We start from the raw sequence: 57,671 nt of genomic DNA on the forward strand, positions 1-57,671 counted from the left end.
CATTACTTAGCGCATTCGTTGGTGTTTTACCTCGATTCCCGTGAACAAAGCAGCTTTTCCCTTGTTCCTTGTACCTAGCTATCATCCTGTTCACATGCCTTCTTGTACATCCCAACGTTATTGCCGCTCTTTCTTTGTTTCCATCTGTCTCAACTAATCGCTTGATTATTTCATACTTCTGATTTTCATTCATATTTAAGTTTACCTTTCTCATTATGCACCTCACATTTTTCATGAGGTTCTAGTATATTACTTTCTGCTTTGCTTTGGGACATTTTCTCAAACGGTATGATAAGACATTATCACAAATCAATCAGATTTTGATGAGATTTTTTTCAATTTAATATTGACAAAAAAGCACATGATGTTACTATATAAGATATAATGTTATAAGATGAATGTTTGAAATATAGGGATATTTAAAGGCAGGCTGATATATATTGAATAAAGACAACAGTATGCGTTACACTTCATTATTTTTTATTACCTATTTTCTGTATTACAGTGGATATTGTATTTTTTCAAGCTATATGGTGCCGTATTTGGCCGAAAATGGTTACAGTGCATCAGTGAGTGGAGTAGTAACCAGTCTGATGATGATTGCAAGTGTTTTAATGCAGCCTATTGCAGGATATCTGACGGACACTGTATTGCCGGCAAGAAAATACCTGACTATTACTATTCTTATGGTAGTGATCCTTGCAATAATCAATTCGTTAAGTGATTCTACCAGTTGGCTGAATATAATAATTATTATTATCTCCGCTGCTTTTTCATATTCTTTCAGTAATTTGATGGATGCATGGGTAAACCGAACAAAAGAGGTGGATACAAAAATATCGTATAGCAGGATACGTGCAGGAGGTTCAATAGGATTTGGAATAACATCGATTCTGTTTGGGCATATTGTAACTACTTTTGGGTACAGATGGTTTTTTCTTATTCAAGGTGGAATATTTCTTTTATTGATGCCGTTTCTTTATTTTTTACCGGATTTGGAATTAAAGAACAGAAGGACTGACACAAAAGAAAAGAACATTTCCTTTAACCGGATATTTAGTGTACTTCTAAAAGATAAGAAATATTGCATGATATTAATAATATTCACTTTGTACTGGATGGGACACAGACCTATAGGAAGTTATCTTTCTTTGATTGTCAGGCAGCGGGGCGGCAGTGACGGCTTGTATGGCAATATTTGCGGAATCGGTGCAGTTGTTGAATGTTTTTTGCTGATATTTATGTATAGGTTCAAAAGTTTGAAGAGAATGGATAGGTTGATATTTTTGACTTTGTGCACAAGCTTGTTAAGACCTTTGCTGTTGCTTCTGATCGATGGCACAATCATACTGTATGTCGGACAGATTCTACAATCGATCTCATTTGCATTGTGTTATTCGGTTATTGTGGATGCATTTTCAAAGTTTTCGGATTATAGGATCAAATCCTTTTCCATATCGGTAGGACTTACTGTAGCGAGTGTTGTTGGCATGACAACGGCAAATCTTGTGGGTGGCTTCGCATTCGATCTTTTGGGGGAAAATGCAACAGTTTGGGTGAGTTTTTTGATCTCGGCGAACAATTTATTGATTTTTATGTTATTTTTTCGTAAAATAATTGTTGAAAAAAACATATGATGATGTTACAATACCATATAAGACAATATATAATCTATTATAAACTATTTCGAGAAATAATAAGAGGTGGTATCACATAAGCACCCGATGAACAAAATATTAAAAGAGGAGGAGGGTATGGTATCGAAAATACTATATCATACAACAAGATTATGAAGAAATTGATTTATTTATGTGAAAGTGTCTTGAATAGATTCATTAATTTTCTGAAAACTATTACCGGATATGCAATCTTTTTATTTATGGCATTGCTGTTTTTTCAAGTGTGCATGAGATTTATCTTCAATCATCCTATTTACGGTATTGACGAAATGGTAACATTTTTTATGATTTGGACAATGTCAATGGGGTGGTGCACTGTATACTGGGATAACGAGCATGCAGTTCTGGAATTCGTAATGAAGAAAATGCCCCACTTGTTTCAACGTATTATGTATAATGTTACAAATCTGATCGTAGTAATCATATCCATAATTTATATACCTGGTTCAAAGAAATTGTTCGATATGCAGATGAAGATGACTCCGGTTGGAGGCCTGGATTTTTCAAAGGCGTATTACTATGCGTTGCCGGTTTTGGTTATGAGTATAATTATGCTGGTTTTAAGCATTTACAAGACCATAGCTTATCTGGTAACTGGAGATGACAAATTGGTTGCTCCGGTACAGGAAGAGGTTTTGGCATTGTTGGAACTTGATGAATCAAGAACCAGAAAAGAGAAAGAGCGTGGAGGTGATAACGATGATGAATGGAATAGTTGATCCATATCTGATGTTTTATTTTGTTTCATTTATTATTATGATTTTGCTTCAAGTACCAATAAGTTATGCAATGGCAAGTTCAAGTCTGTTATATGCAGTTATAAACCACCAGAGTTTTGTAATGTTTGCACAGAAAACAGCAAATTCATTTGCCGATTTCAATATGCTGGCACTTCCAGCCTTCCTGTTTGTTGGTATCTTCATGAACGAAATAGGATTGACAGACCGAATATTCGGTATGGCGGAAAAATGGCTGGGACACTTGCCTGGTGGACTTGCTCATTCAAATATAATGGCTAGTATGATTTTTGCCGGAATGTCAGGATCAGCACTGGCGGATGCAGGCGGATTGGGAACCATTGAGGTTAAAGCCATGACGGATGCGGGATATGACAAAAACTTTTCTGTTGCAGTTACGGCTGCATCGGCGGGAATAGGCCCCATCATTCCGCCAAGCATCAACTTTGTCGTATGGGCGTTTCTTTCAAAGACTTCCACGCTGGCCATGTTCCAGGCTGGTATGCTTCCTGGAATCTGTATGGGTATCGCAATGATGGCATGGGTTATATACGCAACTAAAAAATATAATATTAAGGTTCCCGTTATTGAAAAATCAAACTGGGGAGACAGATATAAATCTACCATTCACGCTTTGCCGGCGCTTGGTGGACCGGCAATCCTGGTATTTGGAATCATGACGGGTATATTCACACCTACAGAGTGTAGTGTTGTGGCAGCTGCATATTGTGTCATCCTTTCAATTATTTTGAAAAGATTCTCGATAAAGATGCTTACAAAAGCTTTAAGGGATACTCTTTCAAGTGCAGGTATGGCAATGTCGCTGTGTGCAACCGGTTTGATATTCAACTGGATGATTGTTACAAGTGGTCTGATCAATGCAATGACGAATTTCATGCTTGGGCTTGGTAATGAAATATTGATATTATTAGTTCTTAACGGTATCCTTATGTTCCTGGGATGTTTTATAGGATCGATGCAGATTCTTATCATGATTGCTCCGCTTTTGATGAACATTGCGGCTGGTCTAGGAATGAGTTATATTCAAATAGGTGTTATGGCGGTACTAAATGTTACGTTGGGATTGATAACTCCACCGATGGCTCCAGCGCTGTTTGTAACTGCTAAAGCAACCGGAGGTTCCTTTGACGCAGCTTTGAAGTATACGGTGCAGTTCCTTATTCCGATGGTTATAACTCTTGCATTTGTTACATTCTATGAACCACTGACTATGTGGTTGCCTAAAATATTAGGTTCCGTAAGGTAATTTCTTACAGTATGGACCATAATATATACAAAATTAAGGAGGGTTTTATGAAAAAATTATTTAGTATGCTACTTGTCCTAGTGATTTTGGTAGCAGCACTATCTGGATGCAGTTCACCTACTGAAGAGGCTACTACAGAGGAGCCTACTCAAGCAGCTGAAACTACAGAGCCAGAAAAGAAAGAAGCAGTTGTTGTTAAGTTTGGTAATGCGGGTGCAATTGGCGAGCCTGCTCCTGAAGCATGTCAGGAGTTCTGCGACTTGGCAAATGAGGCATTCGACGGTGAATTCGTGTTTGAATTCTATCCAGCGGAGCAACTTGGTAATGAAGGTACTATGATGGAGAATCTTCAAGTTGATCTTCAACAAGGTATGATGTGTTCTCTTGATTCACTTGCATCATATTCCAAGGACATCAACATCCTGTCCATGGCATTTGCCTTCGAATCAAGCGAGCATATGTTGAACTATCTTCATTCTGAAGTAGCAGATCCAATTTGGAATGCGCTTGACGACAATGGTTTCCATATGGTGAATTTTGAATTCCAGAAAAATCCACGTATTTTCTTCTGTAAATATCCACTTTATTCACCAGCGGATATGGTTGGTATGAAATATCGTATACCAAACCTTCCAATATTTGAGAAGAATGCACTTGCAATGGGCGCTACACCAACAGTTGTATCATGGAGTGAATATCCATTTGCATTGCTTCAAGGCGTTGTAGATGGAGGAGAGTGTTCAAAAGACTCGTACAAGAGTGCAGGACTTTATGAAGCTGCAAAATATGTGACAGAAGTCAACTATGCATATCCTGTAGAATGTATTATTTTCTCTAAAACATTCTGGGACAGCCTGACAGCAGAGCAGCAAGATATAGTTAATGAATGTGCAGAAAAAGCAGCTGAAGGATACAACGAGACAATCAAACAGAAGTGGGAAGACGACAAAGCGTTCTTGATCGATGAAGGTGAAGTAACTTTTGTAGAATATGATCGTCAGGCATTCCTGGATGCGGCAGCTCCATTGGCTGAAGCACTGGAAGAAGAAGGATTCTTCGAGACAGAAGATCTATATAACAAAGTACAGGCATTCAAATAAAATAGTTTACTATTGACAAGATACAGCAGGGATTCTGACAGTGAGGAATGTGAATTCCTCAATTAGAATCCCCTATGTATTTTGTTGAAACAGATTTCTTGACAGGGGGTACGCAATTGATAAAAGCTTTAGGAATCGGAGACAATGTATGCGATGTGTACTTGGATACAAACATCATGTATCCGGGAGGGCAGGCGCTTAACTTTTCCGTATATGCAAAACAACTTGGAGCCGACAGTGAATATCTTGGTGTTTTTGGACAGGATGCCATTGCAGAATATATTCAGAAAATCCTGGATGAAAAAGTTATCGGAAGGTCCCGATGCAGAAGTTATGAAGGTGAAAACGGCTTTGCTCGAGTGAAAATTATAGATGGTGACCGTGTGTTCAAGGGAAGCAACAAAGGCGGTGTTCTGCAGGATCATTTCCTGGAACTTGATGAAGACGATATTGAATATATCAAGAAATTCAATGTTGTTCACACAACAAACAATGCTTTTTTTGATTCGCAGCTGAAAAAAATCAGCGGATTGGGTCCCTTCATATCCTATGACTTTTCAGTCCGATGGAATGAAGAAGACAGAATCAAGCGTGTATGCCCATATATAGATTTCGCTTTTCTATCCTGCAGCGACATGTCGGATGAAGAAGCAGAGGTAATATGTCGCAACCTTTACAATGAAGGCTGCAAGGTGATAACAGCAACGCGGGGAAGCAGTGAGGCCATAATCTATGACGGGAAAAAATTCTATCGTCAGAAGCCGGATTACGTGGAGCCTGTTGACACCATGGGTGCCGGTGACTCTTTTGCCACCTGTATGTTGGTTAAGATTGTAGAAAAAATAGATGAAAATGGAATGGACAAGTGGAATGACAGTGATGAGTATCGTGAAGATGTCATATCATCTGCATTGCAGGAAGCGGCATCCTTTGCGTCAAAAACGTGCATGGTGAATGGCGCTTTCGGTTGTGGAATCGAGGTTCCGGAAAGTGTACAAGAACGCGTTTTGGAGGAATGACAATGAATATTTCTAAGGACCGTTTTGCACTTGGCAGTTTCCAATACCTTAAATATCCACTTGAGTACTTTTTTGACACGGCGGTATTGCTTGGAATTCGAAATGTAGAACTCCTGGCAGCAGCTCCGCACCTGTACTTGGATGTGGTTGATGAAAAAGCACTGAAAAAAATCCAGGAACAGTTGCTTGAGAGGGACTTGTCCGTGATATCCCTGACACCTGAACAAACCAATTATCCGGTAAATATTGCAGCCGAGGAAGAAGACCTCAGGAAACACAGCATAAATACATTTGCAATAGCCATAGATGTCGCAGTTGAACTGAATTGTCCAATGGTGCTGGTCACATCGGGATACGGTTACTATAACCGTTCTAGGAAAGATGCATGGGAAAGGGCGGCTGAATCATTAAGATATCTTGCAAGTACAGCGCATAAAAAAGGAATCAAGCTGGTTCTAGAGACATTGACACCTTTATCTTCAAATCTAGTCAATAATCCGTCGCAGCAAATGAAAATGCTGTCGGAGATGCCCGAGGATACCATGACAGCCATGGTCGATATAGGCCAGATGGTGTTTATGAACCAAACCATAGATGAATATCAGAAAATTCTTGGGAAAGACCTGTCCCATGTACATCTGCATGATTCGCATCCTGATATTCACATGGCACTGGGAGATGGGGACCTGCCAGTAACAGAATATCTTGAATTTCTGGAAAGAAACAATTACAAAGGATACTATTCCTTTGAATGCAACGAATTTAGCTACAGAAAGAATCCAAGAGAAGCAGACATAAGGAACATGGAATACTTGAAGAAACATAATATTTTGATCTGAAAAGAAAGACATGCAATTATACATATTTTGGAATTTATATTTAAAACAATATATAACATCATATAACAATATGTTAAATTATATGATGAAAAAAATAAATGAGGTGAAACATATGTCATATATGATAGGAGTTGACGTTGGGGGTACCTTTACCGATTTTTCGGTTTTTAACAATAAAACAGGTGAATTGTTCAATTACAAGGACAGTTCAACACCGGAGGATCCCTCCAAGGCAATTGTAAAGGGTATAGAGGATGTACTCGAAATTAAAGGGGCAGAAGCGGATGAAGTTGTTTATCTTGCTCATGGAACAACTGTTGGAACCAATGCCCTGATTGAAAAAAAGGGTTCAAGACTTGCATTGATCACAACAAAAGGCTTCAAGGATTTGATGGAAATCGGAACTCAGAGACGACCATCATTATACAATCTGCAGGCTCAGAAGCCATTCCCGCTGATACCATCAGGACTTAACTGTGAAGTAACGGAGCGTATACTTTATGACGGTTCCGTTGAAACACCCCTGGATGAGCAGGAAGTGCGTGAAGTTGTCAATGGATTAAAGAACAAAGGCGTGAAAGCTATTGCCGTTTGTACACTGTTTTCTTTTATAAATCCAGTCCATGAGGAAAGAATTGAAGAAATAATAAAAGAGGAATTTCCAGAAGCTTATGTTACCATTTCAAGCAAATTGGCACCGGAATTCCGTGAGTTCAGCAGAATGAGCACCACTGTTCTTAACAGCTACCTTGGACCTGTAATGGAGAAATATGTTAATAATTTCCAGAATTCCATACGCAATCTGGGAATCAAGGTTGAACCATATGTTACCCAGTCAAACGGAAGTATCATTTCAATAAAGGAAACTATAGAATGTCCGATTAAGACAGCTGTGTCAGGGCCAAGTGCCGGTGTTATAGCGGCTGCACATGTAGGTAAGCAATGTGAAGCTGATAAGATTATCACATTCGACATGGGTGGAACCAGTGCCGATATAAGTCTTATTGAAAATTACGTTCCCCAGATTTCAAATGAACGTGACGTTGAAGGATATCCTGCACGTATACCTATGATAAATATCATTACCATTGGAGCAGGCGGCGGTTCAATTGCACAGATAGATGAAGGTGGAGCCCTCAAGGTTGGACCTGAAAGTGCGGGAGCTACTCCCGGGCCGGCATGTTATGGACGTGGTGGTACTGTGCCTGTTGTTACTGACGCTAACATTGTAGTTGGAAAACTGAATCAGGAAAAAATCCTGGGCGGACGTATGAAAGTCCATTTGGACAAGGCAAACAAGGCATTGGATGAGAATATATGTGCCAAGAGCAGTCTTTCAAGAGATGAGGCGGCAAATGGAATCATCACTGTTGTCAATTCCAATATGATTCGTGCCATACGAAGCGTATCCGTGGAAAAAGGATACGACGTGCGTGAATTCAGTCTGATGGCCTTTGGCGGTGCAGGTCCTCTACATGCTTGTGAAGTTGCTGAAGACCTGGGAATAGGAGAGGTTATTATACCTCCGTCTCCGGGAACACTTTGTTCTCTTGGATTATTGCTGGCTGATACAAAATTCGATCTTTCACGTACCAATATACTTATTGGTGAGGAAGGCAATATTGATGAATTCAACAAGCTATTCGACAATATGGTTGAACAGGGTACGGAGCTTCTCGACAAGGAGAATGTTCCGGAAGAAAGACGTTCTTTCGAGTTTTCCATCGATATCCGTTACAACAGACAGAATTTTGAGCTCAACATACCAATTCCTGCCGGAAAGATTGACTGTGATGTCATGAAACAGGCAATTGCAGATTTCCATACCGAGCACAAGCGCAGTTACGGATACTGCAATGAAAATGCAGTTGTACAGTTTGTAAGTTACCGAGTATCTGCAATAGGAAGGATAGACAAGCCCGATATGGCGCCGGAAGAGATTCATGCAAATCCGGAATTGCCTGAATCTATAGAGATAAGAAATGTCTTGTTCCAGGGAGAAACGGAATTTATGGTGACACCGGTCTACAACCGTACGGATTTTGTTCCGGGTAATGTAATTCCCGGCCCATGTATTGTGGAGCAAATGGATACAACAATAGTTGTTCCTAAAGACTGGAAAATACATGTTGACGGATACCTGAATCTTAAGATTCAGTATTCATCATCTGAACATTAAATTTAAACTGGAAAGAGGTGAACAAGATGTCTAGAAAAATTGATACAGTAACCGTTGAGGTTATACGTAACCTTTTGATGTCGATTGCAGAGGAAACTTTCGGCATAATAATAAGAAGTGCTTATTCAACAAATATGAAGGAGAGACGCGATGTCTGTACTGCAGTAATAGATCCGGACGGCAATTCGGTAGCACAGGTGGAGAGTCTAGCTACATTGCTTGGGTCCATGCTGAGCGTCGTACCCAACATATATGAAAAATTTGGAAAAGAGAATATCAAACCTGGTGACATGTTTATTGCAAACGACCCGTACCACGGAGGCGGTAACCATCTTCCGGATATAGTTATTGCAGCACCGGCATTTTCAGGGGACAAGCTGATTGGATGGATAGCAAATATCGCCCATCACTCCGACATAGGAGGAAAGGTTCCGGGATCAACTTCAGGTGATGCAGACAGTCTGTTCCAGGAGGGAATCCGAATACCGGTAATTCGCATCAGAGAGAACTATGAGATAATACCAAGCGTCATGGACATGCTTCTGGTCAATACCCGTGTTCCACAGGAACGTGAAGGAGACCTTACTGCTCAAATGTCTGCTAACCTTATAGGAATCCAAAGGATTGAAGAAGCATACAATCGTTTCAATGATACGTTAATCGAATGTATGAAGGAACTGATCACTTATTCCGAGCGTCGTGTAAGGGCAGTTGTTGAAAAACTTCCTGACGGCGAATACTGTTTTACGGATTATGTTGATGGTTGTGGCGATAAATATCCCGATCCATTGCCAATCAATGTAAAGATAATAATTGAAGGCGATGAAATGACAATTGACTTCACTGGATCAGCTGACCAGATTGAAGCTCCTATAAATGTTCCTTGGCCTTGTACGAAAGCAGGAGTTTTCTTCTCGGTAAAGGCTATGCTAGGTCCTGATATTCCTGCCAATGAGGGAATAAACAATGCTATTAAGATAATTGCTCCAAAAGGATGTATATTGAATCCAACGGAACCTTCACCAATAGGTGCTCAAATAGACACCTTGCAGCGTGTTCCTGATGCAATTTTCGGAGCATTGGCACCGATACTTCCAAATGAAATTGTTACTGCCGGAAACGGCGCATGTACTACGACAATTTTTGCAGGAAAAGGAGATATTGGTACGGACAGTGTATTCATTTTCCATGAGGTTGTTGCAGGAGGCGGCGGAGCATCACGTAATTATGATGGATTATCAGGAGTTCAAGTCAATATGACCAATACTTCCAATATGCCCGTTGAAGCTACGGAGATGGAATTCAAGAAGATTCTCGTTCGAAAATACGAAATCAAAAAGGATTCAGGAGGCGCCGGAGAGAAGAGAGGCGGACTTGGTATAGAAAGAGATATGGAAGTTCTTCAGGACAAGATACTGTATACAGGACTTGGAGACAGGCATAAATTCCATCCTTGGGGACTTGAAGGCGGACTTGAAGGCGGCGCAGGTTCTTTTGAGAGGATATCCAAAAAAAATGGCAGCATTACAAGAATGGGACACAAGACTTCCAGTTTGTCGCTGGACAAGGGAGACATCATAAGAGTTACAACTCCAGGTGCAGGCGGTTATGGAGATCCCAAAAAGCGTCCTGCAGAAAAAGTTCTTGATGATGTTGTTCAAAACAAGGTTTCAGTGGAAAAAGCGAAAGAGCTTTATGGTGTTGTAGTCCTTATGTCTGAGAACGGAAGCTATTATATTGATGAAGAGCAGACTGCAGCTTTAAGATAATTAAAGACTTTAAGATAACCTAAGAAAGGAAGGTAAATATATTATGATAGACGGAATGAATGTTGTCATTTCAACAGTTGAAAATATTAAAAAGACAATGGATGAGCGTGGAGGGCTGAAAAATGTAACTTTTGTTGCTTGTGGAGGTTCTTTTGCATCATCTTATCCTGCGCGCTATATGATGAATGCGGAGAGTATGACCCTTAAGATTATGGGATACAACAGCAACGAGTTTGTTTACGCCACTCCAAAAAATATTGGCGAGAATTCTCTTGTAATATGTACATCTACAAAGGCCACTGCAGAAACAGTTGAAGCACTCAGAGTTGCAAAAAAAGCAGGAGCGGTTACAATTGGACTTACAGGTTATGGAGATTCGCTTACAGCACAGACTGCGGACTATGCAATAATTTATCACCACAAGGATGAATGGTATGAAGATCCATCTTTTATTCACCAGAACAGTCAGGGAACTTCACTGAAGATCGGATTTGAGATCCTTAAGGTGTTTGAGGGCTATGAAGGATACGACAAAGCCATGGATGCATTTGAACAATTCCCGGAACTATATGGAGCAGCTTATGAGGCGGTAAAGCAGGACGCAGCTAAATTTGGAATGACTTATAAGGATGATACAGTCTGGAATGTACTGGCAAGCGGTGCTGCATGGGAAAGTGCATATGCAGATGCGTTCTGCTTTTTCCAGGAAATGCAGACAGTTCATTGCGTACCTGTTCATTCAGGGGAATATTTCCATGGAGCCTTCGAAACAACAGACAAGAACCTTGCAATCCTGCTTTTGAAGAGCGTTGGACGTACAAGATATCTTGACGAGCGTGTGGAGAAATTCCTTGATGAGTTTGGTGGTCACCACTATGTCATCGATGCTAAAGACTTGGGACTGGAGAAACTGGACCCTGAAGTGGCCGAATACTTCAATGCATTGATGATACATCCAATAACCAAGCAGTTCATTGCTGCAATGGCAGATGTCAGAATGCATCCTATGAGTTATCGTAGATACATGTGGAAGTTTGAATATTAATTTCAAAATATTTAATTAAATAAAGAAGTCATATCTTATTACTGAAGGGCGGGAGAAGAGTGTTCTCCTCCACTAACATATTCATTTATTCTCCCGCCTTTATAGTCTTACAAAATTTTCATAGATAATCATTTTATTATTTCCTTGCAAGGAAAACGTTACCGACTTTGTTATAGACCAGATTCAGATTTGTAACTTTAAAAATCTGACTTTTACAGAGTTCTAATTAACTTGATTTTTTCTTAGGCGGAGTATAACATTAATAAAAATAAGTGATTTCTTAGGGCATGAAGCCCTTCAAATTTTAGAAAGGTATATTATATGAAAAGATTGAATGACTACGGCGAGACAAGGCCGACTGAATCAAGGGTAAAAAAATGCGGACGGACTTTCTATCATAATGACATTCTGTGGCTGTCGCTATCAGGTACCGGTATGGAGTTTGAAGCAGACGGCTCCTTCTGCGATATGACATTTGTAGGAGATGCAAGCTCTGCAAGGGTGTGGGTTGACGATTTGCAGTCAAGAATAGGTATCCATGTAGACGGACAGCTGGTTGAAGACTTCCTTATGGATGAAGAGGTGAAGACTGTCAGACTGTTTCATGGTGAAGATAAAAAAAGAAGGGTAAGAGTGGTTAAACTGTCGGAATCCGCCTATTCCACAATAGGTGTAAGGGGAATCAAGACTGACGGCAATGTCAGTCCGGCACCCGAAAAAGGTTTGAAGATTGAATTCATAGGTGATTCAATTACTTGCGGTTATGGAGTGGAAGGCGCCAATAATGACTTGGCAAAAACATCCAATGAAAACTTTGCAAAATCATATGCATATCTGGCAGCCGAAAAACTGGATGCAGATTACTCTGCTGTGGCATACAGCGGTTATGGAGTGATTTCCGGACATACAACATACGGACACAGGCAGCCATTGAGGTCAGTGCCTCGTTATTACAGCAAGTTCGGAAACTCAGGAGGCACCTTTTCAGATGGAATGTCGCCTTCCGATGTTGCATGGGACCACAGGGAATTTGTTCCCGATATTGTAGTCATCAATTTGGGGACCAACGATTATTTCTACACCGGTGATGACACAGTTAAAACAAGGGAATTTATGGAAGGCTATATTGATTTTCTGAAGATGGTGCGCAATAAAAATCAAAATGCGTACATGTTATGTACCCTGGGTATGGTGGGAGATGAACTCTTTGGAAGGATTGAAGAGGCTGTTGCCTTTTTCAGCCGGGAATTTGAAGATGACAGAATATCTTGTATGAAGTTTGACGACCGGCTTCCGGAAGACGGATACGGAGTTATGATGCACCCTTCGGCAATAACCCATGAAAAGGCGGCGGAAAAGCTGGTTTCTCATGTTCTGGCTTTGAACATATTGTGAAAAAACTAGATGAAGATGCCTGATCCCAAGGCATATACATGAGCGGGAGCATTTTTTATTGTATCTTTTGTATTTTGGATGGTATACTGTTTGTGAAAGACTACTTGATCAATCAACAATCACTAGCATAGAGGTGAAAAACATGTGCACAATATTGTTTGCATACAAGGCACATTCGGAATATGATTTTATTTTTTTAGGGAACAGAGATGAATTCAGGAACAGACCTTCAAAGGAAGCACATTTCTGGCTGTCGCATTCCAATGTATTAGCCGGAATAGACCTTGAGAAGGGTGGAACCTGGACAGGTATATCAAAAGAGGGGCGTATAGCTTTTCTGACAAACCACAGGGACGGATCAATACCTGTGAAGAACAAGGTTTCGAGGGGCGACCTGACAAGAAACTTTTTAATAGGTAGTATGAGTCCTTTAGACTATCTTCAGGATATTCAGAATAGAAGAGATGATTATGATCCCTTCAATCTTGTAGTAGGTACACAAGATGAACTTTATTACTATTCAAATATCGAGAACAAGATCAGCATCATTGAACCCGGGGTGTACGGACTTAGCAATGCATTTCTTGATACACCATGGTATAAGGTAAAAAAGGCAAAGAACAGATTCCTGGGCCTTTTGGATACCTGTTTTTCCGTTGACCAGCTTTTTGATATTTTAAGTGATACGGAAATCCCTCCTGTTGAGGAACTTCCGGATACAGGTGTCAGTATTGAATGGGAAAAGACATTATCCAGCATATGCATAGATACGCCTGAGTACGGAACCCAGTTCAAGACGGTAATGCTCGTCGATAAAAAGAAGGAAGTTCGCTTCCATGAGAAGATATACGATGCTAAAGGCAATTGGAATGACAATGGTTCCATATTCAATATTGCTTGAACCAAGGATTATGACTAACTTCATTTGTGACGAAAAAAAGGACAAGGAGAGACTATGACATACAAGTATATCAGAAAAGCCCACTATCATGAAACGGACCAGATGGGCATCATACATCACGCCAATTACATCAAGTGGTTTGAAGAAGCAAGGATTGAGATTATGGACAAGATTGGCGTTCCCTACAAGGCTATTGAGGAACGTGGAATAATCAGTCCCGTGCTTCATGTCGGATGTGACTACAAGAATATGGTTAGATTTGATGAAGAAGTGACTATTCAAGTTGGATTTAAAAGTTATAGCGGGGTCAAGTTCTCAGTGGAATATCTGGTGACCGACCAGTCTGGAGAAACAGTTTATGTGACAGGTGAGTCGGATCACTGTTTTTTGAACAAGTCGTTGAAGCCTGTTTCCTTGAAGAAGGTGGCGCCGGACATGCATGAAAGGTTCAAGGAAAGTTTGATGTTCAAGTAAAATTCTTGAGCATCTTTTTTTATGCATAATTGCATTTATTGTTACTTCGAATCCATTTTGGTATAATTGAAGTAGGCATAATTGAAATTCCACTATATTTTGAACAGCTTTGGAAAGTAAGATTTACATAACCCCTTGAATCATTGGTGTTATGTGAATAAGGTGACTTTCCTGTGCGTCCGGAATAACTGCTTACGCAGTTAACGCAGCATAGCTGCTTTCCTGAAATAAAGGAGGATTCATATGGGTAAGGATGGTAAGAAAAAGTCTCACGGATTTAGGAATTTTATCATATTCATTGTAATAATAGCCCTTGCTGTTGTAGGAGGGTTGATCTACTTCAAGGGAAATATACCGGATCAGGTGAAATATACTGCAGAGGATGAAATCAGATTCTATGAAAAGGCAAATATCAATCAGGGGAACTATACCTTTGATATGATGGATTTGCTGACAGGAAATGTTGTCGCAAGGGGATCTGTGGATGTTGATGCAACATTCACAAGCGAAGAACTCACTGCATTCCTCCAGGGGCACAGTTTGGATATGGTTGCTTCTGATGAGTCATACTGGCTTACAATTCCAGCTTATGCAACCCTGTATTCAGGGTCTACAGCCTTGACGGATTTCAATGCATGGATACTGGGTGAAGACATGCTTGCATTGTCGGCAAATGTATCCAGTGATATCAACCAGTTGTATGAACTGATTCCTGGTCTTGAAAGCTATGATTTCATCGTTGACAGGGCTGCGGGAGCAAATATCTATTTTGCAATGGAATTGACTTATGAAAAGAGCAGTGGATTCAATGTGGTTGTCAACTCGCTTCATGCCAATGGTGTACCGGTTCCGCAGAGAATGGTGGACAAGTATGAACCCCAACTGACCGGTCTTTTTAACAAGGCCTTGGAGAACAAGGATGTTTTTGATATCGACGTATTCAAGATTGAATCGGATGAAATAATATTCAAAGGCAGGTTGCCTGAATATTTGGAAACAACCTTTTAAAAGGCACATATTGACGAGAGGGACTGTCTGTGATAGTCTCTTTATTTTTCGAGAAATTTGCCAATAGGACCCTTCTTTGATATAATATTCCTATTGGCATGAGAGTTGTTGACAGAAAAGAAAAAAGGTATAGTGGCAACACAGTTGCTCCAGGAGTATAAATGAAAAAAGTTTTATGTATGTTTTTGGCTTTGATTATGATTAGTGCAGGTTTTTCAGGCTGTGGTAATGTTGAAGCCTATGGTTATGAGATTGAATATTCAACACAAATGGATGATTCCAATATCTATATTGATACAGCCTTGGTAATGGTTGAGACTACAGTATTTGGACTGGGTCGGTATCTTGCAGGAGTTTTTGAAGAAACGATAGGAAGATTTGACCTTGCGGAAATGTACGCGATTTCTCAAGGTGATGTTGATGGGGAAGTATATACAGAGGATGAACTTCATCTTCTGTCAAAGATTGTAACGGTGGAGTCTGGTGATACTTCCAAGGAAATGGCACTGGCTATTGCAAATACCATACTGAATCGTGTCAAGAGTCCGGAATTTCCGGATACCATAGAAGGGGTTGTGTATCAGGTTGAGATTCACGTACAGTTTCCGCCTGCTCACGAGGATTCCTTTGCAACACTTGCTCCCATGCCGATCAGCACAGTGGCTGCAAGAGAGGCACTTGAAGGAAACAACAACATAGGTGACGCATTGTATTTTAACAACCAGCCTTTTTCATCAAAGACCGATGACTTGATTGATGTAATTGATGGAGAATATTTCTATAGATGAAGTGCAGAATGATTATTTACGATTTTGAGGGATTGTTTGAGAGCAATCCCTTTTCTAATGCAAATATTAATTTTTATTAATAATTAGTATTGACAATTGATTAGCCAGTTTTTATACTGTTGAAATAATGAAATCTGATTGGAAGGTGATTATGAAGCTGATTTTTAAATTGGTAAAAGAAATAACAATAATATTAGGTATATACTTTCTCGGATTATGGATATCGGACTTGATCAAGCCCTTGATTCTGATCCCGGGAAATATTATAGGGATGGGACTTCTGTTTCTTCTTTTGAATTTCAATATAGTTAAGACGGACCATATTGAAAAGACAAGCAGTTTTCTGTTAAGGCATATGGGATTCTTTTTCATTCCTCTTTGTGTAAGCTTATATGTTTTATTCGATTCCATAAGAGGGATTTTGATACAGATAATGATCATACTTGTAGTGTCGAATATATTTGTCATGGCGGTTACAGGAAAGACAGTACAGAAATCCATAGAGATGGAAGAGGGGAGAAAGTCATGATGATTTTAGGAATAATTATTACGGCAATAGCTTATCTTATTGCCAGGAGGATTTCATTAGCCACAAGGATGCCGCTTTTGAATCCAATATTTGTTGCTGGGGCGATGGTGGTGGCAGTGATTCACTTCACTCCATTGAGCTATGAGGCATATGACGCTGGCGGTTCACTTATAGTAAGGGTTTTGGGACCTATTGTAGTGGTCCTGGCTGTTCCTCTTTACAAGAACAAGGAAGTTTTAAAAAAATACAAAAGACCTGTATTTGTAGGGGTATTTGCAGGAATAGCTTCTTCTCTTGTCTCTGTTACAGCTTTAGTGAAATTGTTCAATATGGACATGGATATTCTGTTGTCACTGGTTCCAAAGTCAATAACAAATCCCATGGCAATAGAAGTTGTCAAGATGATTGGCGGGATCAAGGAGCTTACTGTGATTTTTGTCGCTGTGACTGGAATAGCAGGACCTGCAATTTGCCAATGGGTCTTCAAAATTTTTTCCATAGACAACGACACGGCAAAAGGTATAGCTCTTGGAGCGGCATCCCATGGGGTGGGAACTGCAAAGGCCGTAGAGATCAGTGATGAAGCAGGTGCTGCAGCCAGTCTTTCCATGGGCATTTCCGGCGTGGTTACAATTCTGATTGCAATAATAGTGGTGAGGATATTTTTTTGATGTTGAACATACATTACTTCGGTAGCGTGTGTTTTTTTTAGAATTATAAATTATATGACATTCAAGTTGTAAAATTTGTGTAATACATTATAAATATCTCTGGCTTTTTTTGATTTTTTCTAGTATTATTGTATCTTGTGCTATGGATTTGACTGGTAAAAAAGGGATGTTTTTCTAATGTGATTCGCCGAGATGTTCATAATTCACAGATGCGGAGTTCACCAGTGAAAAACACTACATACGGTGTTTGATATTGTACAAAATACAATATATTGGCATCTACTATTCCTTTTTTTTATCCGGTATGATAGAATATAGTGTATTACAAGAAAGTAGCTATGCTGAAAAAAAGCTTGGAAGGGAGAAACTATGTATAACGTAATTAAAAGAGACGGTAAACTTCTTGACTTTGACATTTCTAAAATTTCTAACGCAATTACTCGTGCTTTTGAAGCAAAAGACAAACAATATACTCAGGGGATAATTGACCTGTTGGCACTGAGGGTAACAGCAGATTTCGAACCCAAAATCGTGGATTCAAAGATTGCTGTGGAGGATATCCAGGACAGTGTTGAAGCGGTTCTTATAAAGACTGGCTATTCAGATGTTGCAAAGGCATACATACTGTATCGTAAGCAGCGTGAAAAAATCCGTAACATGAAATCATCAATTCTTGACTACAAGGAAACTGTTGAAAACTATGTTAAGGTAAATGATTGGCGAGTAAAGGAGAATTCGACTGTAACTTATTCAGTTGGAGGGCTTATTCTCAGCAATTCAGGTACGATTACAGCCAACTACTGGTTGTCGGAAATTTACGATGAAGAAATCTCCGATGCCCATAGAAATGCGGACATTCATATACATGACTTGTCAATGCTTACGGGATACTGTGCAGGGTGGTCCCTCAAGCAGCTGATACAGGAAGGTCTTGGAGGCATACCTGGAAAGATTACATCTTCTCCAGCTTCCCATTTGTCAACAATCTGCAACCAGATGGTCAATTTCCTTGGAATCATGCAGAATGAATGGGCGGGAGCTCAGGCATTTTCATCCTTTGACACTTACCTTGCTCCATTTGTTAAGGCTGACAATCTTACATACAAGGAAGTCAAGCAGTGCATACAATCATTTGTTTACGGTGTCAATATCCCATCCAGATGGGGAACACAGTCGCCGTTTTCCAACATCACCCTTGACTGGACTGTGCCGAATGACCTTGCAGAACTCAATGCCATAGTCGGTGGAAAAGAGGTTGATTTCAAATACAAGGATTGTGTAAAGGAAATGGAAATGGTAAACAAGGCTTTCATAGAGGTAATGATTGAAGGTGACGCCAATGGCAGAGGTTTCCAGTATCCCATACCTACATATTCCATAACAAGGGACTTTGACTGGTCCGAGACAGAAAACAACAAGCTCTTGTTTGAAATGACTGCAAAATACGGTACTCCGTATTTCTCAAACTATATAAACAGTGACATGGAGCCAAGTGACGTAAGAAGCATGTGCTGCAGACTTCGTCTTGACCTCCGTGAGCTCAGGAAGAAATCAGGCGGATTTTTTGGAAGTGGTGAAAGTACAGGATCTGTGGGAGTTGTCACAATAAATCTTCCTCGTATCGCCTATCTTGCCCATGACAGGGAAGACTTCTACAAACACCTTGACAGGATGATGGATATTGCAGCCCGTTCACTCAAGGTCAAAAGAGATACAATTTCAAAATTCCTGGACGAGGGACTTTATCCTTATACAAAGCATTATCTAGGTTCCTTCGAGAACCACTTCTCTACAATAGGCCTTATAGGACTCAATGAGGTGGGACTCAATGCCAAGTGGCTTGGAGTGGATATGACAGATGAAAAAACACAGGAATTTTCCACAGAGGTCCTTAACCATATGCGTGAGCGTTTGTCGGATTATCAGGAAGAGTATGGTGACCTGTACAACCTTGAGGCAACTCCTGCCGAGTCTACAACATATCGTCTTGCAAAGCATGACTTGACCAGGTACCCTGATATTGTAACGGCATCTGAAAAGGGAGAGACTCCATACTATACGAATTCATCGCATCTTCCTGTTGGATTCACAGAAGATATTTTTGAAGCTCTTGATATTCAGGATGAGCTACAGACTCTGTATACTTCAGGTACTGTATTCCATGCGTTTTTGGGTCAGAAGCTTTCCGACTGGAAGGCTGCAGCAAGTCTTGTGAAGACTATTGCAAACAACTACAAGCTGCCCTATTATACGATTTCACCAACATACTCCATCTGCAAGACCCATGGATATATTGCTGGGGAGGTTTATGAGTGTCCTGACTGCGGCAAGCAGACAGAGGTTCACAGCCGTATAACAGGCTACTACCGTCCGATACAAAACTGGAATGATGGCAAGAGCCAGGAATACAAGGAAAGAAAGGTTTACGACATCAACAATTCAAGCCTAAACAAGGATGTCAAGAAGGCTGAACCAGTGAAATCGCTACAGTTTGATTGTACAAGCAATGAAGATATAATGCTCTTTACAACAAAGACCTGTCCCAACTGTGATGCTGCAAAGACAATGCTTGACGAAGCTGGCATAGGATACAAGGTTATCGATGCAATGGAAAACGCCGACTTGAGAGTCAAGTATCAGGTAATGGCCGCACCGACACTTGTGGTTTCAAATGGAGATATGGCTGAGAAGATTCACAATCTTTCAAACATAAAGAAATATACTGAAAGCTTCAATATGTCATTGAAATAAAATACATTAAAACAGCAAATAACAGATTGCCAGCGTGATATCATCGCTGGCAATTTTTTTGGAACTAAAAGGCATATTGCAGGAATATAAGCATCTGGGTGGATATAATATATTCTACAATAGCAAATATAGATAGATTAATTTGATAAAACTCATTGACTTAATGTCACTATGTTAAAAGAGGGTAAAAACAATCAGGGAAGAAGTGAAATTCTTTGAATGATATAACACCTCATTTTTGTAAAAATATTTGCAGAAATGAGGGTTTTGAGTTCAAATAGAAAAGTATTTATTGCTGCCTTCTTTAATCAAGTTTTTTAGTGAATTTAATAGTTGTGACGAAAATTATCAATCCAATAAGACTCAGCATGGCGATGGTTGCATCTGCAAGTTCGGTGAGACCTACTCCCTTCACTATTATGCCTCTAAGGACTATGAGGAAGTGGGTTATTGGCAGGAGGTTGCTGATGAACTGAATTACCTGGGGCATGGATTCCCTGGGAAACATGAATCCGGATAGCAGTACGCTTGGAAGGATGAATGCAAGGGTTACCTGTATTGCTTGGGCCTGGTTCCTGGCAAATGTCGATATGAGCATTCCCATTGCCAGTGCTCCAATGAGAAAGATTAATCCCAGCATCGTCAATTCAAACATGCTGCCTGCAACAGATACTCCGAAAACCCAGTAGCTCAAGGTTATAACGACGATGAAATCATATATCCCTATGAGAATATAGGGGATGATTTTTCCTACAATCAATTCAAAGGATGTAACAGGTGTCATGATCAACTGTTCCATTGTGCCCAGCTCCCTTTCACGGACCATGGCCAGAGCTGTAAGGACAATGGTTATGTTTTGCAGTATGAGGCCTACAACACCGGGAATATTGAATCTGGCACTTTCAAGGGTAGGATTGTACAGGAACATTGGAGAAACACTTACAGAACCAATTGAAGCGTCTTGTCCAAGGCGCTTTATTTCCCTAACCTGATATTCAGTGGAGTGGTGGGCAGTTATTGATAAGGAATAACTGGCAGCCGTCCTTGCAATTGAAGGATCAGAACCGTCTACAAGTACCTGGACCTGGGCAGGTTCTTTCCTTTTAAGTTTTATGGCGTAGTCATCCGGAATTATCAGACCCACCTTGATTTCACCTTTGTTGATCAGTCTCTCCAGATCGACTTCTGAATCGACCAATGCATAGTGTGTAAAATAATAGGAATTGGAAAAACTGCCGATGAGTTCTCTGCTCAAGGAAGTACGGGAGGCGTCATAGACAGCAAGGTCGATATTGTTTACATCGGTATTTACTGCAAAACCGAAGAGCATAAGCATCATAATTGGTAGCATAAAAGAAATGACCAGACTGGGCTTGTCACGACGTATATGGATAAATTCTTTTTTTGTGATCGTAACCAGGCGCTTGAAGGAAAAGAAATGCGGATGGAATTTATTCATTGTCATGATCTCCTTTTCTTTTCTCGGATTTCTTCCTGTTCTTATTAAGCTCCTTGTAGCTGACCAGATTTTTCTGATCTGACAGTTCCGTTACATATTGAATGAAGATATCCTCGATATTGTCCATTCCCATCTCCTTGTAGTGACCTTCGGGAGAGTTGATGGAGATGATTTCTCCGTTGTATATGAATCCTATCCTGTCGCAGACCGTTGCTTCATCCATATAATGTGTTGTTACAAGAACTGTAACTCCCTTTGCAGACAAATCTGCAATCATGTGCCAGAATTCACGTCTGGAAACGGGATCAACTCCTGCGGTAGGTTCATCGAGGACCAGTATCTCGGGATTGTGAATAAGGGCGCAGCCAAGTGCCAGTCTTTGTTTCCATCCACCGGATAGTGTTCTTGCCTGGGCGTTTTCTTTCCCGGTTAGATTGGCCATTGCAATGAGTTCCCGTTTTCTGTCTTCAATGTCATTCTTTTTCATGCCGAAGATGTTGCCGTAGAAATCCAGGTTTTCATTGACTGTCAAGTCTCCATAAAGACTGAAATGCTGACTCATGTAACCTATTTTCTGTTTTATGAATTCCGATTCTTTGAGGATATCATATCCAAGTACTGTTCCTGTTCCGTCTGTAGGCGTAATGACACCGCACAGCATACGGATGGTTGTCGATTTCCCTGAACCGTTAGGCCCCAAAAGACCGAAAATCTCTCCACGTTTGATTTGAAAGGATATTTTGTTGACTGCCGTCAACGACCCGAATACTTTTGTCAGATTGGTCACTTCCACTGCATTTTCCATAAACTACTCCAATTCACTCAGATCTACAGATATCAGCATGCCTGCCTTCAATTTGTCTACTTTTTCGATGTCTATTTCAACCTTGAATACAAGTCGTTCTCTGTTTTCTTCGGTTACGATATTTACAGGTGTAAACATGGCTTCGTTGTCGATTTTTCTTACTATTCCTTTCATGGCAATGGACTTGTCGGCCACAAGGGTCAGCTTAAGCTCCTGGCCCATATCGATCTTCAACAGGTCCTTTTCGGATATGTAAATGGTCACATATCCTTTGCTTGAATCATAAAGGGTGGCAATCGGACTGCCGGTGTTTAAAAATTCCCCGATACTGTAGTAGATGCTTTCCACAGTACCTGATCGTTTGGCGACGATATGATAATCTTCGAGATTTCTTTCCACTATCTTCTCACCAATATCAGCCAGTTCATCATTCAGGGCGGTTATATTTTTATCCGGGTCGTCATAGCCCTTTTCCAAACGTGCAAGCCTTTCCTTTGCTGCAATTATCTGGGCATCAACTGCTTCCACCTGAAACTTGAGAGTATCTATGTCATTCAGTACCTTGGTGGTATCAACAAGGGCGCTGTCGTATGCATTCTTGCTGTTTGTCATTGCGAGGACGGCATTGTCAAGATTCACCTGTGTTTCTATATCTTCGTCGTACAGTGCCTTGATCTTGTCGTAGTTGGCGGTATTGAAATCATAGGTGGATTTTAGACTGTCGCTTACAATCTTGCTTTTTTCATAGAGGTTCCAGGCACCGTCTATATTGCTTTCAAGTGCTTCCTTCTGGCTTTCAAGCTGTTTGATGGTTTGATTCTGGATATTTATTTCCTCCTCGCTTGCGCCTGTTACAGACTTGTCTATGTTTTGCTCTGCAATATCCTTTGATATTCTGGCCTGTTCACGCTGTAGGACCATCTTTGAGTCATCCAGCATAGCAACTTCCGATTCGGCTTCAACCAGTTCTCCTTCATAAATATTTATTTCCGTGATCATTCCGGGGACTGGAGATACAACATCAAAGGTATCCCATTGCAGCTCGCCGTAATACATACTTTCATTAACCGTTGTCTTTATTTTATAATATTTGTAGAATCCAAAAATTACTGCTGCAATAATCCCCAGTACTACAAGTCTTGCAATTATTTTTTTTATCATGATATCTGCTCCAGTCTATTTATATTATAAGTAAATTGTACCACATTTTTCCACCAGGTACTATAATTAACAGCTGTTGCGTCTTCATAAGTGCTGTGACACCATGGCTATGACATATGCTGAAGAGGTATAAACAGGGCCCTGACAGCTGGGTGAATTCCGGCTGTCAAGGCCCTTGTGTTTTGGGTTGGGTCAATCGTCTTTAGGCAATATTCATACATTCAGTATCTTTTCCACCATTGGAGCCCTTAATCTGTGTACATTGCCCAGGCTGGATCCTACAAGAGGCCTAAGGTAGTACTTGAACTTATCGGTAACTCCGTTACCTCTTGTATTGATGAAGGCGGGAGGCATCACCTTGGTTTTTGCTGCAATTTTTTCAAGGTTCACCAGTTGATAGTCAACCGAATAATATCCTGTCCTTTGTATTGTTATTGAACCGTCAACCTTGTTCCAGATGGCAAATTGCGCCGCTTTTTCACCAACTTCTCTTGCTTCATGCTGGTCGACATCTGATATGCAAGATATTGAGCTTCTCTGAGGATAACCCAGCGTATCGGCCCTTACACGCGTTATATCCAGCTTTGTTTTAATAAGGTCTGACAGCATGTCTCCCAGTGAACCGCTCCCTGAGAGCTGGATATTTCCGTGGGAATCCTTTTCTATATGGTCCGTCAAAGTTGCAGCAACGGGTTGTCCGTTTTCATCCCGAATACCTTCGGAAACTGCAATGAGACATCTTCCCAGTCTGTCGTATATCTCTTTTACATCTGCCAGGAATTCATCTACCTTGAAAACCCTCTCAGGCAAATAAATGAGATGTGGTCCGTCGTCAGGATATTTTTGAGCCAGTGATGAGGCTGCAGTAAGAAAACCTGCATGTCTTCCCATTACAATGCCAATGTGTACTCCCGGCAGTGAACGATTGTCAAGATTAAGACCCATGAATGTTTCTGCAACATATCTGGCTGCGGAACCGTATCCCGGAGTATGGTCATTCAATACAAGGTCGTTGTCTATGGTCTTTGGTATATGTATTGCCCTGAATTCATAGTCTGCCCTGTCGGCATTTTCATTTACTATTCTTACAGTGTCCGAGGAGTCATTTCCGCCTATATAGAAGAAATACCTTACATCATGAACCTTTAAAACCTTGAAGATTTCTTCGCAGTATTTGGCATCAGGCTTTACCCTTGTGGACAGAAGTGCAGATGATGGTGTGTTTGCAATGTGTTCGAGATTATTGGTTGTTTCCTGGGTCAGGTCAACAAAGGTTTCGTTGACTATTCCCTCAACTCCATTCAATGCTCCGTACACCTTTGTTATCTGTGGGAATTTTCTGGATTCAAGTGCTGCGCCAACCAGACTTTGGTTGATTACAGCTGTCGGTCCTCCAGCCTGCGCTATTACTACCTTACCTTTTAATTCCATCATGGTGTGACCCCCTCGGTTTTTTATTCTAGCTTAAGAAAATTAGAAATGCGTAATCCCTTGAAAACATAAAAAATCGTTATTTTATTTTACGTCAAATGGCTGCTTTTGTCAAAAAAGCCGTTGTAAAATAATTTGTATGGTTATGTAAATTTATACCATAATTTGTAATGGATTATTCATATAAATCGTTTGGTTGCAATTATGCATTTCCTTTGATATCATTAGGTGCATAAAAGATTTTGTGAGGTTACAAATGAATAAGAAAGAACAGGAACAAAAACACAAGAGACGTGTTAGATATAAGGGTACGCACCCTAAAACATACAAGGAAAAATACAAGGAACACCAGCCTGAGAAATATGAAGAAACCATAGCCAAGGTTATTAGCAAGGGCAGCACTCCTGCAGGCATGCATATTTCAATCTGTGTAAATGAGATACTGGAATTCTTGCAGATAACTCCCGGTCAAATCGGGCTGGACGCAACTTTGGGATACGGTGGCCATACTAAGGAGATGCTTAAATGTTTGGATTCCAAAGGGCACCTGTATGCACTTGATGTTGATCCCATCGAATTGCCAAGGACAAGAGAAAGGTTGGAAAAACTAGGTTATGGTCCTGAAATACTAACCATCAAGCAAATGAATTTTGCCAATATAGACAAGGTTGCAGAAGAATCGGGTCCTATTGATTTTGTATTGGCTGATCTTGGTGTATCTTCAATGCAGATAGACAATCCGGACAGGGGATTCTCATACAAGAAGGAAGGTCCTCTTGATCTGCGACTTAACCCTGAGAAAGGAACATCTGCAGCAGATAGGTTAAAGGAAGTTACACAGCCAGAATTGTGCGGCATGCTCATAGAAAATGCCGACGAGCCTTATGCCGAGGAAATTTCCCGTGCAATAGTTGCTGAGATCAAGAAGGGAACAGAAATAACAACTACAGTACAGCTTCAGCACATAATAAGGGATGCCCTGAGCTTCATTCCAATGAACAAGAGGAAGGATGATGTAACCAAATCCTGCCAGAGGTCTTTTCAGGCTCTAAGGATCGATGTCAACGAAGAGTATGAAGTACTTTACGAATTTCTTGAAAAACTGCCTGATGTTCTGGCTCCGGGTGGACGGGTCGCCATACTTTCCTTCCATTCGGGAGAAGACCGTCTGGTGAAAAAATCCTTCAAAAGGTATTTTAAAGAAGGAATATACAGTGAAATTTCTCCTGAGATTATCAGACCTTCAGCAGAGGAATGCAGAATCAACAGTCGTGCAAGGTCCACTAAAATGCGCTGGGCTATAAAGGCATAAAGACAATATTTTAAAAAGAAAAATCGTGGAAAATCTATTGACGGGTTGAATTTGCCGGGAATAGGTTTTCTTTTTAGTTTGGCTGAAAAAAATGATTGAAACTTACATCCAAAAGGAGTAGTATATCAATGTTTGGTATATTAATTTAAAAAATATAAATGAAAGAAGTGATATAAATTGTCAAAATTGCAACCTAAATTAATATCTACAGTAAAAGACTACAGCAAGGAACAATTTTTCAATGATGTGACAGCAGGGATAATTGTAGCCATTATTGCTTTGCCATTGTCAATTGCCCTGGCTATTGCATCAGGAGTATCTCCGGAAAAAGGGCTATATACAGCAATTGTTGCAGGTTTCATAATCTCGCTACTAGGTGGAAGCAGGGTTCAAATTGGAGGACCTACCGGTGCCTTTATGATTATCGTATATGGCATAGTAGTAAATTATGGAATAGAAGGTTTAACAATTGCAACAATATTGGCCGGAATCATAATGATCCTAATGGGAATAATGAAATTTGGAGGAGTAATAAAGTATATTCCGTATCCTATAACCACAGGATTTACAAGCGGCATAGCGCTGACGATCTTTTCTTCCCAAATCAAGGATTTTTTGGGTTTGTCCATAGACAGTGTTCCCGTAGAATTTTTAGACAAATGGAAGGCTTATATAGGTGCCATGGATACAATAAGCATCCAGACGATTTCAATTGGAATACTGGCTCTTGTAATTATACTTGCATGGCCAAGGGTAAACAAGAAAATACCTGGAGCATTGATTGCATTGATTGCAACATCAGTTGTTGTTCAACTGTTTGACATGGATGTTGCAACAATAGGCACAAAATTTGGAGAGATATCTTCTGATTTACCTGAATTCAAGACGCCTGGATTTACAATGGACAAGATAAAGTATTTGATAGAACCGGCTATTACAATAGCGATTCTGGGATCAATCGAATCATTGCTTTCGGCAGTTGTTTCAGACGGTATGATTGGTGGTAAACACAGGTCAAATATGGAACTCATTGCACAGGGAATTGCAAATATCATGTCGGGTTTTTTTGGAGGCATACCCGCAACGGGAGCTATAGCAAGGACTGTTGCGAATATCAAGAATGGTGGAAGGACGCCGGTGGCAGGGATTGTTCATGCATTGACTTTGTTGTTCATATTGGTGATATTCATGCCTCTTGCCAAGATGGTTCCATTGACGTCCCTGGCGGCGGTATTGATTGTAGTGGCATACAATATGAGCGAATGGCGTGAATTCAAGCAATTGTTCAAGTCTCCAAAAAGTGATATTCTGGTTCTCTTGATTACATTCTTTGTTACGGTATTGATAGACTTGGTTAAGGCAATCGAAATAGGCATGGTCTTGTCTTCATTCTTGTTTATGAAAAGGATGGGTGAAGTTACAAATGTCAATGTCAATGATTTGGATGCATCGGAAGAAGACGACGATGGAAAAAGAATTTATGAAGAGAATATTTTGAATACATTTGATGTCATCAAGGTATATGAAATCAATGGACCGTTCTTTTTTGGAGCAGCTGACAAATTTATGGCAGCTCTAAGTGAAATTGGGGATAAGACAAATATCCTTGTATTGAGAATGAGAAATGTACCTGCCATGGACGCAACAGCGTTGAATGCTTTTGACAGGATGCTGGATATTTGTCGACACAGGAAGATAAAGATATTGGTTTCAGGAATAAACAAGCAGCCATACAGTGTTCTGGAGAAAGCCGGTTTAACCGATATAATCGGAGAGGAAAATTTCTTTAAAACTGTAAGAGAAGCAGTCGATTGTGCACAAGATTGTTCCGAAGGGAAAAATTGTGTAGATAATATGGCGAGTTAGTAACTATCAAGACAATAAATATGGTGTAATTTCCCGGTGATGTTTTAGGTCACTAGGGAGATTACACCATTTTTGCTTTATTTTTAGAAAAACTGAGTGGATTTTCTGACTTGAATTCACTAGTTTTGTGAAATTGTCTTATGAAATTTTTTTATTGATTTGCTCCTTTTCACTTTCAGTAGTCATTGCAAAGATTAGTGGACTTAGAGCCAGTAGGGCAATTAAGTTAGGGATTGCCATCAGACCATTAAATGTGTCTGAAAGGTTCCATACAAATCCAACTTTGTAGATTGCGCCAAAGAAAACAAGACCGATCCAAGCCGCTTTGTAGAATTTAAGAGCTTTAATTCCGGCAATATACTCCAGACACTTAGAACCGTAGTAGTACCAGCCAAGAATCGTAGAGAAAGCAAAGAAGACTAATCCAAATGATACGATATTACCACCTAAAACCGGGAATGCAGTATTGAAAGCAGTTGTTGTAAGAGCTGCGCCACTTAAACCATCTTTAATAGACATAAGACCGGAAGCAGGATCAAAAGTAATGAGACCGGATACTAGAATAACCAGTGCTGTCATTGTACAGACAACGAGTGTATCAATGAATGAACCTAAAGAACCGATAATCCCTTGACGTACAGGATCGTTATTTTGTGAAGCAGCGTGAGCGATTGGAGCTGAACCAAGGCCCGCTTCATTAGAGAATACACCCCGAGATACACCAAAGCGAATCACAGTGCCGACTAGACCACCGCCAACGGCTTTAGCAGAGAATGCGTTTCCAAAGATCATACCAAATGCAGCAGGAATCATTTCAAAGTTTTTAAATAGAATTGCAAGAGATCCTATAATGTAGATAATAGCCATAGCAGGAACGATTTTTTCAGTTACTTTACCGATAGATTGGATGCCTCCTAAGATTACGAGTGCAGTTGCAATTGCCATAACACCTCCAGAGAGCATAGGAGAGATACCAGTTGTGATTTGAATCGACTGTGCAACAGAATTCGCCTGAACCATGTTGCCGATACCGAATGAAGCTATTGTTCCAAAGAATGCAAATAGCCAGCCTAGCCAAGTCCAATTACCACCGAAGCGATCGGTCATACCAAGATTGATGTAGTACATTGGACCACCTGATTTTTCGCCAAGTTCATTTGTAGTACGATATTTGATTGCAAGAAGTGCTTCGCCATACTTTGTAGCGCCACCGAAGGCAGCAGTAACCCACATCCAGAATACAGCACCTGGTCCGCCAGCTGCGATTGCACCAGCAACACCAGCGATGTTACCTGTACCAATTGTAGCTGCCAGTGATGTCATTAGAGCCTGGAATGGAGTGATGTCGCCTTCACCAATATGTTCCTTGGAGAAAAGAAGTTTGAAAGCGTAACCAAGCTTTCTGAATTGAACCATGCGAGTTCCAAACGTAAGAACAACCCCTGTACCTACCAGGAAGAAAATCATAATTCCTCCCCAGGCAAAACTGTTAATTTGACTAATAATTGAATTCAATCCGTCCAAATATAAAACCTCCTCTTTGAATTTATTCAGTACGAAACGATTAAATTCATTATAAGGGGCATGTTTCAAATGGTTTCATATCGTTACATTAAATTGAAAAAAATATTACATTAAATTAAAAAACAACCGAATGTTTTTAGCTTATGCAAATATGAAGTAAGCCTTCTAGAAATTTCCGGATATTCACCGTTCCATGTTCGTCGACTTTCTTTTTAATGCCGTCCATTTCAATACGAATTTCTTTAAAAGAGTAAAGGACATGAGCGTAATCCTGGAATATTGGGTTTGAGTAATCTTCAAGACCCATACTAGCCAAATTGTTTAGTGCAGTAGAAGCTGTTCTTCGAATACGCTGTTCAAATGAACGAGGGTGGTCGCTGAAACGCTGAAAAAAATCTTTGAGAGACATTTCATTTAGTGCGTTAGGATGATCTATGAGCCAGCTTATGGATGTTATGATGGCATCAGCGCCACTTTCACCGATAATACCAAGACTCTTTAAAATTGATATAATTTGATCTTCATTTGAATTACCTCGTGTTTCAAAAGTTTCAGCTTGTGTCTCCTCTGGAACTGATGCTAACATAGACTTTATCTGTTCAAGCTTTTTTTGCGATTCGATATTTTCTATGAGATGTTCTATGACATAGCAGACTTCAACAGCGTTAATCGGTTTCTGAATAAAGAACTTCACACCAGCTTCATAAGCTCGTTCGATCATATCTTTTGCAGATACTTGTGAAATCATGATTGCCGATACAGAATCATCCATTTTTTGAACGAGTGAAATTCCATCAAGAGAAGGGATGAAAAGATCAACAAGTGCAATATCGGGTTTCAATATTTCAATTTCCTGATAAGCCTCGTATCCATCAGTTGCTTCACCTATAACCGTTCCAAGATCACGATCTGTAATTATTTTTTTTAGAATTCGAATGATATTTGTATCATCTTCAGCTATATAGAATTTCATTATACTACCTCGATTTTATCTTTCGGAATTGTAATATCAAAAGTTGTTTGTTTACCGGGTGTAGATTCTACTTTGATCGAGCCTTCCAGTATTTCTTGTACATATCTATAAACGATTGTTAGACCTAAACCACGATTGATATGCCCCGTTTGGTAATTAATCTTTGTTGAGAAACCAGGTGTTTGAATTAATGGTAAATCGTCAGGATCAATACCAGGTCCGTCATCTGAAACTAGAAATCTATGGTTCTTGCCTTCAACCCAGTGTGATAAGCTAATTGTTACCGGCGTATCAGAGTTTTTTGCAGCATCGAATGCATTATTAATAAGATTTCTGAAAATAGATATCAATTGAAAATGCTTTATTGTATTGAAATCGGAACCAACCTTGGTAACAAGACGTATATCTGAATTAGTATCGACTGCTTCGGTTTTCATTTGTTCTTCCAGTATCGATATGATTGATTTGAAAGTCATGGCCTTGTTTTGGTATTTATTTTCCATTAAATCGTTAACACCGCGTATAACAAGCTCGTATTCTTTTTTGATTTCATGAACAGATCCGGCAAGGGTGATTGCGTCAGAGGCCCATTCGTTTCGATTTGTTCCATCACGAATATCTTCAAAGTGTTTGTATGCATTTGTCATGACCTGTTCAATTCGAGCCATGTTGTTTTCCATCAAGAAAATTTCTGTTCTAATAAAGGAATTAAGCCATAACAGGCGCCAGTATCGATTCTCGTGTTCTTCTTTAAGTATAAGTATTTTTTGATATTTTAAAAAGATGAGACAAATTAAAGCAACCGCAGATCGAATGACAGCGACACCTAGGAGTGGTGTTAAAATATCGCTGGAGAATGGTTGGTTAAACAACAATACACGTATAATAACCTCAAATATATTTGCAGTCCAATCAAATACAACAGCGAGAAAGAAGAAAAGATGAAAGTCATAGTACTTATGTTTTTGAACAGTTAAATGTATGAAGAATCCATACCATAAATAAAAAAAAATTTCAGGGGTGGATTTTATAACAGCATCCGTGCTGAAATTCCCGAAGGCGGACATTACAAGCAGATTCCACAGAAAAGTAGAAATTGCAGCAACAATGCCCAAAGTCGTACCGGTTATGTCATCATTGGTATAAATAAAAATTGACAAGACAATAATTCCGCAAGTGATTCTAAAGTGAGGTATGAACACATCCAGTATGTCCAGATAGAGTTGTGAAAACAGAGCTATTGATATGGCTCCTAAAAGAATTCGTTTTCTTTTTGTCATAAAAGTACTCCTTTTATTATGAAATAATTATAACATAAGCTTGCAATATTAGTCGAGATGCTTCTAATATCATATTTTGATTTTAATCAATTGGCAAAGGTGGTAGAATGTAGTGATAAAGTAATTAGTAAACTGATAATTAAATAAAAATACATGAACAACAAGAGGAGTATAAAATGAAGAATTATGAAACATCAAAACTTATTAAGAGTCAGGACCTGAATCATCACGATACCCTGTTTGCGGGAAGGCTGGCCGAATGGATTGCAGAGGCGTCATTTATGGGAGCGTCGGACCTTTATGGGAAATACGGTGAAACGGATCATCTCGTGGCAGTGGAGATGCATTCCATGAAATATCTTGGACCATCATTCAACGGGGATATAATAAGGTTTGTGTCAACGGGAATCCAGGCAGGAAAAACCAGTTTGACTGTATATACCAAGGCTTTGAGGAATGATACCGATGTGAAAATAGCGGAATGCTTTGTAACTTTCGTATGCATAGATTTCGACAAGCAGAAAATACCCCATAATATAGTTATCGGTGAACCGGAAACGGAAGAGGAAAAGGAAATAGTTGAGAAATTCAAAAAGATAAGAGGCAAGTAATAAGTGAATGAATTGCAAAGGCTGCTCACGGTTGGACACTATCCAACTGTGGGCAGCCTTTTGGTAGGTTAAGAGAGTTGTAATATAGCCTTCGGTATTTTCTATAAGACTAGGGGCTTTTTTTCAATGTTGAGCTTTTTTCTAAGCTTTTCAATCATGTCGGTGGTCATGGAAGAAAGGTTGTACTCAGGCTTCCAGCCCCACTCCTTTCTTGCTACTGAATCGTCAATTGAATTGGGCCACGAATCTGCAATTTTCTGCTTCACTTCATCCACTTCATAGTCCATGGTGAAATGGGGAATGTGTTTTTTTATTTCCTTGTATATTTCCTCAGGGTCAAAGCTCATTGCCGTGACATTGAAGGCATTTCTGTGGGTTAATTTGTCAGAATCCGTTTCCATCAGTTTTATAATGGCATTGAGTGCATCGGGCATGTACATCATATCCATATATGTTCCGGCCCTGATATTGCAGGTGAAATGTCCTGTCTTCAGAGCTTCATAGAAGATATGTACTGCATAATCCGTAGTGCCGCCGCCTGGAAGCGCTACATGGGATATCAATCCCGGGAATCTAACTCCTCTTGTATCAACTCCGAACCTGTGGAAGTAATAGTCGCAAAGCAGCTCTCCTGAAACCTTTGAAATACCATAGATTGTTGAAGGCCGTTGAATCGTGTCCTGGGGAGTGTTGTCCATGGGAGTGGAAGGACCAAATGCTGCTATTGAACTGGGTACAAATATCCTGCATCTCTTTTCCCTGGCGACTTCCAGGATGTTGTACAGGCCGTTCATGTTGATATTCCATAGACGGTGAGGATTTGCTTCCCCCTTTGCAGAAAGTATTGATGCAAGGTGGATGATTGTATCAATTTTATGATTTTCTACAACTTCGGCAATTTCTTCAGGTTTCAATACATCAACCTTTTCGTATGGAGCTTCATCGATTACTTTCTTTTTGCATTCATTCCTGTTGCAATGACTGCTGGTGACTATGTTTTTGCTGCCGTAGATTTCAATGAGCTTGAGTGTCAGCTCGGAACCTATCTGTCCCAAGGCTCCTGTAATAAGAATCTTATTCATGAAATCACCCCTAAACATTGTTTTATACAATATTCGAATTGTATTGCAGTTCCTACTTTAATTCTAAACCTTTTTTACAGTTTTGTCATCTTGCAAATAGTGTCGGTTAGCTTTTGAACAGAGGTTTGTCCTGTGATAAAATATAGTTAGGTGGATTTTTCGTATAATGTGCATTGCAGCTGATATCCTATAAGGACGGGATTTAAATGAAAAACTGGCGATCAACCTTTATAATAATAGTAATTTCATTTTTACTGGGCTTTTTTACTGCGTCTTCAAAAAGTGAAAACACCAGTCATGTATTTGGCAATATGAACTTGATAAACCATGACAGCATACTTTGGATCAATGAAGAGGGAATAGTATCGGGTACGAATGAGACTGGAGCTGGCGAAGACGAGACTGCTTATACAGTGGACATTGAACTTCAAAGCATCAGTGAAACTGTAAAGCTTGATATTTCAATTATCGAATACAAGATACTCCGACGTGGGGACCCTGTAATGGTTCATTATGTATATGACACGGAAAAAGATGAGATACTGTATGTACAGTTCATAAGGGACGAGAAGGGACGCCTGGAATTAGGCTTGACCAGACCTGTAGTGGTATTGGATGCAGGCCATGGTGGATTTGATGACGGGGAAGGGTCAAATGGTTTGTGGCTTGAGAAGGAGCTCAATCTCAAGATAACCCTTTTGATGAAGAAACTCCTTGAAGAAGGAGGAATACGAGTTGTTCTGACCAGAAGTAAGGATGAATATGTGACCCTCTATGATCGGTGCGAGTTGTCAAACTATATCGAAGCTGATATGTTCATAAGCAACCATATCAACAAGTACAACGGATGGCTGAGTGGAATCGATATTCTATATAGCATGAAGGCTGATGAGTCCTTTGCCTATGACATGGCAGATACGATTTCCAAGGCAGGACTGGAAGTCAGAAGTGTTCACTTCCGAAGGGATACCGACCATCCCGAGCTGGACTACTATTTCGTTCATCATAACAATGACTCTGAAAGCTATATCGTCGAATACGGCTATGCCGACAATGAGCACGATGCGATCATTATAAATGAAAACTGGGAAGAAATGGCTGAATATGCAGCTGATGCAATATTGAGACATTTCTTTCATGGGCCTGTTCCCATGAACAGGAATATATACTATTAGCACTTCATTTTTTAATCGCTCTGATACTGTAAAATGATGCTATAAACATAGCTATAAGTGACAAAGCCATATGTTAAAATTTTGTAATACATACACCATATGTTAAAATTTTGTAATACATCTTTACAAATAATTAATAATGTACTAGAATGTTCAAGGTCATCGATACGAGACTTTCTTAGGAAGGTCTCGTATTCATGTGCAATAATACATAATATAGGAGAATAAAATGAACGAACAAAGAGGACAATGGGGCTCCAGACTGGGCTTCATACTGGCTGCTATTGGTTCTGCAGTCGGACTGGGTAACATATGGAGATTTCCATACACTGCATCAAGCAACGGAGGGGGAGCGTTTTTGATTCCTTATCTTTTTGCACTTTTAACTGCAGGAATACCGATTCTAATATTGGAGTTTGCCATAGCGCATAAAATCAAGAAATCAGTACCGGGAGTATTTGGAAGCGTTAAGAACGGCCTTCAATCCCTTGGATGGATCCAGACATTTGTATCCATATCAATAACCGTCTATTATACGGTTATTATCGGATGGTCCATGAACTATGCATTCTATGCACTTTCATCAAAGTGGGGGACCGACACAAGTGGATTCTTTTTCGGAGAATTCCTGAACATTACAGACAGCCCCTTCAATATAGGGCATATTAACAAGGGAATGCTCCTTGCTTTGGCTGCTGTATGGCTGATCAACTATTTTGTATTGAGCAGCGGAATCAAGGCTGGAATAGAAAAGGCCAACAAGATATTCATGCCTTTGCTTGTTGCGTGTCTTGTAATAGTAGCAATAAGAGGCATTACACTTGAGGGAGCAGTTCAGGGTCTTGACTATTTCTTCAAACCCGAATTTTCAAAGCTTTCGGATCCTACCGTATGGCTTGCAGCGTACGGACAAATTTTCTATTCACTTAGTATCTGTTTCGGTATCATGATTACATATGCAAGCTACCTTCCGGAAAAGACAGACATAGTGAACAACGCATTCATGACAGGACTTGGAAACTGCTCTTTCAGCATTCTTGCAGGAATGACTGTCTTTTCGGTGCTTGGATATATGGCTGCACAGCAGGGTGTTTCAGTTGCAGAGGTCTCTGCCGGCGGAATCGGGCTTGCCTTCATAGTATTTCCAAAGGCAATCAACGCACTTCCGGGAATGAACGGAACCTTTGGAGCAATATTCTTCCTTTGTCTGATATTTGCGGGGCTCAGCTCAAGCATGTCAATCATCGAGGTTATAGTATCAAGCATTCAGGGCAAATTTGACATAGCTAGAAAAAAGGTTCTAAGATATATAATAGTTATTGGATTCTTAATATCTTTGATATTCGTTACAGGAGCAGGACTTTACATACTTGATATTGTGGACCACTTTGTCAACACATATGCCATTGCACTTGCAGGACTTGTTGAGATACTGGTACTTGCATATATGGTAGATCTTGAGGAACTAAGGTCTTATGCAAACGGCATGTCTGATTTTGCCATTGGAAAATGGTGGATATATACGCTTAAATATCTGACTCCGGCACTTCTTGCCATAATGTTTGTATTCAATACATATGTTGACTTTACAAAAGGATATGAAGGGTATTCACTGAAAGCGCTTATGGTTTACGGAGTAGGAACTCTTGTGTTTATAGTTGTTGGAGCTTTAGTATTCAACCGCATCAAGGGTGAAGATGAGAAAAACAATCAAATTTCAAGAGGTGATGCAGTATGAGTACGGGCGGAATAATATTTGCGATAATTGCAATAGGAATCACCTGGGGTGGATTTGGTGTTTGCATGTCAATAGCAATGAAAAACAAATAAATGATTGGACCTGTCCATAAGCGTACAGGTCTTTTTTTTATGGAGATTGACTGTTATTTTTTAGAATGTTATAATTAATTACCGATGAAAGTATATAATTAAAAATGAATAAATATAAGTTTTAGCCGACATAAAATCTCAGCAAAAAATGATTGGATGGAGGTGAAATCAGTGGGGGAAGCAAGAAGTAGTGAGTTTATTGAAGCTCCAGTGAAAGAAGTACATATCTATGCAAGAGATCCAAGGAAATGGCGGGTATGGTTTGTCAACTTTCATGGACCCGATGAAATGACAGGTGATGGTGGAGTAGGGACAATCATCGAAGCCAGATATTCAATTCTGGGCAATAAGTTGCCTGTTACCATTGAGGTAATGGAAGACCGGAAGGATTTCTGGAGGGGAAAAATAACAGGTGTAATGAACGGAGAACTTACAGCATCCCAATTACTGCAGGATGAAGGCACTGAATTTATAATGGAATGGAAGTATACTCTTTCAATGGGCAAAATTGGTAAAATTGCTGATTCTTCAGCAATTGAAAAGATAATCGGCCGTTCACTGGCAAATTCTGTTGAAAACCTGAAAACAATTTGTGAATCTGCCAGTTATCTTGTAAGCCACTAGAAAACGGAAGGCAAGTGTTCAGGCAGTCTGCAGAGGCTGCTTCTTTTATTGTAAGTGAAACTGAATTTTATTGCAAAGCCAATCGATTTATAATATAATCATTGTAAACATGGGAGCTGCAACAGCGGCTGAGAGTGAAGCGGATGCTTCAGACCATTGAACCTGATCTGGGTAATGCCAGCGTAGGAAACATACATTAGTAATGTTTTTTTGACGTCTCAGGTGAGGCGTTTTTTGTATTTTAAGATGGGTAAGGTTCCCGTGTAAAATCAAGTGCATTATCATGTGTTTGCTGACATTCATGAATAATGGCGAAGGAGAAATAATGGATAAGATCATTGAGAATTTAAGGAATAAGCCACCATTGGTACACCATATAACCAACTATGTAACAGTCAACGATTGCGCCAATGTAGTGCTGGCCGCGGGAGGAGCGCCAATCATGGCAGATGACGTGAAGGAAGTCGAAGAAATTGTGTCAATCAGCAGTGTACTGTACATAAACATTGGAACCCTCAACGAAAGAACTGTAGAGAGCATGGTAAAGGCGGGGAAAAGGGCAAACTGCCTCGGTCTTCCCGTATTGCTTGACCCTGTGGGCATGGGTGCATCAAGGATGAGAAATGACACTGTTCACAGGCTTATGAATGAAATATACTTTACGGTAATAAAGGGAAACATGTCTGAAATCAAAGGACTCTACAAGGCGGAAAGGAATACAGGTGGTGTTGACGTAAAGGACGAGGACATAGTAGGCACTGAAAACCTTGCTGAAGCGGTTGAATATGTAAAAAAAATCGCCAGGGAATTTGATTCCGTTGTAGCGGTAACAGGAGCTATAGACATAGTAACGGATGGGGAACAAGCTGTAACTGTTAGAAACGGACACCCCAACATGAGCAGGGTGACTGGCACAGGATGCATGACTGGAAGTGTAATGGCCACCTATGTGGGATCCAATCCTGAAAGACCGGTTGATGCAGTAGTAGCGGCACTTGTGAAGATGGGCCTTGCAGGAGAACGTGCCGAACTGGAAATGAAGAACAAGAACGAAGGGATATCAAGCTATAAGAGATATCTCATCGACGGAATAGATCTAATAGGACTAGAAGAAATGAAGGAAGGTGGAAAGATTGAATATCTTTAGAGAACACTTGAAGCTTTATCTTGTGACTGACAGGAGATGGAACTCCGAAGGAATACTTGAAGATGTGAAGACAGCACTGGACCATGGTGTCACCTGTCTCCAGATACGGGAGAAGGATATGGAGCATGATGATTTCCTGAAAATTTCCCGGGAAATGAAAAAGCTTACAGATGAAAGAAAGATTCCATTCATAATAAATGATGATGTTGAAATAGCTGTGAAATGTGATGCTGCAGGAGTCCATATTGGGCAGGGAGACATGCCGGTAACTGAAGCAAGAAAGAAGATTGGGCAGGACAGGATTCTTGGAGTGTCGGTATCAACAGTAGAGGAAGCCCTCAAGGCTGAAGCTGAAGGAGCAGATTACCTTGGCGTGGGAGCGATGTTCATCACATCCACAAAGGGCGATGCAAATCCTGTTAAGCTACAGGAGCTAAAGGCCATAACAGAAACCGTATCGATTCCCGTAGTTGCAATTGGAGGAATCGATGAAAGCAACATCCTTAAGCTGGACAGGACTGGGGTATATGGAGTTGCCGTGGTATCTTCAATACTTGCCAAGGGTGACATAGCTGCAGCAACTGTGGACATGGCAGAAAAATCGGACATCCTGGTACACGATACAGTAAGGAAGGTACTTACAATAGCAGGTTCAGATCCAAGCGGCGGCGCCGGAATACAGGCAGACCTTAAAACAATGGCTGCCCACAACTGTTTTGGCATGAGTGTGATAACCGGACTTACTGCACAAAACACAACTGGAGTATACGGCATTGAAAATGTCTCGGAGGATTTTGTTGCCAATCAGATGGACTGTGTATTCAAGGACATAAGGCCGGAGGCTGTAAAGGTTGGAATGGTTTCATCTGTGGGAATAATTAATGCAATATCTGAAGGCCTGAAGGCACACAAGGCAACACACGTTGTAGTGGACCCTGTAATGGTGTCAACAAGCGGCAGCAGGCTTCTTGAAGATGGTGCAATGCTTGCGCTCAAGGAAAAACTCATACCTTTGGCAGAGGTAATCACCCCAAACATATTCGAAGCGGAACTGCTGGCCGATATGAAGATAGAAACGAAGGATGACATGGTGATGGCTGCCGAGAAAATAAGCAGCTGGTACGGCGGCCACATACTTGTAAAGGGAGGACATCTCCATGAAGAAGCCAGCGATCTTCTGTATTCCAGGGGAGAAACTTTCTGGTACAAAAGCGAGAGGATAGAGAATCCAAACACCCACGGTACCGGATGCACCCTTTCGTCTGCAATAGCTTCAAACCTTGCCAAAGGATATGATATAAGAAAGAGTATAGAAAACAGCAAGGGATTCATAACAGGGGCCATAAAAGACAAGCTGAACCTTGGGAAGGGACGGGGACCCCTCAATCATCAGTTCAAGTCATAATCTTCTTATGATAAAGTAGATATTTATCGAAAATCCGGTATCGCACCTTAGTGCAGGATACCGGATTTTTTTAATCACAATGAAACTTATACCCAAGGCCCCATACAGTCTGAATGTATTTTGGCTTGGAGGGGTCTTCTTCTATCTTGTTTCGCAGATGGTGAATGTATACCATTATTGTGTTGTCGCCTACGACGTTCTCGTTCCAGATGGCTTCGAAGAGCTGGTCCTTGTTGAATACCTTGTCTTCGTTTTCCATGAAGAATCTTAGAAGTGATGTTTCTTTGGAGGACAGATGAAGCTCTTCTCCGTTCTTGTATGACTTCATGGTTTTCGTATCGAACTTGAAGGGACCGCTAGTCAGAACCACACTGGTTGTGATTTTTTTGTTACGTCTTATTATAGCTTTCATCTGAGCTGCAAGAACCCTAGGCCTGAAGGGCTTTGTTATATAATCGTCTGCACCGAGACCCAGCCCCAGGATTATGTCGTAATCCTCGGTTCGACCGCTGAGAAACATTACGGGAGTGTCGTTTCCGTTTCTTCTCATTGATGAGAGCACTTCAAATCCATCCATGTCGTCCATGTTGATGTCAAGTACAACAAGGTCGAAGGATTCTTTTTTCAATATTTCAAGGGCTTCACCACCACCATCTGCTTCTTTGCAGGTCATGTTTTCCTTATCCAGTACTCTTTTTATGGTCATGCGAACGTTTTTATCGTCATCGACAATCAAGATATGATTTTTGGCCATATTGTCTCCTGTCTAAATTCAAATATTTTTTATTCCAACGGTTAAAGGGTTTATGCACTTTTACTTTCCTGAGCTGTGAATATAGTGTTATAATGAATAATTATAACATATAATATACTGCAGTGAAAGATAGGATAACCGGGGAGAAGAAATCATGAAAGAATCGCGTCTCAGGAAAATAATAAAAGAAATCCTGCTTAATAGAATAGTCTTTGCAATTGCAGGAGCTGCAATAATTGGAATTTTTGCATTCATGCTCTATGGGTCTTTTGCGGAAAGCAGGGAAATCAATACTGAGAACGAAAAGGAGAATCTCCTCAATCAGTTGTATTATGTGTCGGAAGCCATAAACTATTACTTCTATGATATGAGAAACGACCTGGAGCTTCTGAGCTCTACAATTTTTGAAGATGAGGAAAATGCTGTAGTCAGCCTCAGGAACTTTTCCTTCAGACAGCAGGTTACAGTGAAATCGGTCACCCTTATGGATAATTTCAATGATGTATTGTATGACGAATATAATACTTCAAGTGAATTGTTCAACGAAGAAATATACGACAAGATAATGAGAGATGGTAAAAAGTATATGAGAAACATAATAATCCCGGCTGAAACGGCTACCAAGATAGACATATATCTTGTCAATGACAATGAATATGTAATATCATTTGGAGTAAAAAGCGTTCCCCAGGATGGAAAGCAAAGAATCCTTATCATTACCGTAAGTCTCAATGACATATACGACAGGGTCATATCTCCCCAGCAGATACCCGTTGAATCCCATCCAACCCTTAAGGATCAATATGGTGATATTCTCCTTCACAGCAATCCGGACTTCATAGGCATGAACAGCATAAGGGATAATGTTGACACCCATGTGGAGCTGGAGGGCAGCGAATTCCAAAAAGTATTGAGAGACCAGCTTACTGCAAAATCCGATGCAAGGGTCTATACATCGGTGTATGAAGAAGACGGCAAGATTATTGAAAGGAAGATGATCAGTGCATATATGCCTGTGTATTTTCTTGATGATTACTGGATCATTTCCATGACTTTTGATATAGATGATGATTTCAACCAGATAATGGCCATAAACAACAGGATTATGCTTTTTGCCTTTCTTCTTACAATGGCCTTTGCAATGCTCTTGTCTGCAATCTACTATCTTGCAAGAAATAAGCTGAGACTGGAAAGTGAAGCAAACCAGCTGAGGCGATTCAATTCGGCATTGGAGGAGCTCCACAACAAGGAGGCGCTTCTGACAAGGAACACCAAATACAGGACAATGGGTTATATGACCATGGGAATTGTTCATGAGCTCAACAACCTCCTCACTCCCGTCATAGGCCTAACAGATCTTCTCAAGGAGGAAATAGAGGATGAAGGACAGGCAGTAGTGACACTTGAGGAAATAAACGTAATCAACGAATCGGCAGTGCATTCACAGGAGCTAATCCAGCAGGTATTGCTGGTGGGAAGGCAGGACAAGACCTATTCAGCCTTCAGGGATGTAGACCTTAAGGATGCACTGGAAAAAAGCATCAAGGTTGTAGGCGTTTCCTTCAGCAAGAAAATAACGATAATAAAAAAAATTGAGGACCTTCCCATGTTTGTATATGGAAACAGGTCACAGTTGGTGCAGGTGTTTGTAAATATTGCAATAAATGGAATCCATGCCATGGATGAAGGCGGTATTTTGAAAGTTTCTCTCAGACAGGTCGAAGGGGTTAAAGACCGTCCCGACACAAGGATGAAGGACAGATGCATTGAGGTTAAGATTAAGGATAACGGCTGCGGCATAGAGGAAAAGGACCTTAAGAATATCTTTCTTCCCTTCTATACAACGAAGACGGAAGGGGATGGTACGGGACTTGGACTTTCTGTTGTAGCCGATATAATCAAGAATCACAAGGGTGAAATCTATGTGGATTCCAAAGTGGGCGAAGGAACCAGTTTCTATGTTTATCTTCCTCTCCTCAACATGGATGATGTAAGGCTTTCGATTAATAAGGAAGCATCTGATGATAAAACCGAAAACGGAAAGATCTGTATAGTGAATGTAAGGAAGGATATGGCTGAATCCCTTGAAAAAGCGCTTATCAAGTATGATGTCAGTGTCTACCTGGATCAGGCAACCTATGCGGCAATGGTATCAAGCGGCAGGATAGAGCCTGACATACTTGTTGTTTCGGACAACGACCTGACTGTTGACGGAATCCAGCTGATAAACCTTACAAAAAGGGCATATCCGGAAACAAAAATATTGTACATAGCGGATGGAATGAGGAAGGAACCGGGAAGTGAAACAATGGAGATAATTGATGTATACATTACGGGTCCGGTGAGCTATAGTGAGATAATAGAATCAATAAAGGAACTTATCTAGAGAGTAAAATGCAAGAATATGAAATCCTGTTGGATGACAAGAATGTTGTCCAACAGGATTTTTCTATTCTATTAAAAAGTCCAAATGTTAAGTTCTTGAAAAAGTGTAAATGTTAAGTTGAGGAAAACGTTCTCACGGCTTAAGAAAGTTAAATATGCATAAACCCTTGAAGCTTTGGTTTTATGCTTTTAAGGAAACTTTCTACACGATTGAACAACAGGCTAACTGTTGACGCGTCGAAGACGCTTTCCTGAATCTTAAAGGATTTTAAGATTTGTTTAAAAATTTGTTAAGATTTATAGAATAGAATAAAATCAAGTAATAAATAAAATCTTATGGAGGAAGAAATGAAGAGAATTATTAGTTTAATATTGGTATTGGTATTGGCGCTTTCACTGGGTGTTGGTTGTTCACAAGGTGGAAATGAAGGTGAAGAGAAAGCGTTTCCTTATGAAAAAACAGTGGAGATCATAGCACCTGCAAGCCCAGGCGGCGGTTGGGACTCTACTGCAAGAGCACTTCAAAAGGTAATAGTTGACAACAAGCTTGCTGGTGATGTAAACGTTGTTGTTTCAAACCTTCCTGGTGGAAACGGTTCAATTGCATGGAACGGACTTATAGACGAGAAGAACCCTCACAAGATCGCAATGGATTCATCTTATATCTATCTTAACAGTATGTTGGGTATTGAAGGTGCGCCTTCAATAGATGATGTTACTCCAATAGCAACCCTTACAAACGAGTGGATCGGAGTATTCGTAAGCATAGACTCTCCATACAACTCAATCAACGATTTGTTTGATGCAGTAAAGGCTGATGTTAATTCTGTACAGTTTGTTGTTGCTCCTGGTAAAGGAAATGACGACCATCTTGCAACTCTGACAACTGCAAAGGCTTACGGAATAGACGTTACAGAATTTGACAAGACTATCGTTGCAACAGATACAAGCGAGATTCTTACAGGTATCATGGGTGGATTCTATGATGCGTGTTTCACTGGAGCCCTTGAAGGTCTTGAGTTTGTTGAAGCTGGAAACCTTAAGTGTCTTGGAATCACTTCAAACGAAAGATATGAAGGAAAGTTTGACTACATTCCAACTATTCAAGAGCAAGGTGTTGACGTAGTATTCCCTCACTGGAGAGGACTTCTTGGAGCACCTGGTATGACTGAAGAAGAAATTGCATGGTGGAACGAGCTTATTGAAGCTGCAATAGCTACTGACGATTGGAAAGAGATTCTTGACAACAACGAGTGGGTAAGCTACTACAGAAACAGTGCAGATACAAAAGCAATGTGGGAAGAAGAAATTGTAAATTACGAATCACTTGTTGAAGCAGCAGGACTTATGGTGAAATAGGAATTTGATTGCAACGGGGATTGTCAGTTGAACAATCCCCGTTTTCAAAAAAGTGTAAAAAAGATTTAAATTTTAGGAAAGGACAAAACTATTATGAAAAAAGATACAGTAATAGGAATTGCAGGACTCATTATTTCTGCATTATACGGATTTGGAATTACCCGCCTTAGTAATCCTTCGGAAATATTTTTCGCAGGAACAACGGTTTTCCCAATTCTCATAACAATAGGCGCAATAATATTTTCATTACTACTTATAGCTAGAGGACAATTAGCAGGCGAAAATGCCCCGGTACTGGAGATGGACTCAAAGGTTCTGAAAATGATGGCTATATTCACAGCAGTGTTTGCAGTGTATATAGTGATTTTCAACAAAATTGGATTCTTGATATCAACTATAGCCATGCTGACATCAATACTTTTCATATTCAATGTTGGAAAGAGTCAAAGAGTTGTTAATCTGATAATAGGAATAGTATTCCCTGTACTCTGTTATGTGATATTCGCCAAGATTTTCTCGATATCACTTCCAAGAGGAATTCTGCCATTTTAATTGAAGGAGTAAAATATGAACGAGATATTAATTAACTTAGCCGCAGGTTTCGGAGATATAATGACGGTAAGCAATATATTCTGGATAACCTTCGGAGGATTTTTAGGAACAATAATCGGTATGCTTCCAGGACTTGGTCCCGCAACAGGAGTTGCAATACTCATACCGCTTACATTTGGAATGGACCCAACGACAGCACTTGCGACAATGGTATCGATATACTTTGGAGCAATGTTCGGTGGTTCAAGAGCGTCAATACTGCTTAACACACCAGGAGACGGTGGAGCCATAGCTGCAACATTTGACGGATACCCAATGGCAAAGGACGGAAGAGCAGGAGAAGCACTGGCAATATCCGCCATAGCATCAATAATAGGCGGACTCATTGCAGTTGTATTCCTGACTCTCTTGTCACAGCCTATATCAAAACTTGCAATAAAATTCGGACCGCAGCAGTATACCATGCTTATGGCTTTCGCACTTATCGCAACATCGACAATTTCAAGAGGAAACATGCTGAAGGGTCTGTTTGCAACCTTTATAGGACTTATGGTTTCAACAATAGGTGCGGACTATCTTACAGGAACTACAAGATTCACCATGGGAATTCCAGAGCTTTATCAGGGAATAGACTTCCTTGTATTGATAATAGGATTCTATGCCATAGGTGAAGTTTACAACAACTTCGACAAGCTTTTATATGTAAAGGAAAATGAAAAGACAGCATCTGAAATAAAGGTGAACAAGGTCGCGCTTACAAAGGGAGAGTTCAAAGAGTGTATCCTGCCTATAATAAGGTCTACTCCACTAGGATTCCTCATAGGCGTTCTTCCGGGAGCAGGAGCTACTATAGCTACAATGGTTGCATATTCAACGGAGAAGAAATTACACAAGGATCCTGATTCATTCGGTAAAGGAAATATAATTGGGTTGGCCGTACCGGAAGCTGCAAACAATGCTGCTGCAACAGGTGCAATCATACCTATGCTGACTCTTGGAATACCGGGATCCGGAACCACTGCAGTAATGATAGGAGCCTTGATGATGATAGGTGTCAAGCCTGGACCTCTTTTCTTTACGACACAGGGACACATTGCATGGGCCGTTGTTGCAAGCATGTTCATATCAAACCTTATTCTTCTCTTCATCAACCTTCCACTTGCTACCCAGCTTGTAAAGGTATTGAAGACACCGCCTAAAATTTTGCTACCATGTGTAATAACACTTGGTTTCATAGGAACATACTCACTTACATATTCAATACTTGACTTTGGAATAATAGTTGGATTCGGTCTCTTGGGATACTTTGTCAAGAAACTGGATATACCGGTTGCAACATTCATACTTGCTCTTATCCTTGGTGTGAAGCTTGAGACATCGTTCAGGCAGGCAATGCTTATAGGAAAGGGAGACTTCGGAATATTTGCAAGCGACCCAATAACAATATTTTTCATAGCAGCTACAATAATCTCAATTGCAGGACCTAGACTGTCTGCTGCTTTGAGTTTGAAAAAAAAAAGTAACAAACCGATGAAAAAAGCGAGTTGATTTGATTGATTTACAATAGAAACATAAAAATAATATGGTTGATATCATTGGTTCTGACTCTGGCGGCCTGTTTGACGGCTGATATGGACAAGGTAGTGATCATAGGATTTACAATTGTTTCGGCAGGTCTGTTTCTTGCAGACCTGTGGAAGAACTATACAGCACTTTATTCCAGGTCAGGTGAATTCAAGAGTATTCACGCCTGGAACCTTATTAGCAGCATCGGCCAGGTATTCTTCTGGGGATACTTGTTCATGTTTATATTCATAGTTGTGGACAAGACATGGTATCACTGGTTTATAATGGTCGACTTGTTCGTGGCAACAACATACCTGAACTACAAGTTCAGGTCCATGATGGAAAGCATTTCTGTGTGATATAGCTTTTGACTATGTCACACATATTTTTTAGGAATTTGAATTATAGGTGATTTGACTGTATCATTGAATTGTAGAAATTAATAATGTGAAATTGCAGGGAGGAACTTAATGTTAGCAGAAAACAAAAAAGCAACATGTGGACGTGAAAAAAATTCGGATTGTGTAGTGGAAGTGGAACTGACAAACGATAGAATAAATATAGACATAAACTCGAAGATAAAGAACCTTTTCGGGAAACAGATGGAAAAAGCGGTAAGAGATGTACTTGAAGAATTTGATGTAAAGGGTGCAAATGTGACAGTCAGGGATTTCGGTGCTCTTGACTTCGTAATCAAGGCAAGAACAAAGACTGCTCTGAGACAAGCACTGAAGGAGGTACAGTAATGGGTAATTTAAGAAGAACAATGCTGTTCTGTCCGGCTAGCAATCCAAAGCACCTGTTTACAGCAATGATATACAAGCCGGACTGTTTGCTATTTGACCTTGAAGATGCAGTAGCTTACAGCGACAAGATTGCAGCAAGGGATTTGATTGCGGAAGCGCTGAAGGTGATAGACTATGAAAATTGCGAAGTGTTCGTAAGGATAAATTCGCTGAACTCCGAATTTGGAGAAGGCGATGTAAGGGAACTTGTTCCTGCAGGTCTTAGAAGAATGAGACTTCCGATGTGTGAATCGAAGGCCGATGTGGAAAGACTCCACAAGCTGCTGGATGAAGTGGAAGAAGAGCACGGAATAGAAAAGGGATCTGTAAAGATCCAGTGTGCAATAGAAACTCCCATAGGAGTGCACAATTCACTGGAAATAGCACTTGCTTCAGATAGGGTTGTTTCAATATCATTCGGAGCCGAAGACTTCACCAGAACCCTTGGGACAAACAGGACAAGGGAAGGAAAGGAACTGTTCCTTGCCAGAAGCACAATCGTGATGAATGCAAAGATAGCAGGAGTGGATTCAATAGATACCGTATTTGCAGATGTAGGGGATGCTGAAGGTTTCATGAACGAGGTAAGGGAAGCTCACAACCTTGGATTCTCAGGAAAGTCATGCATACATCCAAGCCAGATAAACCTGGTGCACAGCGTATTCACACCGTCAATGGACGAGGTCGAATCATCCGTAAAAATCGTTGAGGCTGCTGCCAAGGCGGACATTTCAAAGGGTGGAGTAATACTGGTGGATGGAAAGATGGTTGACATACCGGTAATTGAAAAGGCAAAAAGAATTTTGAGCCTGGCCGAAGGCGCAGGTATATATGCAGGAGGCCAGCAATGCTAAATAAAATAAAAAGAGACATACCAAGACACATAGATAGTTATGGAGATGCAAAACCTTATGCGGGACCTTTTGCTACAAAGCCTGAAGGAATAAGAATGAGCCCTAAAATTGTTGCATCTAAACCATTGGACGACAAAATGGTTGCAAACATCCGTGAAGCACTTGAAAAGGCTGAAGTAAGGGATGGAATGACTATCTCCTTCCACCACCATTTGAGAAATGGTGACTATATACTGAATTCAGTACTGGATGAACTTGCTGCAATGGACATCAAGGATATAACAATATTTGCATCTTCACTTACCAATGCACACGAGCCCTTGATAGAGCATATCAAGTCAGGTGTGGTCACAGGACTTAACACATCAGGACTTAGAGGTGCCATAGGAAGGGCCCAGGCTGAGGAGAACATCCTTGGAAAACCTGTAGTGTTCAGAACCCACGGTGGAAGAGCAAGAGCAATAGAATCAGGGGAAGTTAAGATAGACATTGCAATTATTGGAGCCCCTGCCTGTGATGAAATGGGAAACATGAACGGAATGGAAGGAAAATCAGCTTTCGGTGCCATGGGATACCCCATAGTGGATGCCCAGTATGCCGACAAGGTCATAGCCATAACAGACAATCTGATGCCATTCCCCTTGAACAGGATATCAATACCTATGACACTTGTTGACTATGTTGTAGTGGTTGACAGCATAGGAGATCCCACAAAAATAGCAACAGGTGCTACAAGGGTTACAAAGAACCCTACTGACCTTCTGATTGCTGAAAATGCAGCAAAGGTACTCATAGCATCGGGATATGTTAAGGAAGGATTTGCCTTCCAGGCAGGTTCGGGTGGACCGTCACTTGCAGTGTGCAAGTTCCTTCGTGAATACATGATAGAGAACAAGATTACCGGAAGCTTTGCGGCAGGTGGTGTTACAAGCTACCTTGTCAAGCTTCTTGAAGAAGGTCTTTTCAAGGCGCTTCTTGATACACAGACCTTTGATGCTGATGCGGTAGACTCCATGAAGAGGAATCCAAACCATATAGAAATGTCTGCGGCAATGTATGCGAATCCACACAATAAGTCGTGTACAGCCCACCAGCTTGACATAATGGTTCTGTCTGCTACTGAGATAGATGAAAACTTCAACATAAATTCACTTACAGGCTCTACAGGAATGATTATGGGAGCACTTGGCGGAGCGCCTGACACGGCTGCAGGAGCAAAACTTACAGTAGTGGTTGCACCGACGATGAGAAAGAGAATTCCTATTGTTGTTGAAGAGGTGACAAATGTTGTAACTCCAGGAGACACCGTAGATGTACTTGTTACCGAAAGAGGAATCTGCGTGAATCCTGCAAGAAAAGATCTTATTGAAAAGCTAAAAACTGCAGGTATAGAGAACATGGACATCAAGGCATTGAGAGAAAAGGTTGAGAGATTCACAGGAAAACCTGAACGTGTTGAATATACGGATGAAATAGTAGGCGTGATAGAATACAGAGACGGTACCGTTACCGATGTAATATACAAAACAAAGAAGTAAACATTTAAACAGTCATTAATTTTTCATACCAGGAAGACGGGAGCATACAAAGCAAATCTTTTCTGATTGTACCTCATATTCTTCTCCCCATATAGATACAAGTTCCATTGCTCCCGTCTTCAATTTTAAACATTAATGCAGAATAGTCAAGAAAACAGCAATTAACAAGACCCCCCGATTGAATCGGAGGATCTTGTTTTTTAGAATATGCATCATTGTGATTTTACATTATCAAAGAGATCGTCCCTGTCGAATTCCTTGCCGATCAAGGATATGAAAAGTTCGGAAGCCCTTGACAGATAACCGTTGATGTTTGTGGTTATGCATATGTACCAGAAGGGACAGTATTCCTCCTTGATATTGTAGCAGTCGACTTCCTTGATTCCTGCAATTAGGTCGAGATAGAATTCAGGCAGGATTGTTACTCCTATGCTCCTGGCTGCAAGCTCCTTTGCAGTGGTAAAGCTTCGTGTCTTCATTATGCTAGACGGGGACATTTTGGCGTTGTGAAAGATTGAATCCACTATCTGCCTGCTCCTCTGTTCCTTGTTTCCAAGAATGAATGTTTCATATTCCAGGTCTTTTAGGTCCACATAGGGCAGATCATCATCGTTTATGGAAACGGCCTTATCCTTTATTTCATGGTCTGGTCTCGTAACTAGAAGAAATCTGTTTTTGGCAATCTTGGTGTACTTGAGGTTTCCCTTGATATCATGGTCATCCATTGCAGACTTGTGCATTACGGCAAAATCCACAGCACCTTTTTTTATCTCTTCCTCCAGCTCAGTGGAGTTTTTTTCAGTAAAGTTGAATTCTATGTTGGGAGCAAGCTTCTTGAATTCAGGGAGTATCCGAGGCAGCAGGTATGAAGCGATATAGGTGGTTATTCCAATGTTCAGGCGTCCCTTCTTCAGGTTGTTGATATCGCCTACCTCGATTTCAAAGTCGTTGTAGGACCTGAGTATATCGCTGGCAACCTGGCAGTATCTTTCTCCTGCATAAGTAAGCATCAGCCCTCTGTTTGTACGGGTGAACAGCTTAACTCCAAGGGAATTCTCTATTTTCATGATGGCATTGCTGAGGGAAGGCTGGGATATGAACAGCTTTTTAGCCGCCTTTGAAATGCTCATTTCTTCGGCAACTGTTTTTACGTATAAAAGTTCGTTTCCTGTCATGGTATCCTCCGGAATTGGTCAACGTGGCAAAGTTGCTTTCTCATATAGCAATAAACTATGTAGCGTGAAATATGTTGCTGATAATATTATATCAGATTGCAGGAGGGTATTAAAGATGAAAGAAGAAACAGAATGAGAAAAGATGATGTTTGATATAGCGATAAGCTATAACGTATATATTTTATATGTATTTGAAGTATATCCGATTGCAGGGTATCATATATGTAGTGAAAAAACGATTGCAAAGCATGATGACAGTTCAAATGAATTCAGAAGGAGAATGATAGTATGATCAAGCTTTATGAAGGCGGGGCGTATGTCCTGGGCGGTAAAACAATAGTAGAAGATTCCAATGATGCCCTTGCTAGGGTAAAGGAAATGACAGGCATTGACACAAACAAGAACGAAGCGAAAAAAGGAACAATAGCGTATCCAATTCTTGAGGCGCATAACGAATCAGACGAAGAAGAAAATCTCAAGATGAAATTTGATTCACTTACATCCCACGACATCACATATGTAGGTATAATCCAGACTGCAAGAGCAAGCGGAATGAAGAAGTTCCCCATGCCATATGTATTGACAAACTGCCATAACACTCTTTGTGCAGTAGGTGGAACAATCAACGAAGACGACCACAAGTTTGCATTGTCGGCAGCGAAGAGATACGGCGGAATATACGTACCTCCGCATATGGCTGTAATCCATACATACAACAGGGAAATGATGGCGGGATGCGGAAAGATGATTCTTGGCTCCGACTCACATACGAGATATGGAGCACTTGGAACCATTGCAGTAGGAGAAGGCGGCGGAGAGCTGGTAAAGCAGCTTGTAGGCAGCACTTATGACGTGAAGAGACCTGAAACAGTAGCAATCTATCTTACTGGAAAACCGTCTGATTACATAGGACCTCACGATGTGGCGCTTCAGATAATCGGAAAGGTCTTCAAGAACGGATATGTGAAGAACAAGGTGATGGAATTCATAGGAGACGGCATATCAAACCTCAGTGTTGAATTCAGGAACGGCATTGATGTAATGACTACAGAGACGACATGCTGGTCGTCAATATGGAGAACCGATGAAAAGGTAAAGGAATACTTTGAGATTCACGGAAGACCTGAAGCATATGAGGAACTGAATCCTTCAAAAGTAGCATATTACGACGGAGTTGTATATGTGGACCTGGCGGAAATAAAACCCTCGATAGCAATACCTTTCCATCCAAGCAACGTATACACAATCGAAGAATTCAAGAAAAACAAGGTAGAGATACTTAAGGGAATAGAAGAAGAAGCAAAGAGAATGTACGGGGACAGGGCAAAGCTTGACCTTTTGAGCAAGGTTGTAGACGGCGAATTCCAGGTTGATCAGGGAGTCATAGCTGGATGTTCGGGTGGAACATTCGACAATGTAGTTGCTGCGGCGGACATCCTCGATGGAAAGTCAACAGGAAACGGCAAGTTCGCCTTGAGCGTATATCCCGGAAGCCAGCCTGAATACAAGGAGCTGCTTGATAATGGAACAATGGGCAAGCTTATGGATGCCGGTGCAGTCATAAGGTCTGCATTCTGCGGTCCGTGCTTCGGAGCCGGAGATACACCTGCAAACAACGAGTTTTCAATAAGACACACTACGAGGAACTTCCCCAACAGGGAAGGGTCAAAGCCTTCTGACGGACAGATCTCAGCAGTGGCCCTCATGGATGCCAAGTCAATAGCAGCTACGGCAGCCAATGGTGGTATCCTAACGGGTGCGGACGAGATTGAGGTTGCATACTCGAATCCAGGGTACAAGTTCAACAGTCAAATATACGAAAGAAGAAACTATAACGGAACTGAAGATTTCGATGAAAGCAAGGATTTGACTTTCGGACCGAATATCAAGGACTGGCCTGAAATGGAAACACTGAAGAAGCATCTGCTTCTAAGGGTTGCAAGCTATATTACTGACGAGGTTACAACAACCGACGAACTTATTCCTTCAGGAGAGACATCTTCATTCAGGTCCAATCCTCACAGGCTTGCAGAATTCACCCTTTCAAGGACCGATCCTGACTATGTAGGAAAGGCAAAGGAAGTAAGGGATGCAAGCGACAAGCTTATGGCCGGAGATTATTCTGAAATTGCAGGAATCATTGAAAAAATCAATGAAGTTGAAGGTGATGTCAAGGCAGAGGAAGTTTCTCTTGGAAGCACAATATTTGCCAAGAAACCTGGAGACGGTTCCGCAAGAGAGCATGCAGCTTCTTGTCAGAAGGTTCTTGGAGCATGGGCAAACATAGCAAATGAATATGCTACAAAGAGATACCGATCAAACCTAATCAACTGGGGAATGGTGCCTTTTATACTGGACGGAGAGCCTGAATTTGAAAAGGGTGACTATATTTTCGTACCTGATGCAAGGGAGGCAGTCCTTGCAGGAATGAAGAATATCAAGTCATATGTCATTGGAGAAACTGTAAAGGCAATGGAACTGAAGCTTGACGACCTTACTGACGATGAGAAGAAGATCATTGCGGAAGGAAGCTTGATCAACTATCATAGAAACAATTAATATTGAATTGTGAAATCTCCGGATCTTCAAAAAGGTCCGGAGATTTCTTTGCTGATGCTTTCTTGCAAAGGTAATAAAAAGTGAGTATACTGTTATATGTAATGTGATTTGAAATTCAAAGTATAAATATATTACAGCATACAAACTGGTGAACAGATTTGCATGCAGAGGGAGGCATAAATGAAACGTAGTGAGGCACTTGAACTTTTAAAACAGCATGTAACATCGGACCAGTTGCTGAGGCATTCATTTGCAGTGGAGGCTGCGATGATTGCCTATGCAAAAAGGTTTGGAGAAGATGAAGAAAAATGGGGCAATCTCGGGCTTTTACATGATATAGACTTTGAAAAGTATCCCGACGAGCATCCCCACCATGCTCCTGAACTTCTTCAAGGGGCAGGGTTTGATGATGAGTTTGTGGATTCGATACTTTCCCACGGTGAAAACATGGATGTGCCAAGAGACCTTATGGAGAGAAAATGTCTTCATGCAGTGGATGAGATGGCAAGCTTCATCATTGCAGTGGCACTTATGAGACCTACAAGATTTGAAGGGTTGAAGGCAAAGTCCGTTAAAAAGAAAATGAAGGACAAGCGGTTTGCGGCAGCAGTGGACAGGGAAGAACTCATAGCTTCAATGGAGGACATGGGAATGGAGTTTGCAGAGCATGTAGACATCATTGTCAATGGACTTATGGAACACGAAGCATTGATAAGCCAGGATGGATATAGTCTGCTGGGGTAGTAAAGGTTAAAAATGCCCGTTGAACATATTGGAATTCAACGGGCAGTACTTGTTTTTTGATTTGTCAAATGAGTTCTAAAATTCTATGGATGGATTGTTGATTTCAACGACAAAGGATTCAAATGTGCCTGAAAACCTTTCAGCGACAAGTTCTTCAACTTCCTTCATGGCATTATTGAACTGGTCTTCGTGGTCTCCCTTGAATCCGACCAGCTGGAATATCAGGTCTGAGCTTTCAAGGTTCACTTTTCCAAGCTCGCTTTGTCTCCACAGCCACTGTCTTGTCTGAATTTCATTTCCGCTTGTGAATACAAGCTCCCCGGGCTTGACATCTTCAAATTCTGCTGCCCCAAAGGGGAGGAACTTGTCTCCTTCCACCGTAAGCCTTACTTCCAGGTCGTATTTGATGTCTCTCAGGTCGTGTCCGCCCAGAGATATGATGTTTTTAAGGGCTACTGCATTGCAAAGGTCAACGAGGGCATTGATTCTCGGCAGGGATCCTCCCTTGACAACCCTTTTGCACATGGCTTCAACGGAATTCATGAACTTGTTGGGATTTATTGAAACATTCTTCAATGCATCCCTGTAAACAGCCATGGCAGGATGTGTTTTCAGATTTTCAGTGGATATTATTTCCTTGAGTCCGTCTTCTGAATCCTTCAGTCTTTGGGAGTCATCATCAGTAGTTGCAGAATTCTTCAGATCTTTCCCTATGATTATTCCAAAGCATACATCGGGATTTTTTTCAAAAACATAATTGTCAACTGTATATTTCATGTAGATCTCCTTGTACTCAATATTTTTTGTCTGAACTTGAATATATTTAAAATATCATACACCTTACAGCAGGTGTAAGGTCAATGGGAAAACAAGAATCTCTTCTATATTTTTTTCTAAAATATGTCTTCCTTGAATATATCTATGTTCTCTTTCATTACACTTCCCATGGAAACGACCATCTTGATGCCTTCATCCACTGGAATGTCAAGGAGGGCAACATCGCTTTTTTCCATTATTACAAGGAATCCGTTTGTAGGATTTGGAGTGGTGGGGATGAATACACTGAGTTTTTCCTCTCCATCGATTGTAAAGCTTGAATTTGTGACAAATCCAATGCTCTTTATTCCCTTTGATGGAAATTCCACAAGAGCAACCTTCTGGAAACTTTTTGACTTGTTGTTTGACAGTGTAGTTACAACGTCCTTAATGGGGTTGTATATTATGTTTATGAGTGGAATCCTGCTAAGGAGACTTTCACCCCATTGCGCAATTTTCCTTCCGATCAAGTTGGATGTGAGCATGCCTACCAGGATTACAAAGGTTACGAATACAAGGAGACCAAGACCTGGAATTCTTCTTCCGAGTATCCATATCATGGGTTTTTCAAGTGCTCCGTCAAACAGGTTAAAAACCCATATAAGCACAAGTACGGTAATTCCGATTGGCAGTATTGTTGCTATTCCCGACAGGAACCATTTTCTGAAATTTTTCATTGAGTCATCTCCTCAAAACTAGTGTTTATTATCAGGTCATAATTGGTATATGGCCTCATATCTGATTTTACCATAAATTCATAGAATGAAGATGAAAAATGATAAATTAATCATGATACTTAAGAATTAATGATGTTGATAGAATGATTGCTTATGCAGAGTCTAATTTTATGTAAAAATGGGCTTTCGATGATTATTCGACACTGTTACAGTATAATGGGTGACAGCTATAAGTGTTGAAAACAGAGAGGTTGAGGCTGGAGCCGAAGAGTGTCGAGAATTAATAAAATGCTTGACTTGACAGCGCGAATCTGTTTTAATGAATTAATTGAATATTTAGTTAATTGATTATGTATTCATTATTGTGATGGAAATAGTTTTAAGGTGTTTGTATTTGAAGCGGATAGCTTTGAAATAGGAGATTTGATTATGTTTTTAATGATAGACAATTATGATTCATTCGTGTACAATCTGGTACACTATTTTGAGGAGCTTGGAGAAGAGATAGAGATTCGCAGGAACGACTGCATAGATATGGATACAGTTGAAAATATGAATCCTGAAGGGATAATAATATCGCCGGGACCCAAGGACCCAACTGAAACGGGAGTGTGCGAGGAGATAATAAGAAGGTTTGCCGGCAGGATACCTATTTTGGGCGTTTGCCTGGGACACCAGACCATAGGTCATGTTTTTGGTGCGAGGATTGTCAAGGGGGAGAGGCCTATGCATGGAAAGATCTCCCCTGTAAGCCACAAGGGAAAGGGCGTCTTTAAAAACATCGTGTCGCCGTTCACTGTCACCAGATACCATTCATTGGTAATAGACGAAGATACTTTACCTATTGAACTTGAGGTTACGGCTGTAAGTGACGATGGCGCCATAATGGGAATCAGGCACAGGGAATATCTGCTGGAGGGAGTTCAGTTCCATCCTGAAGCGGTCTTGACGCAGCATGGACATGACATACTCGGAAATTTCGTGGACATGTGCAGGAAGGAGGAATTCATAAATGCTGTCTAATGTTAAAACAACCTATTTTGAGTCCAGTCTTTCAAGTTATGAAATATACAGAGCTGTAGAGAAGGGTGACGATTACATCCTGCTTGACAGTTCCAAGAAGGATTCGAAATACAGCCGCTTTTCTATAATGGGAGCAAATCCGTTTCTTTCAGTTAAATATGAAAATGGCATTGTTTTTGAAAAGGACTACAGGCTGGGAGAAAAGGAATGGAGGGAGGTTGAAGTGGACAGTATTTTCAACCACCTCAACAGACTCCTCAAGAAACACAAGGTAAAGAACGGAACGGATCTTCCATTCGTAGGTGGAGGACTGGGATATTTTGGATATGAACTTTCAAAGGAACTTGAAAATATTCCTGAAAGTGCAGAGAGCATAGTGGATGTTCCGGACTGCTATTTTGTATTTTACGACAATGCGGTATTGCATGACATAAGGAGTAATATGGTTCATATTACTGCGCTGGGGATACTGCAGGACGAGAATGAATCAATGTTGGAGCTGGAGAACAGAATATGGGAATATAGCCCGGGGCGTAGTCTTCCTGTCTGGAACGAGACTGAGAAGCCGGTATTCAGTTCGCCGTTTTCAAGATCTGAATACATGGAGGCGGTTGAATCCATGAGAAAATACATAGAGGACGGCCATATATACATAGCAAACATGACCCACACCTTCACAAGTTTTTACGACAGGTCGCCGGAGGATACTTATGAAAGGCTGAGGCATATCAATTCCGCACCCTTTTCTGCGTACATGCCCTTGGACGGATTCCATATACTTTCATCTTCCCCCGAAAGGTTTTTGGAAATAAGGAACAAGAAGGTTCAGACCAGACCCATAAAAGGCACGATACCCAGAGGAAGGAATCCTGAAGAGGATGAAGAAAACAGGATCAAGCTTAAAAACAGTGAAAAGGACAAGTCGGAGCTTCTCATGATAGTAGACCTTGAGAGAAACGACTTGAGCAGGGTATGTGTTCCTGGAACAGTCAAGGTTACCGAGCTGTTCGAACTGGAGGAATATGCTACCGTGTTTCATCTTGTTTCC

The 57,671-nt window shown here is 40.6% G+C and carries 51 protein-coding genes and 1 riboswitch (1 of these 52 running past the window's edge); of the genes, 38 read left to right on the plus strand and 13 right to left on the minus strand.

Going from position 1 to position 57,671, the window contains the following annotated elements; all coding sequences use genetic code 11:
• Positions 1 to 193 (minus strand): helix-turn-helix domain-containing protein (locus BUB05_RS08600; protein ID WP_425430040.1); only part of this gene is annotated, 193 nt, incomplete at its 3' end.
• 265 nt (positions 194 to 458) lie between these two features.
• On the opposite strand from BUB05_RS08600, the gene BUB05_RS08605 reads away from it, so the two are divergent.
• The 17 genes from BUB05_RS08605 (at position 459) to BUB05_RS08685 (ending at position 20,151) form a co-directional block, all read left to right on the plus strand.
• Complete coding sequence (locus BUB05_RS08605; protein WP_245819821.1) at positions 459 to 1,637, plus strand: MFS transporter; 1,179 nt, start codon at positions 459 to 461, stop codon at positions 1,635 to 1,637.
• Positions 1,638 to 1,879: 242 nt separating this feature from the next.
• The gene (locus tag BUB05_RS08610) at positions 1,880 to 2,398 is read left to right on the plus strand and encodes a TRAP transporter small permease (protein WP_281257994.1); all 519 of its coding nucleotides are present in this window, start codon (positions 1,880 to 1,882) and stop codon (positions 2,396 to 2,398) included.
• Complete coding sequence (locus BUB05_RS08615; RefSeq protein WP_073049200.1) at positions 2,379 to 3,683, plus strand: TRAP transporter large permease; 1,305 nt, start codon at positions 2,379 to 2,381, stop codon at positions 3,681 to 3,683. The genes BUB05_RS08610 and BUB05_RS08615 overlap by 20 nt, the downstream gene beginning before the upstream one ends.
• A 47-nt stretch (positions 3,684 to 3,730) precedes the next feature.
• Complete coding sequence (locus BUB05_RS08620; protein WP_073049201.1) at positions 3,731 to 4,783, plus strand: TRAP transporter substrate-binding protein; 1,053 nt, start codon at positions 3,731 to 3,733, stop codon at positions 4,781 to 4,783.
• A 116-nt stretch (positions 4,784 to 4,899) separates the two neighbouring features.
• Positions 4,900 to 5,802, plus strand: coding sequence for a PfkB family carbohydrate kinase (locus BUB05_RS08625; protein WP_073049202.1), 903 nt, complete (start codon positions 4,900 to 4,902; stop codon positions 5,800 to 5,802).
• 2 nt (positions 5,803 to 5,804) lie between these two features.
• Entirely contained in the window at positions 5,805 to 6,641 is an 837-nt protein-coding gene (locus BUB05_RS08630) for a sugar phosphate isomerase/epimerase family protein (protein WP_073049203.1), read from the plus strand.
• 112 nt (positions 6,642 to 6,753) lie between these two features.
• A complete protein-coding gene (locus BUB05_RS08635) occupies positions 6,754 to 8,820 on the plus strand; it encodes a hydantoinase/oxoprolinase family protein (protein ID WP_073049204.1) in 2,067 nt (688 codons plus the stop codon).
• A 26-nt stretch (positions 8,821 to 8,846) separates the two neighbouring features.
• Positions 8,847 to 10,589: a hydantoinase B/oxoprolinase family protein gene (locus tag BUB05_RS08640; RefSeq protein WP_073049205.1), complete on the plus strand. Its 1,743-nt coding sequence runs from the start codon at positions 8,847 to 8,849 to the stop codon at positions 10,587 to 10,589.
• A 43-nt stretch (positions 10,590 to 10,632) separates the two neighbouring features.
• On the plus strand, positions 10,633 to 11,634 hold the full coding sequence (locus tag BUB05_RS08645; RefSeq protein ID WP_094762806.1) for an SIS domain-containing protein: 1,002 nt from the start codon (positions 10,633 to 10,635) through the stop codon (positions 11,632 to 11,634).
• Positions 11,635 to 11,955: 321 nt separating this feature from the next.
• Positions 11,956 to 13,029, plus strand: a complete 1,074-nt coding sequence (locus tag BUB05_RS08650) for an SGNH/GDSL hydrolase family protein (protein ID WP_073049206.1) — start codon at positions 11,956 to 11,958, stop codon at positions 13,027 to 13,029.
• Between the two features lie 142 nt (positions 13,030 to 13,171).
• Positions 13,172 to 13,930, plus strand: a complete 759-nt coding sequence (locus BUB05_RS08655; RefSeq protein WP_073049207.1) for an NRDE family protein — start codon at positions 13,172 to 13,174, stop codon at positions 13,928 to 13,930.
• A gap of 54 nt (positions 13,931 to 13,984) precedes the next feature.
• On the plus strand, positions 13,985 to 14,404 hold the full coding sequence (locus BUB05_RS08660; RefSeq protein ID WP_073049208.1) for an acyl-CoA thioesterase: 420 nt from the start codon (positions 13,985 to 13,987) through the stop codon (positions 14,402 to 14,404).
• A gap of 243 nt (positions 14,405 to 14,647) precedes the next feature.
• Entirely contained in the window at positions 14,648 to 15,412 is a 765-nt protein-coding gene (locus tag BUB05_RS08665) for a hypothetical protein (RefSeq protein ID WP_073049209.1), read from the plus strand.
• 161 nt (positions 15,413 to 15,573) lie between these two features.
• Positions 15,574 to 16,200, plus strand: a complete 627-nt coding sequence (locus BUB05_RS08670; protein ID WP_073049210.1) for a cell wall hydrolase — start codon at positions 15,574 to 15,576, stop codon at positions 16,198 to 16,200.
• Between the two features lie 151 nt (positions 16,201 to 16,351).
• The gene (locus tag BUB05_RS08675; RefSeq protein WP_073049211.1) at positions 16,352 to 16,729 is read left to right on the plus strand and encodes a CidA/LrgA family protein; all 378 of its coding nucleotides are present in this window, start codon (positions 16,352 to 16,354) and stop codon (positions 16,727 to 16,729) included.
• Positions 16,726 to 17,400 (plus strand): LrgB family protein, encoded by a 675-nt coding sequence (locus BUB05_RS08680; RefSeq protein WP_073049212.1) that lies wholly within the window; start codon positions 16,726 to 16,728, stop codon positions 17,398 to 17,400. Before BUB05_RS08675 ends, BUB05_RS08680 begins: the two co-directional genes overlap by 4 nt.
• A gap of 369 nt (positions 17,401 to 17,769) precedes the next feature.
• Positions 17,770 to 20,151 (plus strand): ribonucleoside triphosphate reductase, encoded by a 2,382-nt coding sequence (locus BUB05_RS08685; RefSeq protein ID WP_073049213.1) that lies wholly within the window; start codon positions 17,770 to 17,772, stop codon positions 20,149 to 20,151.
• 304 nt (positions 20,152 to 20,455) lie between these two features.
• Here BUB05_RS08685 and BUB05_RS08690 read toward each other — a convergent pair whose 3' ends face one another.
• The 4 genes from BUB05_RS08690 to BUB05_RS08705 all read right to left on the minus strand — a co-directional run bounded on the left by BUB05_RS08690 (position 20,456) and on the right by BUB05_RS08705 (position 25,007).
• Positions 20,456 to 21,610: an ABC transporter permease gene (locus tag BUB05_RS08690; protein ID WP_073049214.1), complete on the minus strand. Its 1,155-nt coding sequence runs from the start codon at positions 21,608 to 21,610 to the stop codon at positions 20,456 to 20,458.
• Positions 21,603 to 22,415, minus strand: a complete 813-nt coding sequence (locus BUB05_RS08695) for an ABC transporter ATP-binding protein (RefSeq protein ID WP_073049215.1) — start codon at positions 22,413 to 22,415, stop codon at positions 21,603 to 21,605. The genes BUB05_RS08690 and BUB05_RS08695 overlap by 8 nt, the downstream gene beginning before the upstream one ends.
• A gap of 3 nt (positions 22,416 to 22,418) precedes the next feature.
• On the minus strand, positions 22,419 to 23,576 hold the full coding sequence (locus BUB05_RS08700) for an HlyD family secretion protein (RefSeq protein WP_073049216.1): 1,158 nt from the start codon (positions 23,574 to 23,576) through the stop codon (positions 22,419 to 22,421).
• Between the two features lie 213 nt (positions 23,577 to 23,789).
• Positions 23,790 to 25,007: a 6-phosphofructokinase gene (locus BUB05_RS08705; RefSeq protein WP_073049284.1), complete on the minus strand. Its 1,218-nt coding sequence runs from the start codon at positions 25,005 to 25,007 to the stop codon at positions 23,790 to 23,792.
• A gap of 256 nt (positions 25,008 to 25,263) precedes the next feature.
• Between BUB05_RS08705 and rsmH the strand changes: the two genes are divergently transcribed.
• Together rsmH and BUB05_RS08715 are read left to right on the plus strand one after the other, a co-directional pair.
• Positions 25,264 to 26,319 (plus strand): 16S rRNA (cytosine(1402)-N(4))-methyltransferase RsmH, encoded by a 1,056-nt coding sequence (gene rsmH, locus BUB05_RS08710; protein WP_073049217.1) that lies wholly within the window; start codon positions 25,264 to 25,266, stop codon positions 26,317 to 26,319.
• A 177-nt stretch (positions 26,320 to 26,496) separates the two neighbouring features.
• Complete coding sequence (locus BUB05_RS08715; RefSeq protein ID WP_073049218.1) at positions 26,497 to 28,185, plus strand: SulP family inorganic anion transporter; 1,689 nt, start codon at positions 26,497 to 26,499, stop codon at positions 28,183 to 28,185.
• A gap of 138 nt (positions 28,186 to 28,323) precedes the next feature.
• Here BUB05_RS08715 and BUB05_RS08720 read toward each other — a convergent pair whose 3' ends face one another.
• The 3 genes from BUB05_RS08720 to BUB05_RS08730 form a co-directional block, all read right to left on the minus strand.
• On the minus strand, positions 28,324 to 29,709 hold the full coding sequence (locus tag BUB05_RS08720) for an alanine/glycine:cation symporter family protein (RefSeq protein WP_073049219.1): 1,386 nt from the start codon (positions 29,707 to 29,709) through the stop codon (positions 28,324 to 28,326).
• A 136-nt stretch (positions 29,710 to 29,845) separates the two neighbouring features.
• Positions 29,846 to 30,682 carry a DNA-binding domain-containing protein gene (locus BUB05_RS08725; RefSeq protein WP_073049220.1) on the minus strand — a complete coding sequence of 279 codons (837 nt, stop codon included), beginning with the start codon at positions 30,680 to 30,682 and terminating at the stop codon, positions 29,846 to 29,848.
• A complete protein-coding gene (locus tag BUB05_RS08730) occupies positions 30,682 to 31,962 on the minus strand; it encodes an ATP-binding protein (RefSeq protein WP_073049221.1) in 1,281 nt (426 codons plus the stop codon). Before BUB05_RS08730 ends, BUB05_RS08725 begins: the two co-directional genes overlap by 1 nt.
• 176 nt (positions 31,963 to 32,138) lie before the next feature.
• Between BUB05_RS08730 and BUB05_RS08735 the strand changes: the two genes are divergently transcribed.
• Positions 32,139 to 32,573 (plus strand): acyl-CoA thioesterase, encoded by a 435-nt coding sequence (locus tag BUB05_RS08735; protein WP_073049222.1) that lies wholly within the window; start codon positions 32,139 to 32,141, stop codon positions 32,571 to 32,573.
• A gap of 101 nt (positions 32,574 to 32,674) precedes the next feature.
• Here BUB05_RS08735 and BUB05_RS08740 read toward each other — a convergent pair whose 3' ends face one another.
• Positions 32,675 to 33,655 carry an L-threonine 3-dehydrogenase gene (locus BUB05_RS08740; RefSeq protein ID WP_073049223.1) on the minus strand — a complete coding sequence of 327 codons (981 nt, stop codon included), beginning with the start codon at positions 33,653 to 33,655 and terminating at the stop codon, positions 32,675 to 32,677.
• A 206-nt stretch (positions 33,656 to 33,861) separates the two neighbouring features.
• On the opposite strand from BUB05_RS08740, the gene BUB05_RS08745 reads away from it, so the two are divergent.
• From BUB05_RS08745 to thiD, 6 genes are all read left to right on the plus strand, one after another.
• Positions 33,862 to 34,830 carry an N-acetylmuramoyl-L-alanine amidase family protein gene (locus BUB05_RS08745; protein WP_073049224.1) on the plus strand — a complete coding sequence of 323 codons (969 nt, stop codon included), beginning with the start codon at positions 33,862 to 33,864 and terminating at the stop codon, positions 34,828 to 34,830.
• 229 nt (positions 34,831 to 35,059) lie between these two features.
• The gene (locus tag BUB05_RS08750) at positions 35,060 to 36,568 is read left to right on the plus strand and encodes a sodium-dependent transporter (RefSeq protein ID WP_073049225.1); all 1,509 of its coding nucleotides are present in this window, start codon (positions 35,060 to 35,062) and stop codon (positions 36,566 to 36,568) included.
• Positions 36,565 to 36,660 (plus strand): MetS family NSS transporter small subunit, encoded by a 96-nt coding sequence (locus BUB05_RS18450; RefSeq protein WP_094762808.1) that lies wholly within the window; start codon positions 36,565 to 36,567, stop codon positions 36,658 to 36,660. The genes BUB05_RS08750 and BUB05_RS18450 overlap by 4 nt, the downstream gene beginning before the upstream one ends.
• Before the next feature lie 171 nt (positions 36,661 to 36,831).
• Complete coding sequence (locus BUB05_RS08755) at positions 36,832 to 37,284, plus strand: SRPBCC family protein (protein ID WP_073049226.1); 453 nt, start codon at positions 36,832 to 36,834, stop codon at positions 37,282 to 37,284.
• 99 nt (positions 37,285 to 37,383) lie between these two features.
• Positions 37,384 to 37,490: riboswitch (TPP riboswitch) on the plus strand.
• Positions 37,491 to 37,609: 119 nt separating this feature from the next.
• Complete coding sequence (gene thiM, locus BUB05_RS08760; protein ID WP_094762809.1) at positions 37,610 to 38,431, plus strand: hydroxyethylthiazole kinase; 822 nt, start codon at positions 37,610 to 37,612, stop codon at positions 38,429 to 38,431.
• Positions 38,418 to 39,836, plus strand: coding sequence for a bifunctional hydroxymethylpyrimidine kinase/phosphomethylpyrimidine kinase (gene thiD, locus BUB05_RS08765; protein ID WP_073049227.1), 1,419 nt, complete (start codon positions 38,418 to 38,420; stop codon positions 39,834 to 39,836). Before thiM ends, thiD begins: the two co-directional genes overlap by 14 nt.
• Positions 39,837 to 39,906: 70 nt before the next feature.
• Here thiD and BUB05_RS08770 read toward each other — a convergent pair whose 3' ends face one another.
• Positions 39,907 to 40,590: a response regulator transcription factor gene (locus BUB05_RS08770; RefSeq protein ID WP_073049228.1), complete on the minus strand. Its 684-nt coding sequence runs from the start codon at positions 40,588 to 40,590 to the stop codon at positions 39,907 to 39,909.
• A gap of 154 nt (positions 40,591 to 40,744) precedes the next feature.
• Here BUB05_RS08770 and BUB05_RS08775 point away from each other — a divergent pair, with 154 nt between their 5' ends.
• The 8 genes from BUB05_RS08775 to citF all read left to right on the plus strand — a co-directional run bounded on the left by BUB05_RS08775 (position 40,745) and on the right by citF (position 49,629).
• Complete coding sequence (locus BUB05_RS08775) at positions 40,745 to 42,976, plus strand: sensor histidine kinase (RefSeq protein WP_073049229.1); 2,232 nt, start codon at positions 40,745 to 40,747, stop codon at positions 42,974 to 42,976.
• 347 nt (positions 42,977 to 43,323) lie between these two features.
• Positions 43,324 to 44,334 (plus strand): tripartite tricarboxylate transporter substrate binding protein, encoded by a 1,011-nt coding sequence (locus BUB05_RS08780; protein WP_073049230.1) that lies wholly within the window; start codon positions 43,324 to 43,326, stop codon positions 44,332 to 44,334.
• A 93-nt stretch (positions 44,335 to 44,427) separates the two neighbouring features.
• Positions 44,428 to 44,886: a tripartite tricarboxylate transporter TctB family protein gene (locus BUB05_RS08785; protein WP_073049231.1), complete on the plus strand. Its 459-nt coding sequence runs from the start codon at positions 44,428 to 44,430 to the stop codon at positions 44,884 to 44,886.
• 15 nt (positions 44,887 to 44,901) lie between these two features.
• Positions 44,902 to 46,434, plus strand: a complete 1,533-nt coding sequence (locus tag BUB05_RS08790) for a tripartite tricarboxylate transporter permease (protein WP_073049232.1) — start codon at positions 44,902 to 44,904, stop codon at positions 46,432 to 46,434.
• Positions 46,435 to 46,439: 5 nt separating this feature from the next.
• On the plus strand, positions 46,440 to 46,811 hold the full coding sequence (locus BUB05_RS08795) for a hypothetical protein (RefSeq protein WP_073049233.1): 372 nt from the start codon (positions 46,440 to 46,442) through the stop codon (positions 46,809 to 46,811).
• 111 nt (positions 46,812 to 46,922) lie between these two features.
• Positions 46,923 to 47,198, plus strand: a complete 276-nt coding sequence (gene citD / locus BUB05_RS08800; RefSeq protein ID WP_073049234.1) for a citrate lyase acyl carrier protein — start codon at positions 46,923 to 46,925, stop codon at positions 47,196 to 47,198.
• Positions 47,198 to 48,091 (plus strand): HpcH/HpaI aldolase/citrate lyase family protein, encoded by an 894-nt coding sequence (locus tag BUB05_RS08805; protein WP_073049235.1) that lies wholly within the window; start codon positions 47,198 to 47,200, stop codon positions 48,089 to 48,091. Before citD ends, BUB05_RS08805 begins: the two co-directional genes overlap by 1 nt.
• The gene (gene citF, locus BUB05_RS08810; protein WP_073049236.1) at positions 48,085 to 49,629 is read left to right on the plus strand and encodes a citrate lyase subunit alpha; all 1,545 of its coding nucleotides are present in this window, start codon (positions 48,085 to 48,087) and stop codon (positions 49,627 to 49,629) included. Before BUB05_RS08805 ends, citF begins: the two co-directional genes overlap by 7 nt.
• A 212-nt stretch (positions 49,630 to 49,841) precedes the next feature.
• Here citF and BUB05_RS08815 read toward each other — a convergent pair whose 3' ends face one another.
• Entirely contained in the window at positions 49,842 to 50,804 is a 963-nt protein-coding gene (locus BUB05_RS08815) for a LysR family transcriptional regulator (protein WP_073049237.1), read from the minus strand.
• A gap of 288 nt (positions 50,805 to 51,092) precedes the next feature.
• Between BUB05_RS08815 and BUB05_RS08820 the strand changes: the two genes are divergently transcribed.
• Together BUB05_RS08820 and BUB05_RS08825 are read left to right on the plus strand one after the other, a co-directional pair.
• Positions 51,093 to 53,363, plus strand: a complete 2,271-nt coding sequence (locus tag BUB05_RS08820; protein WP_073049238.1) for a hydratase — start codon at positions 51,093 to 51,095, stop codon at positions 53,361 to 53,363.
• 180 nt (positions 53,364 to 53,543) lie between these two features.
• Positions 53,544 to 54,107, plus strand: a complete 564-nt coding sequence (locus BUB05_RS08825) for an HDIG domain-containing metalloprotein (RefSeq protein WP_073049239.1) — start codon at positions 53,544 to 53,546, stop codon at positions 54,105 to 54,107.
• A gap of 75 nt (positions 54,108 to 54,182) precedes the next feature.
• On the opposite strand, the gene BUB05_RS08830 is transcribed toward BUB05_RS08825, so the two are convergent.
• Together BUB05_RS08830 and BUB05_RS08835 are read right to left on the minus strand one after the other, a co-directional pair.
• Positions 54,183 to 54,884 (minus strand): B3/B4 domain-containing protein, encoded by a 702-nt coding sequence (locus tag BUB05_RS08830; RefSeq protein ID WP_073049240.1) that lies wholly within the window; start codon positions 54,882 to 54,884, stop codon positions 54,183 to 54,185.
• 116 nt (positions 54,885 to 55,000) lie between these two features.
• Positions 55,001 to 55,600 carry a DUF502 domain-containing protein gene (locus tag BUB05_RS08835; RefSeq protein WP_073049241.1) on the minus strand — a complete coding sequence of 200 codons (600 nt, stop codon included), beginning with the start codon at positions 55,598 to 55,600 and terminating at the stop codon, positions 55,001 to 55,003.
• Positions 55,601 to 56,029: 429 nt separating this feature from the next.
• Between BUB05_RS08835 and BUB05_RS08840 the strand changes: the two genes are divergently transcribed.
• Together BUB05_RS08840 and pabB are read left to right on the plus strand one after the other, a co-directional pair.
• Positions 56,030 to 56,623, plus strand: coding sequence for an anthranilate synthase component II (locus tag BUB05_RS08840; protein ID WP_073049242.1), 594 nt, complete (start codon positions 56,030 to 56,032; stop codon positions 56,621 to 56,623).
• Positions 56,613 to 57,671 carry the 5' portion of an aminodeoxychorismate synthase component I gene (gene pabB / locus BUB05_RS08845; protein ID WP_073049243.1) on the plus strand. 414 nt of this gene lie beyond the right edge of the window, so 1,059 of the gene's 1,473 nt are visible here — the first part of the coding sequence; the start codon lies at positions 56,613 to 56,615; its stop codon lies off the right edge, out of view. Before BUB05_RS08840 ends, pabB begins: the two co-directional genes overlap by 11 nt.

This window comes from Dethiosulfatibacter aminovorans DSM 17477, from assembly GCF_900142005.1.
Taxonomy (GTDB): Bacteria; Bacillota; Clostridia; order Tissierellales; family Dethiosulfatibacteraceae; genus Dethiosulfatibacter; species Dethiosulfatibacter aminovorans.

Coding starts and splice junctions, on each gene's coding strand:
- BUB05_RS08605 (WP_245819821.1), top strand. CDS start 459: ATGCGTTACACTTCATTATTTTTTATTACCTATTTTCTGTATTACAGT.
- BUB05_RS08610 (WP_281257994.1), top strand. CDS start 1,880: ATGGCATTGCTGTTTTTTCAAGTGTGCATGAGATTTATCTTCAATCAT.
- BUB05_RS08615 (WP_073049200.1), top strand. CDS start 2,379: ATGATGAATGGAATAGTTGATCCATATCTGATGTTTTATTTTGTTTCA.
- BUB05_RS08620 (WP_073049201.1), top strand. CDS start 3,731: ATGAAAAAATTATTTAGTATGCTACTTGTCCTAGTGATTTTGGTAGCA.
- BUB05_RS08630 (WP_073049203.1), top strand. CDS start 5,805: ATGAATATTTCTAAGGACCGTTTTGCACTTGGCAGTTTCCAATACCTT.
- BUB05_RS08635 (WP_073049204.1), top strand. CDS start 6,754: ATGTCATATATGATAGGAGTTGACGTTGGGGGTACCTTTACCGATTTT.
- BUB05_RS08640 (WP_073049205.1), top strand. CDS start 8,847: ATGTCTAGAAAAATTGATACAGTAACCGTTGAGGTTATACGTAACCTT.
- BUB05_RS08645 (WP_094762806.1), top strand. CDS start 10,633: ATGATAGACGGAATGAATGTTGTCATTTCAACAGTTGAAAATATTAAA.
- BUB05_RS08650 (WP_073049206.1), top strand. CDS start 11,956: ATGAAAAGATTGAATGACTACGGCGAGACAAGGCCGACTGAATCAAGG.
- BUB05_RS08655 (WP_073049207.1), top strand. CDS start 13,172: ATGTGCACAATATTGTTTGCATACAAGGCACATTCGGAATATGATTTT.
- BUB05_RS08660 (WP_073049208.1), top strand. CDS start 13,985: ATGACATACAAGTATATCAGAAAAGCCCACTATCATGAAACGGACCAG.
- BUB05_RS08665 (WP_073049209.1), top strand. CDS start 14,648: ATGGGTAAGGATGGTAAGAAAAAGTCTCACGGATTTAGGAATTTTATC.
- BUB05_RS08670 (WP_073049210.1), top strand. CDS start 15,574: ATGAAAAAAGTTTTATGTATGTTTTTGGCTTTGATTATGATTAGTGCA.
- BUB05_RS08675 (WP_073049211.1), top strand. CDS start 16,352: ATGAAGCTGATTTTTAAATTGGTAAAAGAAATAACAATAATATTAGGT.
- BUB05_RS08680 (WP_073049212.1), top strand. CDS start 16,726: ATGATGATTTTAGGAATAATTATTACGGCAATAGCTTATCTTATTGCC.
- BUB05_RS08685 (WP_073049213.1), top strand. CDS start 17,770: ATGTATAACGTAATTAAAAGAGACGGTAAACTTCTTGACTTTGACATT.
- BUB05_RS08690 (WP_073049214.1), bottom strand. CDS start 21,610: ATGAATAAATTCCATCCGCATTTCTTTTCCTTCAAGCGCCTGGTTACG.
- BUB05_RS08695 (WP_073049215.1), bottom strand. CDS start 22,415: ATGGAAAATGCAGTGGAAGTGACCAATCTGACAAAAGTATTCGGGTCG.
- BUB05_RS08700 (WP_073049216.1), bottom strand. CDS start 23,576: ATGATAAAAAAAATAATTGCAAGACTTGTAGTACTGGGGATTATTGCA.
- BUB05_RS08705 (WP_073049284.1), bottom strand. CDS start 25,007: ATGGAATTAAAAGGTAAGGTAGTAATAGCGCAGGCTGGAGGACCGACA.
- rsmH (WP_073049217.1), top strand. CDS start 25,264: ATGAATAAGAAAGAACAGGAACAAAAACACAAGAGACGTGTTAGATAT.
- BUB05_RS08725 (WP_073049220.1), bottom strand. CDS start 30,682: ATGAAATTCTATATAGCTGAAGATGATACAAATATCATTCGAATTCTA.
- BUB05_RS08730 (WP_073049221.1), bottom strand. CDS start 31,962: ATGACAAAAAGAAAACGAATTCTTTTAGGAGCCATATCAATAGCTCTG.
- BUB05_RS08735 (WP_073049222.1), top strand. CDS start 32,139: ATGAAGAATTATGAAACATCAAAACTTATTAAGAGTCAGGACCTGAAT.
- BUB05_RS08740 (WP_073049223.1), bottom strand. CDS start 33,655: ATGAATAAGATTCTTATTACAGGAGCCTTGGGACAGATAGGTTCCGAG.
- BUB05_RS08745 (WP_073049224.1), top strand. CDS start 33,862: ATGAAAAACTGGCGATCAACCTTTATAATAATAGTAATTTCATTTTTA.
- BUB05_RS08750 (WP_073049225.1), top strand. CDS start 35,060: ATGAACGAACAAAGAGGACAATGGGGCTCCAGACTGGGCTTCATACTG.
- BUB05_RS18450 (WP_094762808.1), top strand. CDS start 36,565: ATGAGTACGGGCGGAATAATATTTGCGATAATTGCAATAGGAATCACC.
- thiM (WP_094762809.1), top strand. CDS start 37,610: ATGGATAAGATCATTGAGAATTTAAGGAATAAGCCACCATTGGTACAC.
- BUB05_RS08770 (WP_073049228.1), bottom strand. CDS start 40,590: ATGGCCAAAAATCATATCTTGATTGTCGATGACGATAAAAACGTTCGC.
- BUB05_RS08775 (WP_073049229.1), top strand. CDS start 40,745: ATGAAAGAATCGCGTCTCAGGAAAATAATAAAAGAAATCCTGCTTAAT.
- BUB05_RS08780 (WP_073049230.1), top strand. CDS start 43,324: ATGAAGAGAATTATTAGTTTAATATTGGTATTGGTATTGGCGCTTTCA.
- BUB05_RS08785 (WP_073049231.1), top strand. CDS start 44,428: ATGAAAAAAGATACAGTAATAGGAATTGCAGGACTCATTATTTCTGCA.
- BUB05_RS08790 (WP_073049232.1), top strand. CDS start 44,902: ATGAACGAGATATTAATTAACTTAGCCGCAGGTTTCGGAGATATAATG.
- citD (WP_073049234.1), top strand. CDS start 46,923: ATGTTAGCAGAAAACAAAAAAGCAACATGTGGACGTGAAAAAAATTCG.
- BUB05_RS08805 (WP_073049235.1), top strand. CDS start 47,198: ATGGGTAATTTAAGAAGAACAATGCTGTTCTGTCCGGCTAGCAATCCA.
- citF (WP_073049236.1), top strand. CDS start 48,085: ATGCTAAATAAAATAAAAAGAGACATACCAAGACACATAGATAGTTAT.
- BUB05_RS08815 (WP_073049237.1), bottom strand. CDS start 50,804: ATGACAGGAAACGAACTTTTATACGTAAAAACAGTTGCCGAAGAAATG.
- BUB05_RS08820 (WP_073049238.1), top strand. CDS start 51,093: ATGATCAAGCTTTATGAAGGCGGGGCGTATGTCCTGGGCGGTAAAACA.
- BUB05_RS08825 (WP_073049239.1), top strand. CDS start 53,544: ATGAAACGTAGTGAGGCACTTGAACTTTTAAAACAGCATGTAACATCG.
- BUB05_RS08830 (WP_073049240.1), bottom strand. CDS start 54,884: ATGAAATATACAGTTGACAATTATGTTTTTGAAAAAAATCCCGATGTA.
- BUB05_RS08835 (WP_073049241.1), bottom strand. CDS start 55,600: ATGAAAAATTTCAGAAAATGGTTCCTGTCGGGAATAGCAACAATACTG.
- BUB05_RS08840 (WP_073049242.1), top strand. CDS start 56,030: ATGTTTTTAATGATAGACAATTATGATTCATTCGTGTACAATCTGGTA.